The organism is Novosphingobium sp. ST904 (assembly GCF_001298105.1).
In the GTDB taxonomy this organism is placed as follows: domain Bacteria; phylum Pseudomonadota; class Alphaproteobacteria; order Sphingomonadales; family Sphingomonadaceae; genus Novosphingobium.
Map to the genome: position 1 here is coordinate 57,672 of NZ_LGJH01000150.1, position 48,483 is coordinate 106,154.

At 65.3% G+C, this 48,483-nt stretch carries 56 protein-coding genes, 1 tRNA gene and 7 pseudogenes (1 of these 64 cut by a window edge); 34 read left to right on the top strand and 30 right to left on the bottom strand.

All coding sequences use genetic code 11. The features are described from left to right. The 11 genes and pseudogenes from trbB to ADT71_RS16175 form a co-directional block, all read left to right on the top strand. Nucleotides 1-250 carry the 3' portion of a P-type conjugative transfer ATPase TrbB gene (gene trbB, locus ADT71_RS16125; protein ID WP_054438455.1) on the top strand. Its footprint begins 731 nt before the window's first position, so only the last 250 of its 981 coding nucleotides appear in the window; its start codon lies off the left edge, out of view; the stop codon is at nucleotides 248-250. Next, a complete protein-coding gene (locus ADT71_RS16130; protein ID WP_009450539.1) occupies nucleotides 247-579 on the top strand; it encodes a TrbC/VirB2 family protein in 333 nt (110 codons plus the stop codon). The genes trbB and ADT71_RS16130 overlap by 4 nt, the downstream gene beginning before the upstream one ends. After that, on the top strand, nucleotides 579-860 hold the full coding sequence (locus ADT71_RS16135; protein ID WP_054438457.1) for a VirB3 family type IV secretion system protein: 282 nt from the start codon (nucleotides 579-581) through the stop codon (nucleotides 858-860). The genes ADT71_RS16130 and ADT71_RS16135 overlap by 1 nt, the downstream gene beginning before the upstream one ends. Nucleotides 861-871: 11 nt before the next feature. After that, nucleotides 872-3,328 carry a conjugal transfer protein TrbE gene (trbE, locus tag ADT71_RS16140; RefSeq protein WP_054438458.1) on the top strand — a complete coding sequence of 819 codons (2,457 nt, stop codon included), beginning with the start codon at nucleotides 872-874 and terminating at the stop codon, nucleotides 3,326-3,328. Then, nucleotides 3,325-4,101, top strand: coding sequence for a P-type conjugative transfer protein TrbJ (gene trbJ / locus ADT71_RS16145; RefSeq protein WP_054438460.1), 777 nt, complete (start codon nucleotides 3,325-3,327; stop codon nucleotides 4,099-4,101). The genes trbE and trbJ overlap by 4 nt, the downstream gene beginning before the upstream one ends. 20 nt (nucleotides 4,102-4,121) lie before the next feature. Then, a complete protein-coding gene (gene trbK-alt, locus ADT71_RS16150; RefSeq protein WP_054438461.1) occupies nucleotides 4,122-4,409 on the top strand; it encodes a putative entry exclusion protein TrbK-alt in 288 nt (95 codons plus the stop codon). 3 nt (nucleotides 4,410-4,412) lie between these two features. Continuing rightward, nucleotides 4,413-5,777, top strand: a complete 1,365-nt coding sequence (gene trbL / locus ADT71_RS16155) for a P-type conjugative transfer protein TrbL (RefSeq protein WP_054438463.1) — start codon at nucleotides 4,413-4,415, stop codon at nucleotides 5,775-5,777. After that, nucleotides 5,774-6,463, top strand: coding sequence for a conjugal transfer protein TrbF (gene trbF / locus ADT71_RS16160; RefSeq protein WP_054438465.1), 690 nt, complete (start codon nucleotides 5,774-5,776; stop codon nucleotides 6,461-6,463). The genes trbL and trbF overlap by 4 nt, the downstream gene beginning before the upstream one ends. Further along, a complete protein-coding gene (gene trbG, locus ADT71_RS16165) occupies nucleotides 6,460-7,476 on the top strand; it encodes a P-type conjugative transfer protein TrbG (RefSeq protein WP_054438467.1) in 1,017 nt (338 codons plus the stop codon). Before trbF ends, trbG begins: the two co-directional genes overlap by 4 nt. Nucleotides 7,477-7,523: 47 nt before the next feature. Further along, a pseudogene (locus ADT71_RS16170) lies at nucleotides 7,524-8,622 on the top strand (TrbI/VirB10 family protein). Between the two features lie 2 nt (nucleotides 8,623-8,624). Then, nucleotides 8,625-8,852 carry a DUF2274 domain-containing protein gene (locus ADT71_RS16175; protein ID WP_054438469.1) on the top strand — a complete coding sequence of 76 codons (228 nt, stop codon included), beginning with the start codon at nucleotides 8,625-8,627 and terminating at the stop codon, nucleotides 8,850-8,852. Between the two features lie 163 nt (nucleotides 8,853-9,015). Here ADT71_RS16175 and ADT71_RS16180 read toward each other — a convergent pair whose 3' ends face one another. From ADT71_RS16180 to ADT71_RS32220, 5 genes and pseudogenes are all read right to left on the bottom strand, one after another. After that, nucleotides 9,016-9,975, bottom strand: a complete 960-nt coding sequence (locus ADT71_RS16180; RefSeq protein WP_231635932.1) for a LysR family transcriptional regulator — start codon at nucleotides 9,973-9,975, stop codon at nucleotides 9,016-9,018. An 84-nt stretch (nucleotides 9,976-10,059) separates the two neighbouring features. Next, on the bottom strand, nucleotides 10,060-10,305 hold the full coding sequence (locus ADT71_RS16185; RefSeq protein ID WP_054438472.1) for a hypothetical protein: 246 nt from the start codon (nucleotides 10,303-10,305) through the stop codon (nucleotides 10,060-10,062). Nucleotides 10,306-10,389: 84 nt separating this feature from the next. Further along, nucleotides 10,390-11,528: pseudogene (locus ADT71_RS16190) on the bottom strand (alkene reductase). A 120-nt stretch (nucleotides 11,529-11,648) separates the two neighbouring features. Further along, nucleotides 11,649-12,353, bottom strand: a complete 705-nt coding sequence (locus ADT71_RS16195) for an NAD(P)H-binding protein (protein ID WP_369818284.1) — start codon at nucleotides 12,351-12,353, stop codon at nucleotides 11,649-11,651. After that, nucleotides 12,338-12,565: a hypothetical protein gene (locus ADT71_RS32220; protein WP_197283045.1), complete on the bottom strand. Its 228-nt coding sequence runs from the start codon at nucleotides 12,563-12,565 to the stop codon at nucleotides 12,338-12,340. Before ADT71_RS32220 ends, ADT71_RS16195 begins: the two co-directional genes overlap by 16 nt. Here ADT71_RS32220 and ADT71_RS16200 point away from each other — a divergent pair. After that, nucleotides 12,564-13,127 carry a helix-turn-helix domain-containing protein gene (locus ADT71_RS16200; protein WP_231635933.1) on the top strand — a complete coding sequence of 188 codons (564 nt, stop codon included), beginning with the start codon at nucleotides 12,564-12,566 and terminating at the stop codon, nucleotides 13,125-13,127. The genes ADT71_RS32220 and ADT71_RS16200 overlap by 2 nt on opposite strands. Before the next feature lie 29 nt (nucleotides 13,128-13,156). On the opposite strand, the gene ADT71_RS16205 is transcribed toward ADT71_RS16200, so the two are convergent. The 5 genes from ADT71_RS16205 to ADT71_RS35795 form a co-directional block, all read right to left on the bottom strand. Continuing rightward, nucleotides 13,157-13,510 (bottom strand): DoxX family protein, encoded by a 354-nt coding sequence (locus ADT71_RS16205; protein ID WP_054438474.1) that lies wholly within the window; start codon nucleotides 13,508-13,510, stop codon nucleotides 13,157-13,159. Beyond that, on the bottom strand, nucleotides 13,503-14,150 hold the full coding sequence (locus ADT71_RS16210; protein ID WP_054438475.1) for a TetR/AcrR family transcriptional regulator: 648 nt from the start codon (nucleotides 14,148-14,150) through the stop codon (nucleotides 13,503-13,505). Before ADT71_RS16210 ends, ADT71_RS16205 begins: the two co-directional genes overlap by 8 nt. Next, entirely contained in the window at nucleotides 14,147-14,722 is a 576-nt protein-coding gene (locus tag ADT71_RS16215; protein WP_197283046.1) for an NADPH-dependent FMN reductase, read from the bottom strand. Before ADT71_RS16215 ends, ADT71_RS16210 begins: the two co-directional genes overlap by 4 nt. A 287-nt stretch (nucleotides 14,723-15,009) precedes the next feature. Beyond that, nucleotides 15,010-15,519 (bottom strand): PadR family transcriptional regulator, encoded by a 510-nt coding sequence (locus ADT71_RS16220; RefSeq protein WP_054438477.1) that lies wholly within the window; start codon nucleotides 15,517-15,519, stop codon nucleotides 15,010-15,012. A gap of 124 nt (nucleotides 15,520-15,643) precedes the next feature. Then, the gene (locus ADT71_RS35795; RefSeq protein ID WP_369818279.1) at nucleotides 15,644-15,766 is read right to left on the bottom strand and encodes a hypothetical protein; all 123 of its coding nucleotides are present in this window, start codon (nucleotides 15,764-15,766) and stop codon (nucleotides 15,644-15,646) included. Between ADT71_RS35795 and ADT71_RS35800 the strand changes: the two are divergent. The 4 genes and pseudogenes from ADT71_RS35800 to ADT71_RS16235 form a co-directional block, all read left to right on the top strand. Next, a pseudogene (locus tag ADT71_RS35800) lies at nucleotides 15,719-15,838 on the top strand (NADP-dependent oxidoreductase); the annotation flags it as partial. The gene ADT71_RS35795 and the pseudogene ADT71_RS35800 sit on opposite strands and share 48 nt — an antisense overlap. 188 nt (nucleotides 15,839-16,026) lie before the next feature. Beyond that, on the top strand, nucleotides 16,027-16,560 hold the full coding sequence (locus ADT71_RS32230; RefSeq protein WP_255351653.1) for a zinc-binding dehydrogenase: 534 nt from the start codon (nucleotides 16,027-16,029) through the stop codon (nucleotides 16,558-16,560). A gap of 93 nt (nucleotides 16,561-16,653) precedes the next feature. Beyond that, nucleotides 16,654-17,535, top strand: coding sequence for an aldo/keto reductase family oxidoreductase (locus ADT71_RS16230; protein ID WP_054438479.1), 882 nt, complete (start codon nucleotides 16,654-16,656; stop codon nucleotides 17,533-17,535). A 94-nt stretch (nucleotides 17,536-17,629) separates the two neighbouring features. Then, entirely contained in the window at nucleotides 17,630-18,331 is a 702-nt protein-coding gene (locus tag ADT71_RS16235) for an SDR family NAD(P)-dependent oxidoreductase (RefSeq protein ID WP_369818280.1), read from the top strand. A 37-nt stretch (nucleotides 18,332-18,368) separates the two neighbouring features. On the opposite strand, the gene ADT71_RS16240 is transcribed toward ADT71_RS16235, so the two are convergent. From ADT71_RS16240 to ADT71_RS16255, 4 genes are all read right to left on the bottom strand, one after another. Next, entirely contained in the window at nucleotides 18,369-18,776 is a 408-nt protein-coding gene (locus tag ADT71_RS16240; RefSeq protein ID WP_054438481.1) for an ester cyclase, read from the bottom strand. A gap of 73 nt (nucleotides 18,777-18,849) precedes the next feature. Then, entirely contained in the window at nucleotides 18,850-19,887 is a 1,038-nt protein-coding gene (locus ADT71_RS16245; protein WP_054438483.1) for an LLM class flavin-dependent oxidoreductase, read from the bottom strand. Between the two features lie 18 nt (nucleotides 19,888-19,905). Next, on the bottom strand, nucleotides 19,906-20,391 hold the full coding sequence (locus ADT71_RS16250) for a DoxX family protein (RefSeq protein WP_231635935.1): 486 nt from the start codon (nucleotides 20,389-20,391) through the stop codon (nucleotides 19,906-19,908). Next, nucleotides 20,378-21,070 carry a DsbA family oxidoreductase gene (locus ADT71_RS16255; protein ID WP_054438487.1) on the bottom strand — a complete coding sequence of 231 codons (693 nt, stop codon included), beginning with the start codon at nucleotides 21,068-21,070 and terminating at the stop codon, nucleotides 20,378-20,380. Before ADT71_RS16255 ends, ADT71_RS16250 begins: the two co-directional genes overlap by 14 nt. Nucleotides 21,071-21,254: 184 nt before the next feature. Here ADT71_RS16255 and ADT71_RS16260 point away from each other — a divergent pair, with 184 nt between their 5' ends. The 4 genes and pseudogenes from ADT71_RS16260 to ADT71_RS33800 all read left to right on the top strand — a co-directional run. Beyond that, nucleotides 21,255-21,569: a helix-turn-helix domain-containing protein gene (locus ADT71_RS16260; RefSeq protein ID WP_255351655.1), complete on the top strand. Its 315-nt coding sequence runs from the start codon at nucleotides 21,255-21,257 to the stop codon at nucleotides 21,567-21,569. Nucleotides 21,570-21,764: 195 nt separating this feature from the next. Next, the gene (locus ADT71_RS16265; protein ID WP_054438491.1) at nucleotides 21,765-22,079 is read left to right on the top strand and encodes a hypothetical protein; all 315 of its coding nucleotides are present in this window, start codon (nucleotides 21,765-21,767) and stop codon (nucleotides 22,077-22,079) included. 179 nt (nucleotides 22,080-22,258) lie between these two features. Then, on the top strand, nucleotides 22,259-22,486 hold the full coding sequence (locus ADT71_RS33795; protein WP_231635937.1) for a MarR family transcriptional regulator: 228 nt from the start codon (nucleotides 22,259-22,261) through the stop codon (nucleotides 22,484-22,486). Continuing rightward, nucleotides 22,483-23,526 (top strand): annotated as a pseudogene (locus ADT71_RS33800) (recombinase family protein); the annotation flags it as partial. The gene ADT71_RS33795 and the pseudogene ADT71_RS33800, both read left to right, overlap by 4 nt. 183 nt (nucleotides 23,527-23,709) lie before the next feature. On the opposite strand, the gene ADT71_RS33805 reads toward ADT71_RS33800, so the two are convergent. Together ADT71_RS33805 and ADT71_RS16285 are read right to left on the bottom strand one after the other, a co-directional pair. Then, complete coding sequence (locus ADT71_RS33805) at nucleotides 23,710-24,057, bottom strand: hypothetical protein (protein ID WP_054438495.1); 348 nt, start codon at nucleotides 24,055-24,057, stop codon at nucleotides 23,710-23,712. 45 nt (nucleotides 24,058-24,102) lie between these two features. Then, nucleotides 24,103-24,194: transfer RNA gene (locus tag ADT71_RS16285), tRNA-Ser, on the bottom strand. Nucleotides 24,195-24,451: 257 nt separating this feature from the next. On the opposite strand from ADT71_RS16285, the gene ADT71_RS16290 reads away from it, so the two are divergent. From ADT71_RS16290 to ADT71_RS16300, 3 genes and pseudogenes are all read left to right on the top strand, one after another. Next, nucleotides 24,452-25,279 carry a DUF1134 domain-containing protein gene (locus ADT71_RS16290; RefSeq protein ID WP_054438497.1) on the top strand — a complete coding sequence of 276 codons (828 nt, stop codon included), beginning with the start codon at nucleotides 24,452-24,454 and terminating at the stop codon, nucleotides 25,277-25,279. A gap of 239 nt (nucleotides 25,280-25,518) precedes the next feature. Further along, nucleotides 25,519-26,696: pseudogene (locus ADT71_RS16295) on the top strand (aromatic amino acid transaminase). Nucleotides 26,697-26,698: 2 nt separating this feature from the next. After that, nucleotides 26,699-27,238, top strand: a complete 540-nt coding sequence (locus ADT71_RS16300; RefSeq protein ID WP_054438499.1) for a GNAT family N-acetyltransferase — start codon at nucleotides 26,699-26,701, stop codon at nucleotides 27,236-27,238. 193 nt (nucleotides 27,239-27,431) lie between these two features. Here the strand turns inward: ADT71_RS16300 and ADT71_RS16305 are convergent, their stop codons facing one another. The 6 genes from ADT71_RS16305 to ADT71_RS16330 are packed head-to-tail and all read right to left on the bottom strand — an operon-like array spanning nucleotide 27,432 to nucleotide 31,395. Further along, entirely contained in the window at nucleotides 27,432-28,049 is a 618-nt protein-coding gene (locus ADT71_RS16305) for a riboflavin synthase (RefSeq protein WP_054438501.1), read from the bottom strand. A gap of 2 nt (nucleotides 28,050-28,051) precedes the next feature. After that, nucleotides 28,052-29,038, bottom strand: coding sequence for a bifunctional diaminohydroxyphosphoribosylaminopyrimidine deaminase/5-amino-6-(5-phosphoribosylamino)uracil reductase RibD (gene ribD / locus ADT71_RS16310; protein ID WP_054438504.1), 987 nt, complete (start codon nucleotides 29,036-29,038; stop codon nucleotides 28,052-28,054). Beyond that, on the bottom strand, nucleotides 29,035-29,538 hold the full coding sequence (locus ADT71_RS16315; protein ID WP_054438506.1) for a hypothetical protein: 504 nt from the start codon (nucleotides 29,536-29,538) through the stop codon (nucleotides 29,035-29,037). Before ADT71_RS16315 ends, ribD begins: the two co-directional genes overlap by 4 nt. Nucleotides 29,539-29,571: 33 nt before the next feature. Further along, nucleotides 29,572-30,297: a M48 family metallopeptidase gene (locus ADT71_RS16320; RefSeq protein ID WP_054438507.1), complete on the bottom strand. Its 726-nt coding sequence runs from the start codon at nucleotides 30,295-30,297 to the stop codon at nucleotides 29,572-29,574. A gap of 4 nt (nucleotides 30,298-30,301) precedes the next feature. Continuing rightward, nucleotides 30,302-30,808, bottom strand: coding sequence for a YcgN family cysteine cluster protein (locus ADT71_RS16325; protein WP_054438510.1), 507 nt, complete (start codon nucleotides 30,806-30,808; stop codon nucleotides 30,302-30,304). After that, nucleotides 30,796-31,395, bottom strand: a complete 600-nt coding sequence (locus ADT71_RS16330; RefSeq protein WP_054438537.1) for an SCO family protein — start codon at nucleotides 31,393-31,395, stop codon at nucleotides 30,796-30,798. The genes ADT71_RS16325 and ADT71_RS16330 overlap by 13 nt, the downstream gene beginning before the upstream one ends. 115 nt (nucleotides 31,396-31,510) lie before the next feature. Between ADT71_RS16330 and ADT71_RS16335 the strand changes: the two genes are divergently transcribed. From ADT71_RS16335 to ssb, 5 genes are all read left to right on the top strand, one after another. Next, the gene (locus ADT71_RS16335) at nucleotides 31,511-32,155 is read left to right on the top strand and encodes an ankyrin repeat domain-containing protein (RefSeq protein WP_082370398.1); all 645 of its coding nucleotides are present in this window, start codon (nucleotides 31,511-31,513) and stop codon (nucleotides 32,153-32,155) included. Nucleotides 32,156-32,163: 8 nt separating this feature from the next. Continuing rightward, a complete protein-coding gene (locus ADT71_RS16340; protein ID WP_054438541.1) occupies nucleotides 32,164-32,817 on the top strand; it encodes a COQ9 family protein in 654 nt (217 codons plus the stop codon). A gap of 209 nt (nucleotides 32,818-33,026) precedes the next feature. Next, on the top strand, nucleotides 33,027-33,266 hold the full coding sequence (locus tag ADT71_RS16345) for a FeoA family protein (protein ID WP_054438512.1): 240 nt from the start codon (nucleotides 33,027-33,029) through the stop codon (nucleotides 33,264-33,266). Then, nucleotides 33,263-35,107: a ferrous iron transporter B gene (locus ADT71_RS16350; RefSeq protein WP_054438513.1), complete on the top strand. Its 1,845-nt coding sequence runs from the start codon at nucleotides 33,263-33,265 to the stop codon at nucleotides 35,105-35,107. Before ADT71_RS16345 ends, ADT71_RS16350 begins: the two co-directional genes overlap by 4 nt. A gap of 82 nt (nucleotides 35,108-35,189) precedes the next feature. After that, nucleotides 35,190-35,801, top strand: a complete 612-nt coding sequence (ssb, locus tag ADT71_RS16355; protein WP_054438515.1) for a single-stranded DNA-binding protein — start codon at nucleotides 35,190-35,192, stop codon at nucleotides 35,799-35,801. Between the two features lie 87 nt (nucleotides 35,802-35,888). Here ssb and ADT71_RS16360 read toward each other — a convergent pair whose 3' ends face one another. Continuing rightward, nucleotides 35,889-36,419 (bottom strand): DUF177 domain-containing protein, encoded by a 531-nt coding sequence (locus tag ADT71_RS16360; RefSeq protein WP_082370393.1) that lies wholly within the window; start codon nucleotides 36,417-36,419, stop codon nucleotides 35,889-35,891. After that, entirely contained in the window at nucleotides 36,416-36,931 is a 516-nt protein-coding gene (locus ADT71_RS16365; protein ID WP_054438517.1) for a ubiquinol-cytochrome C chaperone family protein, read from the bottom strand. The genes ADT71_RS16360 and ADT71_RS16365 overlap by 4 nt, the downstream gene beginning before the upstream one ends. A 169-nt stretch (nucleotides 36,932-37,100) precedes the next feature. On the opposite strand from ADT71_RS16365, the pseudogene ADT71_RS16370 reads away from it, so the two are divergent. The 6 genes and pseudogenes from ADT71_RS16370 to ADT71_RS16395 all read left to right on the top strand — a co-directional run bounded on the left by ADT71_RS16370 (nucleotide 37,101) and on the right by ADT71_RS16395 (nucleotide 41,091). Next, a pseudogene (locus ADT71_RS16370) lies at nucleotides 37,101-37,594 on the top strand (outer membrane protein assembly factor BamE). Nucleotides 37,595-37,765: 171 nt separating this feature from the next. Further along, entirely contained in the window at nucleotides 37,766-38,323 is a 558-nt protein-coding gene (gene hslV, locus ADT71_RS16375) for an ATP-dependent protease subunit HslV (RefSeq protein WP_054438519.1), read from the top strand. A 13-nt stretch (nucleotides 38,324-38,336) separates the two neighbouring features. Next, on the top strand, nucleotides 38,337-39,635 hold the full coding sequence (gene hslU / locus ADT71_RS16380; protein ID WP_054438521.1) for an ATP-dependent protease ATPase subunit HslU: 1,299 nt from the start codon (nucleotides 38,337-38,339) through the stop codon (nucleotides 39,633-39,635). Between the two features lie 130 nt (nucleotides 39,636-39,765). Next, nucleotides 39,766-40,164 (top strand): GFA family protein, encoded by a 399-nt coding sequence (locus ADT71_RS16385; protein WP_054438523.1) that lies wholly within the window; start codon nucleotides 39,766-39,768, stop codon nucleotides 40,162-40,164. Between the two features lie 75 nt (nucleotides 40,165-40,239). Beyond that, on the top strand, nucleotides 40,240-40,866 hold the full coding sequence (locus tag ADT71_RS16390) for a phytanoyl-CoA dioxygenase family protein (protein ID WP_231635938.1): 627 nt from the start codon (nucleotides 40,240-40,242) through the stop codon (nucleotides 40,864-40,866). A gap of 24 nt (nucleotides 40,867-40,890) precedes the next feature. Beyond that, nucleotides 40,891-41,091 (top strand): DUF1737 domain-containing protein, encoded by a 201-nt coding sequence (locus ADT71_RS16395; protein ID WP_021235064.1) that lies wholly within the window; start codon nucleotides 40,891-40,893, stop codon nucleotides 41,089-41,091. Nucleotides 41,092-41,309: 218 nt separating this feature from the next. On the opposite strand, the pseudogene ADT71_RS16400 reads toward ADT71_RS16395, so the two are convergent. From ADT71_RS16400 to ADT71_RS16420, 6 genes and pseudogenes are all read right to left on the bottom strand, one after another. Further along, nucleotides 41,310-43,129: pseudogene (locus ADT71_RS16400) on the bottom strand (ABC transporter ATP-binding protein/permease). Nucleotides 43,130-43,239: 110 nt separating this feature from the next. After that, entirely contained in the window at nucleotides 43,240-44,199 is a 960-nt protein-coding gene (locus ADT71_RS16405; RefSeq protein WP_082370395.1) for an aspartyl protease family protein, read from the bottom strand. A gap of 192 nt (nucleotides 44,200-44,391) precedes the next feature. After that, on the bottom strand, nucleotides 44,392-45,558 hold the full coding sequence (locus ADT71_RS16410; RefSeq protein ID WP_054438525.1) for a hypothetical protein: 1,167 nt from the start codon (nucleotides 45,556-45,558) through the stop codon (nucleotides 44,392-44,394). Between the two features lie 26 nt (nucleotides 45,559-45,584). Beyond that, nucleotides 45,585-46,580 carry an oligosaccharide flippase family protein gene (locus tag ADT71_RS16415; protein ID WP_255351656.1) on the bottom strand — a complete coding sequence of 332 codons (996 nt, stop codon included), beginning with the start codon at nucleotides 46,578-46,580 and terminating at the stop codon, nucleotides 45,585-45,587. 2 nt (nucleotides 46,581-46,582) lie between these two features. Next, nucleotides 46,583-47,098, bottom strand: a complete 516-nt coding sequence (locus ADT71_RS35040) for an oligosaccharide flippase family protein (protein WP_255351654.1) — start codon at nucleotides 47,096-47,098, stop codon at nucleotides 46,583-46,585. Nucleotide 47,099: 1 nt separating this feature from the next. Continuing rightward, nucleotides 47,100-48,092: a glycosyltransferase gene (locus tag ADT71_RS16420; protein WP_054438526.1), complete on the bottom strand. Its 993-nt coding sequence runs from the start codon at nucleotides 48,090-48,092 to the stop codon at nucleotides 47,100-47,102. Nucleotides 48,093-48,483 lie beyond the last annotated feature (391 nt).

The following is a 48,483-nucleotide window of genomic DNA, read 5'->3' on the forward strand; positions in this document are numbered from 1 at the left end:
TCCCGGCGGTATCGGCACCATCCATGCCGGTTCCGCCATCGGCGCGCTGCGCCGTCTCGAACAGCTCATTCAGGAGGCCGTCATCACGGTCCCGCGCGCGCTGATCGCCGAGACCATCGACCTCGTTGCCGTCCTTTCCGGGCGCGGGTCCGCGCGCCGGCTGGCCGAACTCGCCCGCGTCGAGGGACTGGGATCGGACGGTGACTACGCCATTACCCCCGCAACCACCTCGAAAGGAGACCCCTCATGATCCGCACGATTTCACGCGGCTGCCGCATCATGGCGACCGCCGCAGCCACTGTTTCCATCAGCCTGATGCTGGCGCCCGCCGCACACGCATCCGGCTCGTCGATGCCCTGGGAAGCGCCCCTGCAATCCATCCTTCAGTCGATCGAAGGGCCGGTCGCCAAGATCATCGCGGTGATCGTCATCATCGCCACCGGCCTGGCACTCGCGTTCGGCGATACGTCAGGCGGTTTCCGCCGCCTGATCCAGATCGTGTTCGGCCTCAGCATCGCGTTTGCGGCGTCGAGCTTCTTCCTGTCGTTCTTCTCGTTCGGCGGCGGGGCGCTCATCTGATGGCGGGCGGCCTCGAACAACTGGACGCGGTGCCGGGCTTCACAGTCCCGGTCCACAGGGCGTTGACCGAGCACATCCTGCTCGGCGGCGCTCCCCGCTCCATCGCCATCATGAACGGCACGCTGGCCGGGGCCGTGGGCCTCGGCCTGCGCCTCTGGCTGGTCGGCCTCGCCATCTGGGCCATCGGCCACTTCGCCGCCGTCTGGGCCGCGAAGCGCGATCCGCTCTTTGTCGAGGTCGGCCGCAGGCATCTGCGCATCCCGGCTTTTCTAGCGGTCTGACGGAGGCGCACATGATGAACCTTGCTGAATATCGCCGCACCGCCAGCCGCCTCGCGGATTTCCTGCCCTGGGCAGCACTCGTCGGCTCCGGCGTCGTGCTGAACAAGGATGGCTCGTTCCAGAGGACGGCGAAGTTTCGCGGTCCCGATCTGGATTCCGCCGTCGCCGCCGAACTGGTCGCCGTCGCCGGCCGCATCAACAATGCCGTCCGCCGTCTCGGCTCCGGCTGGAGCATCTTCGTCGAAGCACAACGCTCCGAAGCCGCGACCTATCCTGCGAGCCAATTTCCCGAAGCCGCATCCGCGTTGCTCGACGCCGAGCGCAAAGCCGGGTTCGAGGAAGCCGGCGCGCATTTCGTGTCGGGCTACTTCCTGACCTTCCTCTGGCTGCCGCCCGCCGAGGACGCCGCCCGCGCCGAAACCTGGCTTTATGAGGGCCGCGAACAATCCGGCGTCGATCCATGGCAGTTGCTGCGCGGCTTCATCGACCGCACTGACCGCGTGCTGGCGCTGCTCGTTGGCTTCATGCCGGAATGCCGCTGGCTCGATGACGCCGGCACGCTGACCTATCTCCATTCCACCATCTCGACCAACCGCCATCGCGTGCGCGTGCCGGAGGTGCCGATGCACCTCGATGCGTTGCTCGCGGATCAGCCGCTGACCGGCGGGCTGGAGCCGCGTCTTGGCGACCAGCATCTGCGCGTCCTGACCATCATCGGATTCCCGACCGCGACGACGCCCGGCTTGCTCGACGAGATGAACAGGCTGCCGTTCCCCTACAGGTGGAGCACCCGCGCCATCCTCATGGACAAGACCGATGCTACCCGGCTGCTGACGAAGATCAGGCGGCAGTGGTTCGCCAAGCGCAAGTCCATCGCCGCGATCCTCAAGGAAGTCATGACCAACGAGGCGTCTGCCCTCGTGGACACCGATGCCGCCAACAAGGCGCTCGACGCCGACATGGCGTTACAGGAACTTGGCGCCGATGTCGCCGGCATGGCCTATGTCACGGCCTCCATCACCGTCTGGGATGCCGACCCGCGCATTGCCGACGAAAAGCTGCGCCTCGCCGAAAAGATCATTCAGGGCCGCGACTTCACGGCGATGCCCGAGACTGTCAACGCCGTCGATGCCTGGCTCGGCTCGATCCCCGGACATGCCTACGCCAATGTCCGCCAGCCGCCCATATCGACGCTCAACCTTGCCCACATGATCCCGCTATCGGCCGTGTGGGCGGGGCCGGAACGGGACGAGCATTTCAGCGCGCCCCCGCTGTTCCTCGGCAAGACCGAAGGCTCGACCCCGTTCTGGTTTTCCCTTCATGTCGGCGATGTCGGCCACACGCTCGTCGTCGGCCCGACCGGCGCGGGCAAGTCCGTGCTGCTGGCGCTCATGGCCTTGCAGTTCCGCCGCTACGCCGACGCTCAGGTCTTCGCGTTCGACTTCGGCGGCTCGATCCGGGCCGCATCGCTCGCCATGGGAGGCGACTGGCACGACCTCGGCGGCGGGCTGACGGAAGGCGACGAGGCGTCCGTCTCGCTCCAGCCGCTCGCCCGTATCGACGATACCTATGAACGCGCCTGGGCCGCCGATTGGATCGCCGCCATTCTCGGCCGCGAAGGTGTGCCGGTAACGCCCGAGACAAAGGAATACATCTGGACAGCGCTGAACTCGCTCGCGTCGGCTCCGGTCGGGGAGCGCACCATCACCGGCCTGACGGTGCTGCTCCAATCCAACGATCTGAAACAGGCATTGCGGCCTTATTGCATCGGCGGGGCCTATGGCCGGTTGCTCGATGCCGAGACCGAACACCTCGGCTCAGCGGATGTGCAGGCGTTCGAGATCGAGGGGCTGGTAGGAACCGGCGCGGCGCCGGCCGTGCTCGCCTATCTGTTCCATCGGATCGGCGACCGGCTTGATGGACGGCCAACGCTGCTCATCATCGACGAGGGCTGGCTGGCGCTGGACGATGAAGGCTTCGCCAATCAGCTCCGCGAATGGCTGAAGACGCTCAGGAAGAAGAACGCCAGCGTCATCTTCGCCACGCAGAGCCTGTCGGACATCGACGGCAGCAGCATCGCGCCCGCCATCATCGAAAGCTGCCCGACGCGCCTGCTCCTGCCGAACGAACGCGCCATCGAGCCGCAGATCACCGCCATCTATCGGCGCTTCGGCCTCAATGACCGGCAGATCGAAATCCTGGCGCGGGCCACGCCCAAGCGGGATTACTACTGCCAGTCTCGGCGCGGCAACCGGCTGTTCGAGCTAGGCCTGTCCGAAGTCGGATTGGCGCTCTGCACCGCATCCGCGAAATCCGACCACAAACGCATCGCCGGGCTTGTCGCAGAACACGGCCGCGACGGCTTCCTTGCCGCCTGGCTGCGCCTGCGCGGCGTCGATTGGGCGGCCGACCTGATCCCGGACCTTACCAATCTCATCCCCCAGACCGAAAAGGAGTCCCTATCATGACTATTCACCGTTCCCGCTCCCGCGCCATTCTCATGGCCGCGACCATGCTGGTCGCGCCGCTTGCGCTATCGACCATGCTGACCAGCCCGGCCCATGCGCAATTCGGCCGCATCGTCTACGACCCGACCAACTACGCGCAGAACCTGCTGACGGCCGCACGCACGCTCGAGCAGATCAACAACCAGATCACGTCGCTTCAGAACGAAGCGCAGATGCTTATCAATCAGGCGAAGAATCTGGCGAGCCTGCCATTTTCGTCGCTTCAGACGTTGCAACAGAACGTCCAGCGCACGCAGCAGCTTTTGAGCCAGGCGCAGAACATCGCCTTCGACGTGCAGAAGGTCGATCAGATCTTCCAGACCCAATATGGCAACGTCTCGTTGTCCGCGACCGACGGCCAGCTTGTCGCCGGCGCGCGGTCCCGCTGGCAGAACACGGTCGGCGGCTTGCAGGATGCCATGCGCGTGCAGGCCGGCGTCGTCGGCAATATCGACACCAACCGCACGCAGATGTCGGAGCTTGTCGGGCAGAGCCAGAACGCGACCGGCGCGCTGCAAGCCACGCAGGCCGGCAATCAGCTTCTCGCCCTCCAGTCGCAGCAGCTTTCCGACCTGGTCGCGCTGATGTCGGCCAATGGCCGTTCGGAGGCGCTGATCGAAGCCGAGCGCGCCACCGCCGCCGAACAGGGACGCATCCAGCGCGAACGCTTCCTGACGCCGGGATCGGGCTACCAGCCCGGCAACGCGCAGATGTTCGGCAACGGCAACAACTGACCGGACAGGAGGGGCGCGACATGGACGGCAAGGTGCTGGCCCGGCTGGGCGCGATCATATTCGTCGCAATCGCCATCACCGCCACGGTGATCGAGATGACCCGGCAGGAGGAGCCGCAGCGCGGCAGGACCGCGGCGGAACTACAGCGTCCTGCTGATCCGCTGCGCCAAAGCCTGCGCGATTGCCAGCGCCTCGGCGAGGCTGCCGCGAGCGATCCTGACTGCCTCGCCACCTGGGCCGAGAACCGCGACAGGTTTCTCGGCCGGACGCCGGTGCCCGCCGCCCCGCATCAGAACGGGGGACAGTGAACCATGGGCGGCACCGGCGTCATCGACAACTTCCTCGGCGTATTCACGTCCTACATCGACAGCGGGTTCGGCCTGCTCGGCGGCGAGGTGGGCTTTATCGCCACCACTCTGATAGTCATCGACGTGACGTTCGCCGCCCTGTTCTGGAGTTGGGGCGCGGATGACGACATCATCGCCCGGCTCGTCAAGAAAACCCTGTTCGTTGGCGCGTTCGCCTACATCATTTCCAACTGGAACAACCTGGCGAAGATCGTCTTCGAGAGCTTCGCTGGTCTTGGCCTGAAAGCCTCCGGCACCAGCTTTTCCGCCGCCGACCTGATGCGTCCCGGCAAGGTGGCGCAGACCGGCCTCGACGCGGGCCGCCCGCTGCTCGATTCCATTTCCGATCTGATGGGCTACTGGAGCTTTTTCGAGAACTTCATCCAGATCGCCTGCCTGATGTTCGCCTGGGCGCTGGTTCTGCTCGCCTTTTTCATTCTGGCGATCCAGCTTTTCGTGACGCTGATCGAGTTCAAGCTGACCACCTTGGCGGGGTTCGTCCTGATCCCCTTCGGCCTGTTCGGCAAGACCGCCTTCATGGCCGAGCGCGTGCTTGGCAATGTCATCTCGTCAGGGATCAAGGTCCTGGTGCTGGCCGTCATCATCGGCATCGGCTCGACGCTGTTTTCACAATTCACCGCAGGCTTCGGTGATGCCACCCCGACCATCGACGATGCGATGGCGATCGTGCTCGCAGCCCTATCGCTCCTAGGTCTCGGCATCTTCGGTCCCGGCATCGCCTCCGGTCTGGTGTCGGGCGGCCCGCAGCTTGGCGCGGACGCTGCCGTTGGCACCGGCCTTGCCGTGGGCGGTGCAGCCCTTGCCGCAGGCGGTGCGGCCGGTCTCGCCGTCAAGGGAGGCGCTGCCGCCCTGTCCGGTGGAGCCGCGGCCATCCGGGGCGGTGCTGCCACAGCAGGCGCGGCGAGCGCAGCCTACAGCATGGGTTCACTCGGCCAGTCGGGCGCGGCAGGCATCGCCTCCGGCCTTGGCGGCATGGCCCGCGCCGCCGGCTCCGCCGCCGTCTCCCCCCTGAAGCACGCCGCTTCCAAAGCGTCGGAAAGCGTCAAATCCAGCCTTTCCGATGGCGCACGCGCGGGTTTTGGCGTGACGGGCGGTTCCTCCACCGCAGGCACGGTCGGAGGTGACAGCGCCGCCCCCGCAGCCGCAGCAGCATCTTCCCCCGCTGGCAGTCCCCCGGCCTGGGCGCAGCGGATGCAGCGATCCCAGGCCATGAACCACGGCACCTCCATGGCCGCCCACGCCGTGCGCTCCGGCGACAGCCACGGCGGCGGCTCTTCCGTCAATCTTTCCGAAAGTGACCGCTCATGAGCATCTTCAAACGACCAGCGACCCATTACGGCAAATCGCCGGAACCCGAGACGCCATACCAGCGTGCTGCACAGGTCTGGGACGAGCGCATCGGCTCCGCCCGCGTGCAGGCGAAGAACTGGCGTTACATGGCCTTCGGCTCGCTGATTCTTTCGGCCGGATTCGCCGCCGCCCTTGTCTGGCAATCCGCGCGCGGGACCGTCGTGCCGTGGGTGGTGCAGGTAGACAAGCTCGGCCAGGCGCAGACCGTCGCGGCGGCCGTTGCCGATTACCGGCCGACCGATCCGCAGATCGCATGGCACCTCGGCCGCTTCATCGAGCAGGTCCGCGCGATTCCGGCTGACGCCATCATCGTCCGGCAGAACTGGCTCCGGGCCTATGAATGGACCACGGATCGCGGCGCGGCCGCCCTGAACGACTATGCGCGCAGCAACGATCCGTTCACGAAGGTCGGTCGGCAACAGGTCGCTGTCGAGGTTTCCAGCGTCATCCGGGCATCGAACGATAGCTTCCGCGTCGCCTGGACGGAACGGCACTATGAGAACGGCCAGCTCGCCACGACCGAACGCTGGACCGCGATCCTGACCATCGTGATCCAGACCCCGCGCGACGCCGAGCGCCTGCGCGCCAATCCGCTCGGCATCTACGTCAATGCAATCTCATGGTCGCGGGAGATGAGCCAATGATCCGCGCGCCGTTCCACAAAGCCGCGTTTCCGGCTTTCCGTAAATCCGGTCTTCCGGCTTTGCTGCTCTCCGCCACCATGCTGGCCGGCTGCGCGACCAACAAGGTGCCGCAGTTCAGCTACGATGCCGACGTGCCATCGCTCCCGGTCGTGCAGGCCGCCGTCACTAACGACCGGCCCCGGCCGTTGCACACGCCGCCCGCCTGGACGGTCGCGCGCGGCGGAACCGCTGCCGGGACACCGGCAGGCCGTGTCGAGAACGCCAACGCCGCCGCGCGCGTCGAACCGCGCCGCGAGGGCTACTATAACGCCATCCAGATTTATCCATGGTCGGAAGGCGCGCTCTATCAGGTCTATGCCGCGCCGGGACAGATCACCACCATTGCGCTCGAACCCGGCGAGAGCCTGACCGGCGCGGGACCGATCGCAGCAGGCGATACCGCGCGCTGGATCATAGGCGACACCGAGAGCGGCAGCGGAACGTCGCGCCGCGTCCATATTCTCGTGAAGCCGTCACGGCCCGACATCACCACCAACCTCGTCGTGACCACCGACCGGCGCACTTACATGATCGAGCTGCGCGCTCGTGAAGCCCTCTATATGCCGTCAGTCGCCTGGGCCTATCCGGCACAGCCGGCAGGCCAGCGTCAGACCGTTCCTGCCGCGCCGATCATCCCGGCCGAGGCCGCGCGGAACTATCGTTACGGCCTGACCGGAGACAGTCCGCCGTGGCGGCCCATCTCCGTCTTCGACGACGGCCGGCGCGTCTATGTCGTCTTCCCGCGTGGCATCGTGCAGGGCGAGATGCCGCCGATCTTCGTCATTGGCTCCGATGGCGAGGCCCAGATCGTCAACAGCCGCATCCACCAGAACATCCTGATCGTGGACCGCCTGTTCGGCGCGGCCGAACTGCGCCTTGGCAGCGGCGACCGCCAGCAGACGGTCAGGATCGTCCGCATCGAGCAACGGCAGGCTGCACAGCCGGCAAAGGCGACCGGAGAATCCCCATCATGAACGAAGAAACGACCCCTGTAGAAGCCGCAGCGAACACCACCACACCGATGCGGCTGCGCACTGAGCCGCCGCGCGTCACCCGCCTGTCGCGCAAGATGCTGGCGGGCGTCGGCGCCGTCGCACTTCTCGGCATAGGCGGGGCGCTGATCTATGCGCTCCAGACCCGTGACATGAGCGGCAGCGGCGAAGAGCTTTACTCGACCGAGAACCGCCCCACAGCGGACGGACTGTCCGGCCTGCCGCGCGACTATACCGGACCCGTCCTGGGGCCAGCCTTGCCCGGCGATCTCGGCGGGCCTATCCTCGACGCGCAGAACCGGGGCCAGCCCGTCGCGCCGCCCTCAATGGCGACACCCACCCGCGATCCTGCCGAGGAACGTCGTCTCGCCGAAGAGGAAGCTGCACGTCTCAGCACGGTGTTCTTCCAGTCCGGGCAGAGAACGGCAACACCACCCGGTTCCAATTTACCCGGCCTTGCCGGTCTTGGCGTCGGCGGTCAGCCTCCAACACAAGACAGGCATACGGCCTTCCTCAATGGCCCGGTGGACCGGCAGACCGTCGCCCTGGACCGCATCATGGCTCCGGCATCCCCCTATATCCTTCAGGCCGGAGCGTGATCCCGGCGGCCATGATTACCGGCATTCGTTCCGACCTTCCGGGCCAGATCACCGCGCAGGTCACGGAAAACGTCTATGACAGCCCGACCGGCGCGCTTCTCCTGATTCCGCAGGGGACGCGCATCATCGGCCAATATGATGCCGGCGTGACCTTCGGTCAGCGCCGCGTCCTTCTCGTCTGGAACCGCCTGATCCTGCCCAATGGCCGCTCCATCGTGCTGGAGCGCAGCCCGGCGCGGACGCTTCCGGTTACGCCGGTCTGGAGGATGGCGTCGATTATCACTGGTGGGATCTGATGAAGGCCGCTGGCCTCTCCACGCTGCTCGGCATCGGCACGGAACTGGCGACCGATGACGAGGACCGGCTGATCCGCGCCATCCGCGATGGCGCGCAGGACACCATCAATCAGGCCGGGCAGCAGATCGTCCAGCGCCAGTTGCAGGTCGCACCGACGCTGACCATCCGCCCGGGCTTCCCGGTCAGGGTCATTGTGACGCGAGATTTAGTCCTCGAACCCTACAGGAACTGACCATGGCGAAGCTGAAACTCGGTCCCCTGGCCGACGACAAGCGGGTGAAGGTGACGGTGGAACTGCCCGCGCAGCTCCATCGTGACCTCATAGACTATGGCGCTCTGTTGGCCGATGGCGGTGCGCCCATCGAGCCTGCAAGACTGATCGTGCCGATGCTGGAGCGATTCGTCGCCACGGATCGCGGCTTCGCCAAGGCGCGGCGCACAACTGGTCCTACGGGCGGATAGAACCCTTGCGCCAGCCTAGACCAACAGCGTTCGCGCAATCAGAAACGCTACGACGCCTGCGATCACCGTCACGAACAGGCTGCGTGAGATCACGCCGGCCAGCGTCGTCGCAAGTACCGCCCCGAGCGAGATGCTAACGCTGGTGTGATCGCCACCGAGCGAATCACGCGATCGTTCGTGAAGGTCCCCCATCCGCTGCGAGGCTCAACAGTTTGGTCAGCGCCGGATTGCGATTTCCCGGCGACCAGACTGCCGAGAAAGGAATGGTTTCAGGCTCATCGCGGATCGGTAGAAAGGCCACTTTCGCCGACGCCGCAACCTCGTTCTCCTGAGCAAACAGTGAGATGCCGTGCCCGATAGCGATCATCGACAGGAGCGCTTCACGCCCGACATCATGACGCAGGATTGTTGGAGCGGGCCATTTTCCCGTCGAACGCTGAACGATCGTATCGTGAACCTGAGGGCCTGTTCCACCGTGTCGGACAAGGAAAGTTTCGTCCGTGAGTTGTTCCCAATCGACATTCTCCCGCTGCGCCAAAGGGTGTGTGGCTGATAGGGCGACGGTTAGAGCGTCGCGCCAGATCACGCGGGAATTGAGGTCAGGGATTTCGTGGGCGCCCGCCATGAAAGCGACATCGAGCTGGCTTTCCCTTACCATGATCTGTGCCTCGCGCGCCGTGCCCTCGGCAAGGTGGAGCCGGATATTCGGGTATTCTGCGTGGAATCGCTCCAGCAGCCGATCGAGAAATGTCCCCGAGATCAGGGCATGGACGCCGACGCGCAGTTCTCCTTCTTCGCCGCGCGCTTGCATGCCCGCCGTCTTGATGGCGTGATCGAGGATGTTCATAGCATCCTCGACCTGATCAACGAAGCGGTGTCCGGCTTTGGTCAGGCGAACGCCGCGCGTGTTGCGGTCGAACAGGACAATGCCAAGCTCTTCCTCGAGCGCCCTGATCCGCGCGCTGACGCTCGATTGGCTGGTGCCAAGCGCCTTGGCCGCGCGGTGGAAGCTAAGATATTCGGCGACAGCCAGCGTTTGCACCAGCGACACCATTGGAATGCGCCCGGCTCGCAGTTCAAGCAACCGGTCGGTAGAAGCGCTTTTCATTTTCTTTCTGCGCATGCCGCCCCCAATCCCGAAATGTCGGCACAAGGGACCGATTTGCTGGCAGGCCGAATGGAAAGAATGATTGCTGGTGAGAGGCAGTCACGATGGAAAGCCGGTAGCGCAATCCTTCAGAGGTTGCGACCTGCTCGACCTGCCGAAACGTCGCCGGGCATTGCCCGCGGCAATCCCCATCCTGACGACGATGACCTCCTCGACGAGCCGGGGCGCCACCCCCGGCATCAGGCGGAAAGCGTGATGGACGATCACCACCTGACCGGCGTGTTCGAACATGCCGAGCACGTTCCAGAGCCGCGTCAGCCCGATCCAGCGCCACGGGCAGATCACATCGGACCAGGCCTCGATCGTGAGCCTGTCGGCGGATGCGACAAGTTCAATGCCATCAGCAAGAGCGATCGTCCCCGCCGCTCGTCATGCTTCCACTTCTTCCAAAGTCGGATAGTCGATGTATCCGGCTGCGTCGCCGTTCTCGGTGGCATAAAACGACGCGAAGTCCGGCGGGTTGAGGGCGGCATCCTGCCTGAACCGCTTCGGCAGGTCCGGATTGGCGAGGAACGGGACGCCATAGGCGACGAGATCGGTCTCGCCGGACGCGATGGCCTTGTCTCCGAGCGCGGCATCGTAGCCGCCATTGACGATCAGGCTGCGCGAGAACGCCTTGCGAAGATAGGGCACACTGCGCTCGATTTCCGGTGGCAGGGCCGCGGGTCCCGCGACAGGTTCTGCGACATGGAGATAGACGAGACCCAGTCTGTCGAGTTCGGTGGCGAGATAGGAGAAGGTCGCCTTTGGATCGGAATCCTTCATGCCGTGGATCGTCAGGTTCGGACCGACACGATAGCCGACCGCTCCGCGCCCAGCACCTCGACCACGGCTGCCGCCACTTCCAGCGGAAAGCGCGCGCGGTTCTCGATGCTGCCGCCGTAGCGGTCGGTGCGGATGTTCGAGCCGTCGCGCAGAAACTGGTCGAGCAGATAGCCCGAGCTTCCATGGATCTCTACGCCGTCGAACCCTGCCGCCTTCGCATTGATCGCGCCCTGCCGGAACTGCTCGACGATGCCGGGGATCTCATCAGTCTCAAGGGCTCGCGGCGTGTCGAGCGGCACACGACCTGTAGAGACGTATACTTCGCCTTCGCCCTTCAGCGCGGACGGGGCGACCGGCAGTTCCCCGCCGTGGAATTCGGGATGCGAGACACGCCCGACATGCCAGAGCTGTGCGAAGATCAGGCCGCCGGCGGCATGAACCGCTTCCGTCACCTTGCGCCAGCCCTCGACCTGCTCGGGCGAATGAATACCCGGCGTGCGGATATAGCCGACGCCCTGCGGGCTGACCTGGGTGGCCTCCGATATGATCAGCCCGGCGGTGGCACGCTGCGCGTAGTAGGTCGCCGCCAGCGGATTGGCGACATTGCCCTCGACCGCGCGGCTGCGGGTCATCGGCGCCATCACGAGGCGGTTCTTCAGGTCAAGCGACCCCAGTTTGTGAGGCGAGAGCAACGAGGGATACTGGCTTTCTGTCATATGATAGGACTCCGTTGTGTTGAACATGATGATGAGTGCCGGACGAGCGCCGCCGAAGCGATGCCCGTCCGGCCAGGCGCGTCCGTCACTCCTCCTGACGGTGGACGGGGAGGCAGGGGGCGCGGCCCGTCACGCACCTGTTGGGGGTCAGTGGCTGGACGCCTGCGCGGCGGCGATCAGGGCGTCACGGTTCCCGACCAGAAACTCATGCAGGCTGCGTGGCTCCTTGCCGGTCAGGTGCCTTACGGTGTCGCTGACGACATCGAGGCGGCCTTGAAGCGCGTTGACGTCGAAGGATGTGACCAGTTCGGCGATCACCTCATGCAGGCCCGCCGCCTTCAGGCCCTCTTTCCGTTCCGCTGCACTGAGGGGAACGAGCCTGATCGGCGTGTCGAAGATTTCGTTGACGATGACGACGATGTCGGCCGGCGACAGTGCCTCGGGACCGGTCACGTCGAGGCGTCGGCTTTCCGTCGTGTCTTCCAGAAGAGCGGCGGCAGCGGTCGCGGCAAGATCATCGCGCCAGACATAGGAGGTTCGGCCATCACCCGCCGCCGTCACCCATTGCCCTGATGACAACGCCTGCGGCAGCCACATGAACACGCCGTCGGTGTACCAGCAGGGGCGCAGGACGGTGAAAGGAACGCCGCTCTTCTCGATCGCCTGTTCGGTCTCGTAATGATCCACCGCGAAAGGAACCGGCGAGCCGGGCTCGGGGTTCAGCATGGACGTGTAGACGATCCGTCCGACACCGGCCTTCACTGCGGCTTCGACGGCGGCGAGGTGCTGGCGCAGCCGCCGGGGTGGATCGTCGGGCGTGTCCGGGGCCGAAATGATCAGAACGCGGTCGATGCTGGCAAAGGCACGTTCGAGGCTCGCCGGATCGTCGAAGTCGCCTCGCGCAGTTCAACGCCCCAGTCCCACAGATCGGCGAGCTTGCCCGGATCGCGCGTGCCGGCGACCACGCCGCTCGCCCCGCCTTGCAGCAGATGACCCACCACGAGGCGACCGAGTTGGCCGCCAGCACCCGTCACCAGTAATTTCTGCTGCTTCGATTCCGCCATGAACGCTGCCTCTATGGTTTTATTTGGTTTCCAAGTCTATAATAGAGACCTTCTCAGTAATGAAAAGGAGGCAGGTTTGAGGGACAAGGTAAGCAACAGGGAACCTTCGTCGCCGGCGCGGCAGAAAATCATCGAAGCGTTCCAGGCGCTTGAAGCGTGGAGCACGCATCCGCCGGAGTGTCCCGTGCGCGATGTCCTCGACCGGATCGGCGACAAATGGAGTTCTCTTCTGATCATCGCCCTTGTCGGTGGGCCGCGTCGCTTCAACGCGCTGCGCAAAGCCGTTCCCGACATCTCGAAGCGGATGCTGACGCAGACGTTGCGCGATCTCGAACGGGATGGGCTGATCGAACGCCAGGTGTTTCCCACGAAACCGCCGAGCGTCGAATATCGGCTGGCGCCTCTGGGCGTGTCGCTGCTCGATCCGCTGGGCATTCTGATCGCCTGGGCGGACGAGCGCCACGGGGATATCCGCATTGCGCGACAGAAGTTCGATGCCGTGGCGGTGCCTGCGGACAAGGAAGCGCCGTCCGGCTTCTCCCCGGCATGGGAGACTGTCTAGCGAGGTCACGTCTTTGAGGACTCGCATGCTCAAGATGTCCGCGACGTGCGCCAGGCGATCCAGCCGACCGCCAGCGTTGCCAGAAGCACGATGATCGGGGCGATCGCGTGGGTGTATTCACCATGCAGAAGGACCGTTCCGGCCGCCGCCAGCATGACTGCACTACCGAGGAGCGCGCCCCATAGGCGCGTCGATCCAATGGCAAGCAACGCAGCCGTCGTCAGTTCCAGAATGCCGGTGACATAGTGGAACCAGTCGGGATAGCCCCAACGCCGATAGTCTTCGGCGATCCCGGCCGACACGAAGATGTTGCCGATGCCGCCGACGACAAAGAAGGCGGCGAGCGCCCATGCCAGCAGGGACTTCCAGTTCAACTTACGCATGGATGAGGTCTTTCCGCGGAAGGATGCCGCATAAGAATGTTTCGACGCCCTCATCGACGTAACGGGACATCGTCGAGGGAGGCAGGGGTAAGGATTCGAGCCCGACAAGCGCGCGCAGTTGCGGGCCGCCGACGACGAGATCGACGAACTGCGCCGCCAGCACGTCGGATGGCAAGGTACTGGTGACGCCGGCATGGCCGCGCCACCGTTCGATCGAGGGGGCAAGCGTGCGCGCCGCGTTGTCATGACCGGCATGCCAGACCGCCTGCGCCAGTTCCGGAAACCGTTGGCCCTCGGCGATCATCAGGCGATGCAGCGCCAGTGTCCGAGGCTGAAGCACTGTTTGCAGCAACGCGCGGCCGTGGCGGATCAGGGCGGTGCGGATGTCATCGCCCCCGATTCCCAGTGCTTCGAGCGGTTCGCTGATTTCCCGGCAAAGCCGGGTCACGACCTCGATGAACAGCCCTTCCTTGCCGCCGAAGTGACTGTAGATATTGCGGCGCGATCCGCCGGCGCGCGCGATGAGTTCATCGAGGGAAACGGCTTCATAGCCGCGCTCCAGAAACAGGGCGGCGGCCGTATCGGTGAGGACTTCCAGCCGCGCCGAGCCGCGCGCCGTCAGATGATGCTCGCGCGTCATGCAACCACCCGCAACTTGTTGCGGGCCGTCTTGAGCGCGCATGCCCACCAGACGAGATTGTCGAAGAGGGCCGTTCTTGCCTGGATCAGATACGCGTAGTCGTTCAGCGTCTTGTCGTTGTTGAGGACGGCGATGAAGGGCTCCAGCCCGATATTCACCTCGTGGCGTATCGGCGCCATCTGAAGTTCGACGGTGATGCCACGAAGCTGCTCGATCGCGCGGGCCGCGCCGACATTGCCATAACCCGCAAAGCCGATCGGCTTGCGCTGCCACTCGAGGAAGGCGCTGTCGAACGCGTTCTTCAGGACCGCAGTGGGGCCGTGATTGTACTCCGCGACCGTCGCGATGTACCCGTCATAGGCGCCCACGCGATGGCGCCATGCGTTCGCCCTCGGGCTCGAATAGTTGCCGCCGAGCATTGCCGGAGGAATGGATTCATCCAGAAACGGCAAGTCGGCATCCCGAAGATCAAGGACCTCCAGCTCGAAATCGGCCCGCTCAGCAGCGCCTTCCAGAAGCCATGCGGCGGCCCTTTCCGCGAAGCGGTTGGGGCGGGTCGATCCGACGATCAATCCAAGTTTGAGCAATGGGTGACTCTCCTGCCGTTTGGGCAGATCAACATCTGCAATCTTAATATGGTATCGTACCATACCCTTTTTGGCAAGGGATCGCCCGGATGATTGAGGGCTGCTGGAAAGGGGCGTCAGCTCGGCGGCCTTGCCCGCGCTATGTTCTCTGGGCTTGCTGTGCGCTTTCAGCCGTCAACGCTGCTTCTTACCTGCGCGGACCGTACGCAAAGCCTTCTCCTGGCGCGGACGGGGGTTCTTCTCGTCCGCGACGATGGCGGGAGCAGCCTCGATCAGATCGGTGAGATAGGCGACCTCGGATTCGAGCCGGTGCAGGGTGTGGCGCAGCGCCATTCCTCGACCACGCCGAGATAAGGCATCGTGTTTGCGATCATGTCCCGGCGTTCTTCCAGAAGCGCCGTCAGGCGTGACAGCCGGTCCGACAGCAGTGCCGTGAACGCATCGAGGCCCGTCGGCTTCGCCTTCGTCAAGGCGAGATCGAAGGGATCATACTTGAACCAGATCTCCGTCAAGCCCTGCTCGCGCAGTTCGGCCAGAGCCTGCCGCCCCTCGTCGGTGATCTCATAAAACTGGCGCGTCGGACGGTTGCCCTGCTTCTCCTGTCCGGCCTCGCGCAGCAGCCCTTCGGCCGCAAGCCGCTTCATCGCGCCGTAGACCGCGCCGACAGAAATGTCGGTCCAGAGCGGAACGCGCTTACTGTCAGCCTCGAGTCGCAACTTGTGTCCGTGCATGGGACCAAGCTCGTCGAAGGATGACAGGATGAAGAGGCGGATGGAGGACATATTGCAAAAATGCTCGCGCGAGAGTAATTATGCGTTAGCATAGCATTCTGCGGCAAGGGTTCCTAGCCACTCTCCGCAGTCGCGCGTGGCCCACCATATCATTTGAAAAGGTCGATCCGTGAAATCAGTCCGTCTTCATGCCCATAACGAGCCCCTCACCCTCGATGAGGTGCCCGTTCCCGAAATCGCGCCGGAACAGGTGCTCGTCCGCATTCAGGCTGCGGCGCTCAATCCGCTCGATATCCATTTTATCTCCGGCTACGCGACCCGGTTCTTCCCCATCACTCTGCCTTATACGCTTGGAAGCGACTTCGCCGGCGTGGTCGAGCGCGTCGGAGAGGCTGTGACCGGTTTCAAGCCCGGCGACGGCGTGATCGTCTGGGCCGATCCGCTGACGGGCGGCGGCCTGTCGGAATATGCCGCCGTTCCCGCCGCACTCTGCGTTCCGCTGCCTGCATCGCTCTCGGTGGCCGAGGGCGCCACCATTCCGACAGCCGGAAGCACCGCGTGGCACGCCCTGTTCAGTGTCGGGCAGCTCAAGGCCGGCGAAACCGTGCTCATTCATGCCGCCGCCGGCGCGTCGGGATATTTGCCGTGCAGTTCGCGCACAAGGCCGGCGCGCGCGTCCTCGCCACAGCCTCCGGCGATGGCGTCGATCTGGTGCGCTCGCTCGGGGCCGATGACGTCGTGGACTACAAGAGCCAGGATTTCGCCGAGGTGTTTGCCGATGTCGATCTGGTGCTCGACCTGGTTGGCGGCGAGACGCAGGCGCGATCCTATGCGGTCCTCAAACGAGGCGGACGGCTGGTGTCTTCGACGACACCGCCGGAAGAAGACGTTGCAAAGGCGCACGGAGTCATCGCCTCCATTATCTATGTCGGCCCCTACGCGCCGCGCCTGGGCGAAGTCGTGGATGCCGTGGTGCGTGACAGTGTGAAGGTCGTGTTCGATCGCACGGTTCCGTTCGAGGCGTTCAACGACGCGCTGGAACGCCAGAAATCCGGCAGGGCGCGCGGCAAGATCGTCGTCTCGCAAGACTGAGCAGGCGCCGGTGCGGCTATCGCCGCACTCCACGAAGTCTTCCATTCGCCGGTGAACGATTGCCGGCCTATCAAACCTCAAGAGGAACTTCAGATGACAGATATTTCCAAAGCGGGCCGGTTCACGCTCGGCGACAGACAGGTCAAGCGGATGGGCTATGGCACGATGCAGCTTGCCGGACCCGGCGTGTTCGGTCCCCCGAAGGATCGCGATGCAGCCGTGGCCGTCCTGCGCGCGGCCATCGCCGCCGGTGTCGATCATATCGACACGAGCGACGTCTACGGGCCGCACATCACCAATCAGATCATTCGGGAGGCGCTGCATCCTTATCCCGACGATCTGGTCATCGTCACCAAGGTCGGCGCGAAGCGCGGCGACGACGGCTCGTGGCTTCCTGCCCAGAAGCCCGAGGAACTGACGCAGGCAGTCCATGACAATCTGCGCAATCTGGGTCTGGACGCCATAGACGTGGTCAATCTCCGTGTCATCGAGGGCAGCGGAATGGCCCCTGCCGATGGTTCGATCGAGGAACGGTTCACGGCGTTGGCCGAACTTCAACGGCAGGGCCTGATCCGCCATCTGGGGCTCAGCAATGTCACGGCCTCGCAGGTTGCCGAGGCACAGCGCATCGCGCCAGTCGTCTGCGTGCAGAACCAGTACAATATCGTGCAGCGGTCGGACGACGCGCTGATCGACGCGCTGGCGAAATCGCAGATCGCCTATGTACCCTTCTTCCCTCTCGGAGGGTTCTCACCGATCCAGTCGGAGACGCTTGCCGCCATCGCAACGAAGCTCGGCTCTTCCGGCCGGCAGGTGGCGCTGGCATGGCTGCTGGCGCGCGCGCCAAACATTCTGGTGATCGCCGGCACGTCGAGCGTCGATCACCTGAACGAGAACCTCGCCGCCGCGGAACTGGTTTTGCCGTCGGACGTGATAGACGAACTGAACGGCATCACCGGGAGCGCGGGTCAGTAGAGGCATCCACATTCGTCACGCAAGAAATCCGGAAAAGTAAAAAAGGAACCGCCTGTGACAGAACGCTTCACTGGAAAGACCGCCCTCGTGACCGGTGGCGCGCCGGCATCGGCAAGGCCATCGCCGCGCGCTTCGTCGCCGAAGGGGCGAAGGCTTCATCACCGGACGCAGGGAGGCGCCGCTTCGGGCGGCGGCTTCCGAACTCGGCGACAGCGTGGTGCCGATCGTCTCCGACGCATCCAGGCTCGGCGATCTCGACACCCTTTTCGAAGCCGTTGCACGCCACGGCAAGCTCGATATCCTCGTCGCCAATGCCGGCGGCAGCGCGACAGCCGCTCTCGGCTCGATAACGGAAGAGCAGTTCGACCGGGAGTTCGACGTCAACGTGAAGGGGTTGCTGTTCACGGTCCAGAACGCGTTGCCCCACCTTGTGGACGGCGCCTCCATTGTCCTCCTGGGATCGACCCAGGGCTCCAGCGGCGTTGCGGGGATGAGCGTCTACAGCGCGGCCAAGGCGGCCGTGCGCAGCTTCGCGCGGAGCTGGATACTTGACCTGAAGGACCGCGCCATCCGGGTGAATGTCGTCAGTCCAGGCCCTGTCGATACGGATGCCTTCCAGGACTATGTCCGGGAGCAGGGAGAAGCGGTCCTCGCGCATCTGCATCAGGCCATTCCGCTCGGCCGCGTCGCGCAGCCGCAGGACGTCGCCGCCGCGACCCTCTATCTCGCCTCGCAGGACGCCGCCTATATCAACGGCATCGAACTCTTCGTCGACGGAGGCATGCGGCAGGTCTGATCCGGGCCGGCATTCGGTCTCCACCCCATGCCGGCAGTCAGGCGCGCAGCGCGTCAAGGAAGCCTGAATAGTCGAGATCAACCCAATGCTCGACGATCTTGCCATCCTTGATGCGGTCAATGGCCGTGCCAGTCAGAAACGCTCGATTGCTTTTTGGCTCCACGCCTGAGAACATACCTGTCTGCGTGCCGCCGAGAGTCCAGCGGGTGGCGACCTTGTCGCCTTCCGCAATCTGGTCGAGAACCGTGCAGGAGAAATCCTCAAAAGCCGCAAAGAGACCGAGATCCCATTCCAGCCAGCCCGCTCGATCGGTTGTGCCACCATAGGCGTGGTTGACCAGATCCCGCCCGACATACGTCTCGAACGATGCGACGAGGTCACGATCATTGTAGCTTTCGTAAAAGGCGCGGGCGACAGATTTGGCTTCGTTGGCGCTAGAACTCATTGAAGTCCCCGATGCAATTTGATCAGAACGCTATGGCCCTGGTTGAAAACCTTCGTGGATACGTCGGCCAGTCTCAGGCGCCGATGGTCGCCGTCTCGGGAATCTCCTGTCGGACCAGGGGCAGGACACGGGTTCCCAGCAACTCGATCGCCTGCATCAGATCGCGATGTGACATCGTGCCCACTGCCATCTGAACAAGCGTCCGCTGATGACCGAACAGGTTGCGCATGCGGATGATCTTCTCCGCGACCTCCTCGGGCGAGCCGACGAGATAGGCGCCATCGGGATGAATCTTCTCGTCGAAGTCGGCGCGCGTCATCGGCGGCATGCCGCGCTCGGCCCCGATCCAGTTGAACAGGGCGGCGTCGGCAGGGAAATACGTGTCCGCCGCCTGCTGGCGGGTTCGCGCGACGAAACCATGCATGGTAATTGCTGTGGGCTTCGGCTGCCCTCCATAGTGAGACAGTGCACGGCGGTAGAGATCGAACAGCGGCGCGAATTGCGAAACTCGGCCTCCTAACATAGCGAGCGCCATCGGAACGCCTGCCTTGGCCGCTCCCACCGCCGAATCCGGACTGCCTCCGACCGCGCGCCAGATTGGCAGGGGGTTCTGCACCGGTCGAGGCACGATCAACGCATCGTGCAGCGGCGGCCGAAAGCGGCCCGACCATGTGACGGGATCGTTGCCGCGCAAGCGCAAGAGGAGATCGAGCTTCTCCTCGAACAAGGCCTCGTATTCGGTGAGATCATGGCCGAAAAGATGGAAGGAATCGAGCAGCGCACCGCGCCCGGCCATGATCTCGGCCCGTCCCTGCGAGACGAGATCCAGCGCAGCGAACTGCTCGAATACACGGACAGGATCATCCGAGCTGAGGACCGTCACCGCGCTGGTCAACCGGATGCGATGGGTGCGCGCAGCGATAGCCGCGAGAACCACCGCAGGCGCCGGTGTTCCAAACCCGTCACGGTGATGCTCACCAAGACCGAAGACATGCAACCCGACCTCGTCGGCCAGTGCGGCTTCTTCAATGATTTCGGGAATGCGTTGCGCCGCACTCACTCCTTTGCCACCGATACCGATATCGGCAAAGGTGTAGAGACCGATTTCCATTTGCAGTGCGCCCCGTTGTCAGGCTTCAACGCGCGATAGCGGTCGTAGGGGCATCCAGCTCGACTTGACGGCATATGCGCCATCGCCGGAGAGCACGATGACGACCTGCGCCACGATCCACAGCGCGAGATATTCCCAGCCGCCGTTCGCATTCGTGAAGAAAAAGCCCGCCGGTCCATGGACAGTAAATATCGCGCCCAGAAGGAAGGGTATCAGCGCAAGCGCCGCCCATCTCGGCATGAATCCGACGATCAGGGCGATGCCTCCAATGATCTCCGCCGCGATCGTCACATGGGCGAGCAGGCCTGGCAGCCCGAGACTGATGAAGAATTGTGCCGTGCCGGCAGGCGTGAACACGAACAGTTTCATGCCGCCATGGGCCAGGAACAGCACGCCAAGGGTGATGCGGAGAATAAGAAGCGCGTAAGGCGCTGTGCGATTGTCGATCATTGGTTTCTCTCTTGAGAGTTCAGATTGATGAAGGATCGGATCAGGGGCAGCCATCAAGGCCGCAGACGGGGCCTTCCGCGACGATCAAGGGCTGGAGGGGGCGTTCGGCCCATGCGCGATCAAGCGCCTGAGCGAAGGCCGCCACAGGCTGCGCACCAGAAATCGCGTATTTGCCACCGATGAGGAAGAAGGGCACCCCGTTGCCACCGAGCGCGTTTAATGCGCGTTGGTCGGCCTCGATCTCCGCGTGGAATTCATCCCCATTCAGAACCTTTTGCGCACGCGCGGGGTCCAGCCCCGTCTCAGCGGCCAAGTGCAGCAGTATGTCATGGTCGAACACCGACATTTGCTCGGTCAGATATGCGCGATACAAACGCTTCAACATCGCGATTCCAAGCCCTTCGGAGGAGCCGAGCTTGATGAGGCGATGGGCGTCGAGCGTGTCACCGGTAACGCTGTCGGCAAGGTGATAGGTGAGGCCGTCGGCCGCGGCGGTTGCTTCCACATGAGCGAACATGCGTGCGGCTTCGGCCGGACCGCCGCCCATCTTACGCCTGACCATCTCGGCCACCGGGAGCGGCGGTTGCCCGGGCATTAATCGATAGGAATGGTGTTTTGTCTCGACCTGAGCGTGATGGGCAAAGCGCTCCAAAGCCTTCTCGAACCGGGTGAGTCCGATCCAGCACCAGGGGCAGACCACATCTGACCAGATTTCTACAATGAGCGCTGACATAGGCGTAATCTCCTCAAACCCTGGTCAGGATGAATTTATGTGGTACCGAAGAGTAACTCACACTATATCAGTAACTGGAAAAATCGAACAAGAAGGCACATTGATGTTACCGTCTGCCGATAACCGACCTGTTGTCTTGCCCGGGGTCGACTGTTCCGGCTTCACGCGCGATCTTCTCAGCCGCGTGGGAGACAAGTGGAGCGTGCTGATCGTCGTCTATCTCTCAGCCCGTACCATGCGTTTCAACGAGTTGAAGCGGACGATCGACGGAATCTCTCAGCGAATGCTGACGCTGACGCTTCGTAATCTGGAGAAAGATGGGTTGATTACCCGTTGCGTCACGCCAACCATTCCACCGCGTGTCGACTATGCGTTGACTGACCTTGGACGCTCGTTGCTAAAGCCCGTCCTCGGACTGGTCGAATGGGCTGCTCTTTACAAGAGTCAGGTCGCCGAGGCGCGCGCTCGATATGAAAGTTCTGAGGGCAGGCAAATCTAAGTGCGCTTTGTGTTTTGAGTAAACAGACGAATGCGGCGCCAAACCCGGATATTTGATTGCACTGTCGTTAGGGGGTGCCGTCAGCGCACAGACGCGAACACGGCACGCTACAAGCCGCCGATCCCCCTCCATGCTTCGCCTAATTCCGTGAGCCTTAGCCGCCCCGGAAGACACCAGCGAAACACGGAGGATTTCATGTGCGCAGCACGCCGTAGCGCGAGGAGGGGCCGCCCACGCCAGCCGGTTCCTGGAACGCTCCCCGACGACCTCTACGACTATGACGACGATCCCGCGCCGCGCATCAGCCCGCCGCGCGGCAGCCCGCCTCATGTCTTCGACGTGGAAAAACTGCCCGTCATCGACGACTGGCCCGAGGAAGTGCCGATCACCGAGGCCGAGATTCAGGTGTTCGAGCGCTGGTTTGCCGATGTTTTCGACGAGATGTTCGGTTCGCTCGATCTGCCGGAGGGCTTGAAGATATTATCTCGTGATGATAAGGATATACCCTGATTTGTAGCATCGGGACATGCCATGACGACGCTGAAAGTCGGGATCGCCGACCCGGAGGAAATGAAGGCCCGCACCATGCGGATCGCGCGTGGCGAGGAAAAACCTGCACCCGGCGATCGACCGTCTGGTTTGCATCTACGGAGTCGTTCGCTCGGCTTCTTTCGGCAGGCAATCGCGAATTGCTGCGCGTCATCCATGAGCAGGAACCCGGCTCATTGGAAGAACTGGCGCAGATCACCGGCCGCGCGACACCCAATGTCTCGCGCACTCTCAAGAAGATGGAGAGCTTCGGCCTTGTCCGCATGGAGAAGGGCAAGGGTCTCAAGCTGGTTCCCAAGGTGATTCATGACCGCGTGGAACTGGTCCTGCCCCTGATAGAACGCCCCAAGAAAGGAACCCGCAAATGAACGCACAATCCCCCAACGTCGCTCTGCGGGCTGCCCTTTACCTGCGCGTCTCGACCGCACGGCAGGCCGAACATGACGTGTCGATCCCCGACCAGCGCAAGCAGGGCGAAGCCTGGTGCGCGACGCGCGGCTATCAGCTCGTCGAAATCTTCGTGGAGCCGGGTAACACGGCTACCAACGACCGCCGCCCGGAGTTCCAGCGGATGATCGAGGCGGGCACGTCGAAGCCCGCGCCGTTCGACGTGGTGCTGGTCCACAGCTTCTCGCGCTTTTTCCGCGACGCTTTCGACATGGAATATTACTATCGCAAGCTCGCCAAGAACGACGTGCGGCTCATCTCCATCACGCAAGAGCTGGGGGACGATCCGATCCACGACATGATGCGGCGGATCATGTCGCTCTTCGACGAATATCAGTCGAAGGAGAACGGCAAGCACGTCACGCGCGCCCTGAAGGAGAATGCACGGCAGGGCTTCTGGAATGGCGCATTGCCACCGATCGGCTACCGGATCGCCGCCGCAGAGCAGCGCGGGGCCAAGACCAAGAAGAAGCTGGAAATCGACCCGCTGCATGCTGACACGATCCGTCTGATCTATCGGCTCGCTCTGGAAGGTCAGGGCGACAGCGGCCAGATGGGCGTCAAGGCCATCGTCAAGCATCTGAACGCCAAGGGCATCTTCACCCGCGACGGCGGGCGGTGGGGCATCGGCCAGGTCCATCGCGTCCTGACCCGCCGCACCTATATCGGCGAGCATGAGTGGGGGAAGCGCAGCAAACACAATGACCCGCGCGCTCCCGGTGAAATCGTCATCGTTCCGGTGCCCGCCATCATCGAGCGGGAGACCTTCGACGCCGTTCAGTCTCTTTTGCAGGCTCGCAACCCCAAGACCGAATTGCCCGCCCGCGTGGTGATCGGACCGACCCTGCTGACCGGCATCTGCTATTGCGGCAATTGCGGGGGCGCCATGACCATCCGCACCGGCAAGGGCGGGCGCTACCGCTACTATGCCTGCTCTATCAAGGCGCGGCAGGGCGAGACCGGCTGCAAGGGCCGCGCGATCCCCATGGACAAGCTCGATAATATGGTAGTAAATCATATCGAAGACCGCTTGCTCGATCCCGCCCGTCTGGAGACGCTGCTTGGCAGCATCCTCGGCCGCCGCGAGGATCAGGCCGAGCGCCGACGCGAACACATCGCCTCTTTGCAGCGGCAGGCCACCGAATCAGAATCGCGCCTCAAGCGGCTCTATGATGCCATTGAGGCCGGCGTCGCCGATCTGGACGACCCGGCGCTCAAGGAGCGAATAGCCGGCCTCAAGGTCATCCGCGATCAAGCCCGTGCCGACGCCGACCGGGCACAGGCAATGCTCGAAAGCCCCGGCCACAGTGCCCTCAGCCCCGCAATGATCGAAGGATTTGCACACCGCGCGCGGGAGCGCATTCGCGGCCATGAGGGCGGCTATCGGCGGGATCACCTGCGCGCCTTGGCGCAGCGCGTTGAGGTCGCGGACGACGCAATTCGCATCATGGGATCGAAAACGGAGCTGCTGAAGACGCTTGTTGCCGGCCAAGGGCGGCAATCGGCGGCAATTGGCGTGCCCAGAGGCGGTCTGAAATGGCGGAGACGGAGGGATTCGAACCCTCGGTACCCCCTTAAGGGTACGACGGTTTAGCAAACCGCTGGTTTCAGCCACTCACCCACGTCTCCGGATGCGGCCTAGGCGCGCCCTATAGCGAGGGGTATCGGGGGCGGCAAGGGGGGCTAATGCAGGTTTTTCGCTTTTTCGAAACGCTTGTGGGCAGATGCGAGGTTTCCTGCGGGTTCGGCCCGCCGCAAAACCGAGTCGCCCTGTCGACCGTTCATTGCGGGGTCAGGCGCACTGGATTCTCTAGTGACATGCCGTAGTGCGCCCAGCGGGGGCGCCTGCCTTTTTGATTTCGGGATCGCCATTGGAGGGCCAGAAAATGCCAGTCACCATGCAAATCGCCGCCAGGGGGGCGCCGGTTCGCTTGTCGAGCAAGCTGGGCGGAGCGGCCGCGGCCCTGCTCGTGCCCCTGCTCGTGCTCGTCGCGCCGATGACGTCGGCCGTGGCACAAGTGACCACCGTCGATCCGGATGCGGCGATCGACGCGGACATCAACAGCGGCAACAATGCCGGAACCAGCTATCAGCCGCCGGTATCCAGCCCTGCCCAGACCGCGCAGGCCCAGCCGGCCTATCCCGGCAACGGCACGCCGGTCGATTCGTCCGGCAACGGTTCGACCTGGAACGGCAGCCCCGCGCCCATGCAGGCGCCGCCGGCCCAGAGCACCACCTATCACGAGGACGATCTGATCGGCGCGGCCGAGGGCGTGTTCGGCAAGGGCGCCAAGGGCCTGGCCGGCGTGATCGAGGACCTGCTCAAGAAGCAGGGCGAGCCCAATGGCTATATCGTCGGCCGTGAAGGCGGCGGCGCCATCGCCGTGGGCCTGCGCTACGGCTCCGGCACGCTCTACCACAAGATCGAGGGCGAACAGCCGGTCTACTGGACCGGGCCTTCGATCGGCTTCGATGCCGGGGCGAATGCGGGCAACGCCTTCGTGCTGGTCTACAACCTCAACGACACCGAAGACCTCTATCACCGGTTCGGCGCGGGCGAGGGGCAGGCCTATCTCGTGGGCGGCTTCACCGTCAGCTACCTGCGTCGCGGCGACGTGGTGCTGATCCCGGTGCGGGCCGGTGCGGGCCTGCGTCTGGGTGCGAACATCGGCTACATGAAGTTCACGCACAAGCAGAGCTGGATGCCGTTCTAGCCTGCGTCGTCGCTCGTCCGTCCCCCGAGTCCACCGGGGCCGGACGAGCGCGCGAACCCGTTTCAAGAGCCTGTCGGGAATGCGATTTTCCCTGCTGCGCGCCTTTCCGGCAAGTTGCACAAAATTTCGCGGTACAGGCTTTCCGGGACTGCGCGGCGCGATAAATTCCGGCATCCCGGCAATTCCCTGTCGATCTGCCATTGCGCGCTTTCCCTGCCCGGTCTAAGGCCCCGCGCGCCATGCTTACGAACCTTCAGCAACAGCCCGCCGACGCGCTTCTTGCGCTGATCAAGCTCCACAACGACGATCCGCGCGCGGACAAGATCGACCTTGGTGTCGGCGTCTACCGCACCGGTGAGGGCGACACGCCTGTGTTCCGCTCGATCAAGGCCGCGGAGGCCAAACTCGTCGCGGAGCAGGATTCGAAAGCCTACCTCGGCCCCGAGGGCGACATGGGCTTCGTCGAAGCGCTGATGCCCTACGTCTTCGGCAAGGCCGACCCCTCGATGGGCGGCCGCATCGAAGGCATGCAGACCCCCGGCGGCACCGGCTCGCTGCGCCTCGCGCTCGCCATGGTGAAGCGCGCCGGCTACAACCGCATCATCGTCGGCGTTCCCAGCTGGCCCAACCACGCCCAGATCTGCGCCGACCTCGGCCTTGAAGTCGTTGAATTCAACCACGCGCTCGCTTCGGGCACCACCGACATGGACGCGCTGCGCGGCGCCATCGCCAATGCCCAGGCAGGCGACGCCATCCTGCTGCACGGCTGCTGCCACAACCCCACCGGCATCGACTACAGCAACGAGCAGTGGGACGAGATTGCCGGCCTGATCGCCGCTTCGAAGATCCTCCCCATCCTCGACCTCGCCTATCAGGGCCTGGGCAAGGGCATGGAAGAAGACGCCTATGGCCTGCGCCGCGTGCTCGCTGCCGTGCCGGAAGCGCTGATCTGCTATTCGTGCGACAAGAACTTCGGTCTCTACCGTGACCGCGTGGGCGCGCTCTACGCGATGGTTGGCGATCCGGCCGACCTTACCAAGGTCATGTCGAACGGCCACAACCTTGCCCGCGCCAACTGGTCGCAGCCGCCAGACCACGGCGGCGCCGCTGTCCGCCTCGTCCTCGAAGACGAGACGCTGACCGCAGACTGGCTCGCCGAGCTGGACGAGATGCGCGACCGCATGCGCGAAGTGCGCGCCAAGCTGGCCGAGGCCGGCACCGCCGGGTCGGCGACCTGACGCCGATGGGCGGCCAGAACGGCCTGTTCTCGATCGTGCCGCTGAACAAGGACCAGGTCCTTGCCATGCGCACCAAGCACGGCGTCTACATGGCCGGTTCCGGCCGCATCAACGTGGCGGGCCTGACGATGGGCAACATCGACAAGTTCATCGCCGCCGTTGCGGACGTGACCGCCTGATCATGAACAGACAGCCGGTCCTCGAAGGGGACCGGCTGGTCCTGCGTCCCCTTCGCGCGGATGACTGGGACGCGCTCTACGCGGCCGGATCGGACCGCGAGATCTGGGCGGTTCACCCCGCCCACGATCGCTGGCAGGAACCGGTGTTCCGCCAGTTCTTTGCCGACGCACTGGATGGCGGCGGCGCTTTCGCCATCATCGGCAAAGAGAGCGGCGCCGTGATCGGCTCCAGCCGCTATGGCGTGCCCGAAGCGGGCGAAATCGAGATCGGCTGGTCGTTCCTCGCCCGCGCCCACTGGGGCAGCGGCCTCAACGCCGAAATGAAGCGCCTGATGCTGGAGCACGCGCTGGCGCATTTCGAGCGGGTGATCTTCAAGGTCGGCGCGGAAAATCTGATCTCACGCAAGGCCATGGAGCATATCGGAGGGCGGCTGACCGACCGCTCATTCGAGCGCGAGACCTGCGGTGTGGTGGGTGTCCATGTGATCTACGAGATCACGCGCGAGAGTTTCGCGGCGGGGCCTTTGAAGAACAAGGGATAAGTTCTGGGGGATGATCCCCCAGACCCTCGAAACGTCTTCGTTGTACCCAGCCTATATGTCCCGCGCGCCTTGCGGCGCAGTCAACAAGTCTCCCGGCGCAGCCATGGGCGCGCTTCGCGGTTGGTCCGCGTGACCTGGACGGTACCGGGGGTGCAGGGGGGGCTATGCTCCCCTGCCTTTACTCTTCAATCCCTTACCCGCGAAGCGACTGCATCCGCTGCAGATACCGCGCCAGCACGTCGATTTCGAGGTTCACCCCGTTACCGGCCTTGAGCGCGCCGATGGTGGTGACTTCCGAGGTGTGCGGGATGATGTTCAGCATGAAGTGGCAGCTGCCGTCGCTCTGGTCGGCCACGTCGTTCACGGTCAGCGAGACGCCGTCCACCGTGATCGAGCCCTTGGGGGCGAGATAGGGCGCCAGTTCGGCGGGGGCCGCGATCACGAAGCGCTTGGAATCGCCTTCGGGGGTTACGCTGACCACGGTGCCAACGCCGTCGACATGGCCGGTGACGATGTGGCCGCCCAGTTCGTCGCCCAGCTTGAGCGCCGGTTCGAGATTGAGCTGCGTGCCTTGCGCCCAGCGGCCGTCCACCGTGCGCGATACCGATTCGGCCGAGATGTCTACCGCGAACCAGGCGTCTCCCGCCACGCCGCCCTTGTCCACCACTGTCAGGCACACGCCCGAACAGGCGATCGACGCGCCCATGGCGATGCCGGCGGGGTCGAAGGGGCAGGTGATGACCGCGCGCAGGTCGCCGGTCTGGCGGGCTTCGCGGATCTGGCCGACGGCGGTGACGATTCCGGTGAACATGGCTACCTTTCGAGCGGCTGCTCAGATGATTTTGCGGTCTCGTAGACTTCGAGCGTGTCGCTGCCAAGCTGTCGCCGCTCGGCGAGCCGCCATTGGCCATGCACATCGGCAAGGCGCAGCAGGCCGAAGTCTGCAAGCGCGGGGCGGCCGCCGACGAGGATCGGCGCGCGGTAGATCAGCAGGCGGTCGACCAGCCCGGCGCGCAGGAACGAGGAGGCCGCGCCCGCGCCGCCTTCGACGAAGAGGTGCTGGGTGCCTTCCATGGCGAAGATCGCCTCGGGCGAGGGCAGTGCGTTCCAGCCTTCCGGCACCGCGCCGCGGGTGAGAACCCAGCGCCGGGGACTGCGTGTCTCGAGGCCGGGGAGGCGCACGTCGAGCCGGGGGCGATCTACCCGCAAGGTCGCTCCGCCCACGAGGATGGCATCGGCCCTGGCGCGCATGGCGTGGGTGTGGGCGCGGGCCTGGGGGCCGGTGATCCACTGGCTTTCGCCGCCGGCAAGGGCGATGCACCCGTCCAGCGACAGCGCCAGTTTGAGTGTGACTTCCGGGCGGCCGAGCCGCTTCGAGAGCAGATAGCCCGAAAGGCTCCGTTCGCAGGCGGGCGAGGGCAGGTGGCGTGCCGCGATCCCGGCGCGCAGGATGCGCGCAAGGCCGGAGCCGGAGGTGCGCGGATCGGGGTCCATGCACCCGATCACCACCCGCGCGACGCCGGAGGCGCTGACGAGATCGGCGCAGGCGGGGCCGCGCGCGGATTCGTGCGCGCAAGGTTCCAGCGTGACGTAGAGCGTCGCCCCGCGGGCGGCGTGGCCTGCGGCGGCGAGCGCCACCGCCTCGGCATGGGGGCGGCCGCCGGGCTGGGTCCAGCCCCGCGCGATGACCTTGCCCTCCTTGACGAGGATCGCGCCGACGCCCGGATTGGGGCGGCTCGCGGGCCGTGCACGCGCGGAGAGAGAGGCGGCGGCGGCGAGCCAGCGCGCGTCCTGGATCACTGTTCGGCGGGCTCCCGCGCGGGCTGCTGGTCGATCTGCGGAAGCGAGCGCCCTTCGGGCAGGCGCGGCGCGCCGATCTCTTCAAGCTCGGCCTTCTTGCGCGCGGCTTCCTCGACCTCGGCGTCGTGCGCGATCTTGTCCACGTCCATCCCGGACATGCGGCCGATGGTCTTGTACATCTCGCGCACGTCCTTGTCGCGCCGGGCAAGCTCGGCGGCCCAGGCTTCCTTGCGCTTCTGGTTCTCGACGTTGGAGGCCATGATCTGGGCATCGGTGCGATGCGCCGGCAGGACCGAGATATAGGTCACTTTCGGCGGCGGATGCGGCCCGCGTGCTTCCTGCGTGGACATGAGATAGAAGACCGAGAACGTGCAAGCGGCGGAAACCGCGGCGATGCGCCAGCGGTTTTGTCCTGCTTCCTTCCACACGGCGCGGAAATCCGCGACCATGCCGGTAGGGCTGACGTGCTTCCAGTATCCGGAACGATTGAACAGAGCCATGCCCGGCTATGTAGTGCCTAACGGGGCGGAACGCTACCCGAACGGCACATAGAGCGACCTGCCGTTTTCCCGGAGCCAGCGATTGGCCGAAGGCACGCTGCCCTCGAAGATTCGTCCCAGAAAATCATGAAATGCGGGCGAGTGATCGAAGTGGACAAGGTGCGCGACCTCGTGCGCGACCACGGAGCGGCGGACGGCATCGGGAGCCATGATGAGCCGCCAGTTGATGCGAATCGACCCGTCCGTCGCGCAGCTTCCCCAGCGCCGCCGGGCGCTCGACAGCGAGAGCGGCGGGGTCGGCTGGTCGGCGCGGTGGCAATATTCGGCAAGATCGACCGAGAGCACGTCCCGCGCCTCGCTTTCCAGCCAGCGCTTCAGGCGCGCGGCCAGCGAAGTGTCCGGGCCGCCGACGAGCAGTTCGCCATCGTCGGGCACCGGGCGGCGGGGCAGGGCGGGGTCATGGCGGATCGTGAAGCAGTGCCCCCGGAAATCGAGCGCGGCGCCGTTGCCGAGGGGGCCGGCCTGAGGCAGCGCCTCGATCTGGATCGCCAGCCAGGACTGCTTGGAGCGCGCGAATTCCAGCGCATCTTCCGAGGGGGTCCAGCGGGGGATCGAGATACGGATCTCGCTGCCGTCAGGCGCCAGGCGCATGGTCATCCGCCTCGCCTGGGCGAGCCTGCGGATCACCACCGGAACCTGCCGCCCGGCGATCTCGATCACCGGTTCCTCGCGAGGGTCTCGGCGCAGCCAGTCCAGCACGGGTTCAGTCGGTTTCCCAGGGCGCGGGGCCTTCGGGTTCGAGATACTCGTCCCCGTCCTCCTCGTCGCCATAGGGCCAGACGATGTGGTTTTCGAGCGGCCCGGCCACCGTTTCGCTGATGACCTTGCCCGCCACCGAGATGCCGGCTGCGTGAACCGCGTCGCGATCGCCGCAGACGAGGTAGTGCCATTCGGGCAGCGGTTCCCCGTCGGCGCGCAGGCGGTAGGCGCAGCTTGGCGGCAGCCATGCAAGGTTGCCCGCCGTCTGCGGGGTCAGCTTCATGCAGTCCGGCACGAACTTGTGGCGCCGGGAATAGTCGCTGCACTGCGCCGTCTTGAGGTTCAGCAGCTTGCACGCGACGTTGGTGTGGTAGATTTCGCCGGTATCGGCGTCCTCCACCTTGTGCAGGCAGCACTGGCCGCAACCGTCGCAGAGCGCTTCCCACTCCTCTCGGTTGAGCGTCTCGATCGGACGTTCCCAGAAGGGCCGGGTGCCGCTCACTTCACCCACTTGGCCAGTTCGGCGGACACGGCCTCAGGCCCCTTGTCCACCGGCAGCATGGCGATCGGCTTGCCATCCGGGTCCATGAGGTAGGCGATGCGGCTGTGGTCCATCAGGTAGCCGCCCGGCGTGGCTTCGCCCTTCTTGTAGTAGACCGCGAAGGCATCGGCCGCCTGCCTGACTTGCGCGGGCGTGCCGGTGAGGCCGTAGAGGCGCGGGCCGAAGGCGGCGGTCCACTGGCCGACGATCTCGCGGGTGTCGCGTTCGGGGTCGATGGTGATGAAGATCGGCTGCACCCCGGCGGCCTGCGCGGCATGGGCCTTTTCGAAGAGGGTGAAGCCGCGCATCATCGCCTGCACGTCCATCGGGCAGGCATCCGGGCAGAACGTGTAGCCGAAGTAGACGATGCGCCACTTGCCCTTGAAGGTATCCCAGGTCACGGCCTTGCCGTCCTTGTCGCTCAGCGTGAAGGGGCCGCCGATCTGCGCGCCTTCGAGCGGCGGCGCCTCGGTTGCGGCCTGCTGGCACGCGGCAAGGGACATGCCCATGGAAAGGGCAAGTGCGATCGGTGCAATCCGGCGGAACAGGTATGTCATGGCGCGCCGCTTCATGCTCTGCTAGAGCCCGCCATGCAAGGGTGCGATGCCGGAAGGGAAGGCCGGTTTTCACGGTCGCCCTGTTTATCTGGAGGTAATGAAGGTGCCTAAGACCATGTCCGGGAACGTGTCGCAGCTTTCGCGCAGGATCCTGAAGACGGGGCCGGTCAGGATCGTCGTCGCGGCGATGGCGGCAGGCCTGATGTTCGCTTCCCCCGCCCATGCCGACTTTTCCGACGGGTACAAGTTCCTCGAATCGGTAAAGAAGAAGGAAGGCGAGAAGGTGGAGCAGGCGCTCATGGCGAACGGCCAGATCGTCAACGCCAAGGACGTGACCACCGGCGAAACCGCGCTGCTGATCGTGACGGGCCGCCGCGACATCACCTGGCTCAGCTATCTCATCGACAAGGGCGCCAACGTCAACGCCTCGGACGATCGCGGCCGCACGCCGCTGGCCGTTGCGGTCAGCCTCGGCTGGCGCGAGGGCGTGGCGCTCCTGCTCGACAAGAAGGCCGTGGCCGACACGTCGAACGATGCCGGCGAAACCCCGCTGATCTTCGCGGTTCACCGCAAGGACACCGACATGGTCAAGTCGCTGCTCGAAGCGGGCGCCGATCCCAGCCGGGCGGACAATTCGGGCCGCAGCGCGCGCGACTATGCCGGGCAGGAGGCCCGCGGCAGCTCGCTGGTCTCGCTGCTCGAGGAATATGCCAAGAAGAACACCGGAAAGGCCAAGGCGGTCTACGGTCCGAGCTTCTGAGCACCATGATGGAACAGGCTGATACCCTCGAAGCGCTGCGCCGCCAGCTTGCCCCCGCCATCGCCGATGCCGCCGCGTTCGACGGCTGGACGATGGATGCGGTGCGGCAGGCCGCCCATGTCGCGGATGTCGATCCGGCCCTGGCCGAATTCGCCTTCCGCGACGGGCAGATGGCGATGATCTCCGCGTGGATCGGCCATGTCGACGAGCAGATGGCGCGCAGCGTGCCCGCCGCCTCGCTGGCCGGCGTATCCATCCGCGAACGCATCCGCCGCCTCGTCATGGCGCGTCTCGATGCCGTGGCCGGGCGCGAGGAGGCGCTCAACCGGGCGCTCACCATCATGTCCATGCCGCAGAACCTCAAGGCCACGCTGCGCCTCGGCTGGCACAGCGCCGATGCCATGTGGCGGCTCGCCGGAGACACGGCGACGGACTACAACCACTATACCAAGCGCACGATCCTTGGCGGCATCTACGCCGCCACGCTGCGCGTCTTCGCCACCGACAAGAGCGAGAACAAGGCCGAGACCCGCGCCTTCCTCGACCGCCGGATCGAAGGAATCATCCGCTTCGAGAAGACCAAGGCCCAGTTCCTGCGGGCGCCGGAAGAACGGATCAGCCTGGTGCGGCTGCTGGGCCGGCTGCGTTACCCGGCGCGCTGATCTTTCACGAAAAAGCGCCGGGGAACTGCGCGAAGGCGATCCCCGGCGCCTTTTTCGAGGAAATACCGGACTTTCCAGGGGGCCTTGCGCGCCTTGCCCGATACCCGCCGGCGCGGCCGCGCGGCCTCGGCCGGTCTTCCGGGCCTGCCTGCATTGTTAGTTATTGCGAACAAGTTGCAATCGCTCTGCCGATCTGGCAGCGGAGCCGCATGACTCTCGATCTGCTCCCCATCGACCAGCGCGCTCGAATCGTCGCGGTGGACTGGAATGCCCTCGTTCCCGAAGAAGCCCGCCGCCTTCGCGCGCTGGGACTGGAGGAGGGGGCGATCGTCTCGGTATCGCACCGCGGCGTCGCCGGAGGGCGCGACCCGATCGCCATCGCCATCGGCCGCATGACCATCGCCGTGCGCCGGGCTCACGCCCATGCCATGGAGGTCGCGCCGGTATGAGCGGCCAGCGCAAGATCGCCCTCGTCGGCAACCCCAATGCGGGCAAGAGCGCGCTGTTCAACGCGCTCACCGGCGCGCGCCAGAAGATCGCGAACTATCCGGGGGTTACCGTGGAGCGCAAGTCGGGCCGCCTCGTGCTGCCGACCGGCGAGCCGGTGGAAATGACCGACCTTCCGGGTGCCTACAGCTTGGATGCGACCAGCCCCGACGAGGAAGTGACCTCCAAGGTCATTGCCGGTCACTTCACCGGGGAAGCCGCGCCCGATGTTCTGGTGGTCGTTCTCGACGCCTCGAACCTTGAGCAGCACCTTGTTTTTGCGCAGGAAATTCTTGCGCTGGGCAAGCCGACCGTGGTCGCGCTCAACATGGTGGACCTTGCCGAGCGTGACGGTCTGGTGATCGATCCCGCGGTGCTTCAGGAAGAACTGGGCGTGCGGGTGATCTCCACCGTCGCCGTGCGCCGCCGCGGCCTCGTCGAACTTGCCGAAGCGATCGCCTCGGCGGAAACCCGCCATCCGGGGCCGGGCCTGACCGCGCTTGGCGCCACCGAGCGCCGCGTTGCCGCCCATGCCATGGCCGACGCCGCGATCCTGTCCGAATCGAAGCGCCACCGCCTCCACGCGAAGCTCGACAAGGTGCTGCTGCACCCCTGGTTCGGCTTCCTCATCATGATGGCGGTGTTCTTCGTGATGTTCCAGGCGGTGTTTGCCTGGGCGACGCCGTTCGCTGATGCGCTGGATGCCGGCGCGGGCTGGCTGCACGATACCGTGAAGGGCGCGATGCCCCCCGGCTTGCTGCGCGACCTCCTGACCGACGGTGTGATCGCCGGCGTCGGTGCGGTGATCGTGTTCCTGCCGCAGATCGTCATCCTCTTCGCCTTCATTCTGGCGCTGGAAGCCTCGGGCTACATGGCCCGCGCGGCCTTCCTGATGGACCGGCTGATGGCGTTCGTGGGGCTTTCTGGCCGCAGCTTCATTCCGCTGCTCTCCAGCTTCGCCTGCGCCATTCCCGGCATCATGGCCACCCGTTCGATCACCGATCCCAAGGACCGGCTGACCACGATCCTGATCGCTCCGCTGATGACCTGTTCGGCGCGCCTGCCGGTCTATGCGGTTATCATCAGCGCCTTCATTCCCAACAACGACATCGGTGGAGGCGTACACCTGCAAGGCCTCGTGCTTTTCGCGCTGTATGTCGCGGGCATCGTCGGGGCCATGGTGGTGGCGCTGATCCTTCGCAGCACGGTTACCAAGGGTGCCGCTTCGGGCTTCATCATGGAGATGCCGAAGTATCAGTTGCCCCGTCTCAAGGACATGGCGATTGGCCTGTGGCAACGTGCGTGGATCTTCCTGCGCCGCGCCGGCACGATCATCTTCACCGTCACCGTGGTGCTTTGGGTGCTGCTCAACTTCCCGCAGGCCAAGCCCGGCGAGAGCCAGGTCGACGCCTCGATCGCGGGCAAGATCGCCAATGGCCTTGCCGTGGTGGTGGAACCGATCGGCTTCAACCGCGACATGGCACTGGCACTGATCCCGGCCATGGCCGCGCGCGAAGTGGCGGTCTCCTCGCTGGCGACGACATATGCCGTCGATGCCGGGGACGACGAGGATGCGCAGGCGGTTGAACTGGGCGACCGGCTCAAGGGCCGCTGGACCCTGCCGATGGCGCTGGCGTTCCTGGCCTGGTTCGTCTTCGCGCCGCAGTGCATGTCGACCATCGCCGTCACCCGCCGCGAGACCAACGGCTGGAGGTGGCCGATCTTCATGCTCGCCTACCTGTTCGGCCTTGCCTACGTGGCGGCGGGCGTGACCTACTGGGTCGCGGTGGGGGCTGGGTTGTAGAAAACCCGCCTCGGCAGACTCGCGCCCGGGCTCGCCATTCGCTACCCCGTTCGCCGAATTTATACAGGAAAGCGATTCCCTCATGGCAGGCAGCGTCAACAAGGTCATTCTGATCGGCAACCTCGGAGCCGATCCCGAAGTGAAGTCGTTCCAGAACGGCGGGCGCATTGCCAATCTGCGCATCGCGACCTCGGAAAACTGGAAGGATCGCGCCACCGGAGAACGCAAGGAGCGTACCGAGTGGCACTCCGTGGTGATCCAGAGCGAAGGCCTGGTCGGCGTGGTCGAACGGTTCCTGCGCAAGGGCTCGAAGATCTACATCGAAGGCCAGCTGCGCACCCGCAAGTGGCAGGACCAGAACGGCAACGATCGCTACACCACCGAAGTCTCGGTCGGCGGCATCGGCGGCGTGCTCACCATGCTTGACGGCGCCCAGGGTGGCGGCGCTGGCGGCGGCGGCGCGCGCGGCGGTTCCGGCGGCGGCTGGGGCGAAGGCGGCAGCAGCGGCGGTTCGTCGGGCGGCTTCGGCGGCGGCAGCCGTTCGGGCGGCGGTTCGGGCAGCGGTTCGGGCGGAGACTGGGGCCGCAGCGGCGGCGCCGCGGGCGGCGCGTCTTCGGGCGGTGACGACTGGGGCCGCACGGGCAGCACCGGCGGCGGCTTCGGCGACGATCTCGACGACGATATCCCGTTCTGATCGTTCGCGAACCACATCATGGAAAAGGGGCTTTCGGCCCCCTTTTTCGTATCCGTCAGGTCCGTCAGGGCTATCCCCCGAAGCCGCTCATTCCTTGAGGCCAAGTCCCTTGAGCGCGGCGAAGGGGCCGCTGTCCTCGGGCGTGCCGATCCCGGCGGCCTTGCGGGCGGCATCGGCGTCCGGCCCGGTCAGGAACGGGTCGATCGCAAGCGCAAGGCTCTGCGCCACGGCTTCGCCAAGGTCGAAGTGCGTGCCGGAATACTCGATCTCGTCGCAATCCTCGGCGGCCAGTTCCAGTTCCTCGTCAGGCGCATGGTCCGTCGCTTCGGGGACGAAGCGGAAGAACACCGGCTCGTCCACCGAGACGGCGATATCCTCTGCCGAGACAGCGCAGGCCTGGACGAATTCCGCCTTGATCCTGCCGCGGACATCGACCTTGCGGTCCCTGCGCGAGAGTTCGAGGTCGGCCGACAGCGAATCGATCCGCACGAGCATGAAGCGTTTGGCCAGGGCGGCGCGCTCGGCCTCATCGGCGGCGAGATGCGCGGCCTTGCCTTCAACCTGCCGGATGTCGAGGCTGCGGGAAAATTCGGGCTTGATGTTGGGGGTATCGGTCATCGCGCAATGCTCGCGTTCAGGATCTCTTGATCGGAAAGGGTATCGAGCCGGGCGGCCAGTGCCTGGACGTGCCCGGCCAGCTTGAGGGTGTCGGCGGTGCCGGTCAGCGTCACGTTGCGTTCCAGGACGCCCGCCAGTTCTTCCGCGCCCAGCGGCAGCGCCTCGCGCAGCGCGCCGATGCGGCCGCCCAGCACGCTCATGAGCTTGCCCATGCGCTTGCCCACCACAAGGTCGCCCACGCCCGACTGGCGAAGCTGCCCGTCCATGTCCTCGACGAACAGCTCGGTCAGGCGCACGGAAGGTTCGATCAGCGTCCCGTCACGCTCCATCCGCAGCATCACGAGCGCCAGCACCAGCGTTACCGCGTCGAACCGGCCCGCCACGCTGTCGGCCACGCCGAATTCGGCATACCAGGGCTTCTCGCGGGCGATCTCGACTACGCGGTGCCACAGCGGACGGACCTCGGCACGGGTATCGGATCGCTTGCCGACGAGACGGGAAAGTATGGACACGGGACAGTCTGACCTTTCGTTCATCGGCAATTCAATCGACCTGCCCCAACGCCCATTGCGTGACGGGCTGGCGGGCTCTAAGGCTCGGTGCCGTTATCTGGCCGATATATGGGCCCTGTGCCGGGTGGCAATGCCCGGCGCAGGTCCAGGCCCCGAATGGAGTGGGAAAATGCGCAGTTACGGTCACATGGCTAAAGCGGCAGGCATCGCGCTGGCGCTGGCTGCGCTGACGGGAGGTTGTTCCTCCATCCGCGATCACCGCGGCTACCTCGTCGACCAGACGCTTCTCGATTCGGTTCAGCCCGGCATCGACAATCGCCTCTCGGTGGAGAAGACCCTCGGCCGCCCGACTTTCATCAGTCAGTTCGGCGAGAAGGACTACTACTACATCTCGCAGACGGTGAAGACCCCGCCGTTCCGCCGCCCGCAAACCTCTGAGCAGACGGTGCTGCGCGTGCGATTCGACCGGCCGGCAACGTGGTGGGCGTGGACAAGCGCGGCATCGAGGAAGTCGCCCGGATCAACCCCGATGGCGACAAGACGCCGACGCTGGGCCGTCATCGCGGCCTGCTCGAAGACCTGTTCGGCAATATCGGCGCCGTCGGCGCAGCCGGCATGGGCGGCAGCACCGGACCGACCGGCCCCGGCCCGAACGGCAGCTGATGCCGGCAGCGAAAGCTGCCGCTGCAAAAAGCCCGCGCGACATGCCTGAATGTCGCGCGGCTTTTTTGTGTTCCGCAGCGGCCCGCTTTCGTCCGGTCTTCGGGTGTTTTTGCCGGTCCGGCGGAACGCTCACGGCTTGAACCGTGCGAACGCGGCCATATATCCCGCGGCATGGACAATAGCGGGGCGAGCCACGGCCTGATCCAGTGGCACGGAACGACCATCATCGGCGTGAAGAAGGGTGACAAGACCGTCATTGCCGGTGACGGGCAGGTTTCCATGGGCAACACCGTCATGAAGCCCAATGCGCGCAAGGTGCGCCGCATCGGCGACGGGAAGGTGATCGCGGGCTTTGCCGGCGCCACCGCCGATGCCTTCACCCTTTTCGAACGGCTGGAGCGCAAGCTGGAGCAATATCGCGGCCAGCTCATGCGCGCCGCGGTGGAACTGGCGAAGGACTGGCGCACCGACAAGTATCTGCGCAACCTCGAAGCGCTGATGATCGTGGCCGACGCCGATACCCTGCTGGTGCTGACCGGCAACGGCGACGTGCTGGAGCCGGAAGGCGGCATCACCGCGATCGGTTCCGGCGGGAACTATGCGCTCGCCGCCGCCCGCGCGCTCGACGACTATGAAGAGGACGCCGAGCGCATCGCCCGGCGCGCCATGGCCGTCGCCGCCGACATCTGCGTCTTCACCAACGACCGCGTCACGGTCGAGACCATCTGAGATCATCGAAAACATGAAAGACAACCTGACCCCGAAGGCGATCGTCCGCGCCCTTGATGAGCACATCGTCGGCCAGACCGAAGCCAAGAAGGCCGTCGCGGTGGCCCTGCGCAATCGCTGGAGAAGGCAGAAGCTCTCGCTCGAATTGCGCGACGAGGTGACGCCGAAGAACATCCTGATGATCGGCCCCACGGGCTGCGGCAAGACCGAGATCAGCCGCCGCCTCGCCAAGCTGGCCGATGCGCCTTTCGTGAAGGTGGAAGCCACCAAGTTCACCGAAGTCGGCTATGTCGGCCGCGATGTCGAGCAGATCGCCCGCGATCTGGTGGAAGAGGCGATCCGCCTCGAAAAGGAACGCCGCCGCGAATCGGTGCGTGAAGCCGCTTCCAAGGCGGCGATGGAGCGCCTGCTCAATGCCCTTGTCGGCGAGGGCGCCTCCGAGGCGACCCGCGCCTCTTTCCACCAGCGTATCACCGAAAACGCCATGAACGAGACCGAGGTCGAGATCGAGGTCGAGGACGGACCCTCGGCGCCGATGGAGATCCCGGGCATGGGCGGCTCGGTCGGCATGATCAACCTGTCGGACATCATGGGCAAGTTCGGCGGTCCGAAGCTGACGCGCCGCAAGATGAAGGTGCCTGACGCCTGGGACAAGCTGGTCGACGAGGAGTCGGAAAAGCGGATGGACCAGGACGATGTGGCCCGCACCGCGCTGGCCAATGCCGAGACCAACGGCATCGTCTTCCTCGACGAGATCGACAAGATCGCCGTGTCCGACGTGCGCGGCGGCTCGGTCAGCCGCGAAGGCGTGCAGCGCGATCTGCTGCCGCTGATCGAGGGCACCACCGTTGCCACCAAGTACGGGCCGATGAAGACCGACCATGTCCTCTTCATCGCCTCGGGCGCGTTCCACCTCGCCAAGCCTTCCGACATGCTGCCCGAGCTTCAGGGCCGCCTGCCGATCCGGGTAGAGCTGAAGGCGCTGACCGAGGCCGATTTCGTGCGCATCCTCTCGGAAACCCGCGCGAACCTGGTGGCCCAGTACCGGGCGCTGCTCGCTACCGAGGAGGTTTCGGTGGAAGTCACGAGCGACGCGGTCAGCGAAATCGCCCGCATCGCCGCGCTGGTGAACGAGAGCGTCGAGAATATCGGCGCCCGGCGCCTGCAGACGGTGATGGAAAAGCTGCTCGAGGAACTCAGCTTCGAGGCCGAGGACCGCAAGGGCGAGACCGTGACCATCGACGAGACTTACGTTCGCGACAGGCTGGAAGGCCTTGCCGGCAACGCCGACCTGTCGAAGTACATCCTGTAAATCCCGATAGCCCCGGACTGCCGCCCCGGATCGCTGCCGCGCAAGCGGCGCGGTTCGGGGCGGTGTTCATTTGTTCCTTGAATGTTCTTGCTGGCCGGCTAGTCTCCCTCGCATCAGAAGGAGATTCGCAATGACGCTCGAAGGTGGATGCCAGTGCAGCGACGTTCGCTACACTGTAGAGGGTGAGCCGGAACACGTCGCGCTTTGCCACTGCGCCGATTGCCGCAAGTCGTCCGGCGCGCCGACGGTGGCCTGGGCCGCTTTCAAATCGCCGGAATTCACGGTGACCGCAGGCCAGGCCAGTGTCTACAACTCCAGCGGCAGCGCCATGCGCCACTTCTGCCCGCGCTGCGGCACCGGGCTGTGGTACACGAACGAGGAATACCTGCCCGGCCTCGTGGATATCCAGGTCGCCACGCTCGACGATCCCGATGCCCTCCCGCCCGGAGCCCATATCCAGGTTGCCGAGCGGATCGGCTGGATGAAGCAGATCGGCGATCTTCCCGAATTCGAACGCTATCCGGGGTGAACGGCTCCGCGCCTCCTGCGGAAGCCGGAGACGAGCGGCTGCAACTCCGTCTGGACCGTGATGGCGCCTGTTTTCATGGCGGGCTGGCTTCGCCGATCCTCGATGCGCTTGCCGGGGTTCTGGCGAAATGGCCGGACGGCCGGGCCGGAACCCGGATCGCGGGAGATGCCGGACTGGCGCGGCTGCTCGGGCAGGAAGCGCCGGTCGGCGCGACTGGCGGAACTGGCCGGTCTGCCGGTGCGCCCGGTCAGGGCGGTGCTGTTCGACAAGAACGACCGGGCCGACTGGTCGCTGGGCTGGCATCAGGACCGGACGATCGCGGTCCGCGCCGAAGCGGATTTGCCGGGCTTCGGGCCTTGGACCGTCAAGCAGGGCATTTGCCATGTGGAACCGCCCTTCGCGTTGATCGAAGGGATGCTGACGGTGCGCATTCATCTCGATCCGGTCGATGCCGGAAACGCCCCGCTGCTGATCGTTCCGGGCTCGCACCGGCTGGGACGCATCGCGGTGGCCGATGTGGACGCGATCGTGGCTCGTGCGCCGGTGTTCTCGTGTCTGGCGGACACCGGGGATGTCTGGATCTATCGAACTCCGATCCTCCATGCCTCCCACGCGGCCCGGCCCGGCCGTCGCCGCCGGGTGCTCCAGGTCGATTACGCTGCCGGGGACTTGCCAGCCCCGCTGGAGTGGCTAGGCATCTGACATTCGAAATTGAGAGAGATGCCGATGTACCAGACGCCCGAAGACCGCCCGATCTACCGCCTGCTCACCGGAGCGGACGACCGCGCCTTTTGCGAGCGTGTGTCGGAAGCACTGGCGCAGGGCTGGCGGCTCTACGGCTCGCCCTCGCTATCGTGGGATACGGCCGAGAATTGCATGAAGGCGGCTCAGGCGGTGGTGTGGCACGAGGCCGACGTTGTCAAATAAAGTGCCGGCGCGCCGTATCCTGAAAGCGCAGCGGCGCGTCAGGCGAAGACGACACCGGGGATAAGCGCCGCCGCGACCAGGGGAGCCAGCGCTGCCATGTGCAGTAGGATTGCGGACAGCGGGGGGCATTTCACGTGCGGGAGGCTCCGGGTCGGAAGGGGCATGGCGGAGAAACCCCCGACCCCTTCCGATGGTTCCCGCAAGCAGGCGGTCCCGCCTTATTCTGCCGCTTCGATCATCGCTTCGGCTTCGGCGGCCTGGCGCGCCCACATTTCCGCATAGAGCCCGTCCTGCCGCAGGAGCTGGGAATGGGTGCCGCTCTCGGCCAGGCGCCCGTCATTGAGCACGAGAATCCGGTCCGCATCGGCGATGGTCGAAAGCCGGTGCGCGATCGACAGGCTGGTGCGGTTCTCGGAAACGCGGTGCAGCGTGGCGAGGATGTCCTGCTCCGTGCGGGTGTCCAGCGCGGACGTGGCTTCGTCGAGCAGCAGGATCGGCGGGTTCTTGACCAGCGTGCGGGCGATCGCCACGCGCTGTTTCTCGCCGCCGGAAAGCTTGAGGCCGCGTTCGCCCACTTCGGTGGCGAAACCCTGCGGCAGGCGGTCGATCAGGCCCATCAGCGCGGCGCCCCGCGCGGCGTTTTCCACCTCGTCCTGCCCGGCGCCGTCGCGGCCATAGGCGATGTTGTAGCCGATGGTGTCGTTGAACAGCACCGAGTCCTGCGGAACGATGCCGATGGCGGCGCGCAGGCTGGCCTGGGTGATCCCGGCGATGTCCTGCCCGTCGATCAGGATGCGGCCCTGCTGGGGATCGTAGAAGCGGAACAGCAGCCGCGCGAGCGTGGACTTGCCCGCGCCCGAAGGCCCGACGACGGCGAAGTTCTGCCCGGCCGGAACCTCGAACGAGAGGCCCTTGAGGATGCGGCGGTCGGGCTCGTAGCCGAACTCCACATTGTCGAACACCACCGAGGGCCGGCGGATCACCAGCGCCGGGGCGCCGGGCTTGTCCGAGACTTCCTGCGGTTCGTCGAGCAGCCGGAACATTTCCGCCATGTCGATCAGGCCCTGCCGGATCGTGCGATAGACCATGCCGAGCATGTCGAGCGGGCGGAAAAGCTGCGTGAGGTAGGTCTGCACGAAAACGAGCTGGCCGGCCGTGTACTGGCCCTTGTACCAGCCCCAGACGGTATAGCCCAGCGCGCCCGCCATCAGCAGGTTGACCACCACGCCCTGCGCGATGTTGAGCAGCCCGAGCGAGTTCTCGCTCTTGACCGCCGCGACCGCATAGGCCCTCGTCGCCTGGGCGTAACGCTCCCGTTCGCGGTCCTCGGCGGAGAAGTACTTCACCGTTTCATAGTTGAGCAGCGAGTCCACCGCGCGGGCCAGCGCCTGCCCGTCCAGCCGGTTCATCTGTTCGCGCAGCTTGGTGCGCCATTCGGTGATCGTGCGGGTCACCCAGATATAGGCGGCGATCGCCACGGCAGTGGCGATGACGAGGCCGGGGCCGAAATTGATGTAGAAGATCACGCCACCACCAGCAGTTGCAGGATGGTGGGCGCGATGTTGAAGAGCATGAAATAGAGCATCGTGTCGATGCTCTTGGTCCCGCGCTCGATCGTCTTGGTCACTTCCCCGGTGCGGCGGGCAAGGTGGAACCGCAGCGAGAGCCGGTGGAGCTGGCCGAACACGTTTTCCGCCAGTTCGCGGGTCGCATCCTGTCCCACACGCTCGAACACGATGTTGCGGAAGTTGTCGAACGCGGTCTGAATCAGGCGGCCCGCTGCGTAACCCAGCACCATCAGCATCGCGAGCTGCACCAGCTTCGGGCCGGTGGCGCCCATCAGGTCGACCGCCCACTTCATCAGGTAAGGCAGGGCAAGCTGGGTCGCGGTGGAAAGCAGGATGAACACGCAGGCCCAGACGATCCGCCAGCGCAGCGCCGGATTCCCGGCGGGCCAGAGATACGGCATGAAGCGCAGCAGGGTGCGCCAGCCATCGTGGCGGGCGCGGGAATCGGTTACGGCGGTGTCTGGCGGCATCGCTGCTATTTAGGGTGTTCGCGTCGATAGACAATCGCGTCCGGGAATTCGCGGAAAGAGGGCGGTTCCCGCTATCGCCCGCGCGGTGGACGGTGCGCGGCGGGGCCTTTTCACGATCCCTTCGGCATGTCGAACAGGATGCGGCGCGTCGAGAAGTCTATCGCGATCCGCTTGAACACCCTGAGTTCGCGCATGCCCAGGAAGATCGCGGGGCGTTTGCGCAGGCTCAGTTCCTTGAAGGCGGGGGCATCGGCGAAGGCGATCACCACGTTGGAAATGTTGACGTCGCTGATCCTCAGCACTTTCGCCACGCCGAGGCCGGCGGGCAGTTCGTGGCCGGTGACGCTGAGCAGGGTGGTCTGGCCGGCGGACCTTTCGCGGATCGCGCGTTGCAGGGCGAGGTTGCCGATGGTCGAACTGGCGCCGGTGTCGATGACGACGTCTGCGCGGATACCGTCGATCAGCGCATCGGTCAGGATGAGGCGCCCCTCGCGCTTGCGGGCGCGCACCACGATCTCGTAACCGCTGCTGCCGCCCAGGCTCTGGGCGTCGCCGATGGCGATGGTATTGTGCACGAAGTCCAGCACGACCCGCTGCCCTTGCAGGCTGTCCGTGCCGACGATCCCGTCCGCCCCGATGTGCTGTCGTTCCAGCAGGGGCACGGTCAGGTCCGTGTAGTTCTTCTGCCCGATATCGAGTGACTGGAGCTGCGCGGTGGCCACGCTGCTGCTGCCGCCCATGCTGATGACGCGCACTTCCGGCCCCTGCACGAGCCCGAGCCTGCCCGCCAGCGTGCTGGAAACCACCGTGTTCTGCGATCCCGTGTCGATCAGGAAGCGGTAGGGGCCCTTGCCTTCCAGCCCGACGTCCACGGTCATCCGGTCGTCGATGTCGGCCTGGCCCTGCACGGTTTCGGTATCCTGCAAGGCATCCTTGATGGAGCCTCTCAGGGCCAGGGCCGGAGGGTCGGCGCCGGTGGGTGCCGGCGTCCCGGATACGGCAGGAGGGCTCACGCCCAGAATCACCGATTCCGCGATAAGAAGTGCCTTCGCAAGCATGCTTGCGGCCATGTCATCCTCCCCGCGGGGTTGATCCCCGTCGGATTGTTGTCAGGCATGGACACTACCATGAAACGCGAGTGGAACAAAGGAAACTCGCGGGTTCCGGGGGTGACTGCGTCCCGAATCGGGAGGTGCCTTCGCGCAGCATTTTCCGCAGCAATATCGCCAGCGATCCGCGCGGCGGCATGAACGGCGCGCCAGTCAGCGCGCGGCGGCTTCTGCCACGATCAGGCCGCTGCGTTCGAAGGCCGCGCGCAAGTCCGGGTCCTCGACGAAGCGCGCCGGGTCTGGAGAGGCGCGTTCCCAACGGTCGTACTTCCAGCTGTTGGATATGCCCTTCATGTGGCGATAGCCGAATTCCGGGGAGAGGGTGCGGTTGTGGGGCGATCCGAAGACGTTGTGGACCGACCATGTGTACTTTGCATCGTGGCGCGCATCGGGAACGATGCACCACTTCGGGGGGCAGATCTCCTGCTCTTCCCGGTCGCGCAGGAGAAAGTCGCCGTGGCGGCAATCCTCGGGCGTGGCGGCGCGGTGGTTGGCGCTGCTGATCCATGAGCCGCCGAACTTGATGAAGCCCGCCTTCGAGGCTTCGGTTTCGGCGAAGATCGATCGTTCCCGGCTGGAAAGGACGAGCTCGTCTATATCGACGTTGAGCACGCTGCGTGCGCGGCGCAGGAAGCGGAAGCGCGCATGCTGGAGCGATCCGGTCTGGCAATAGTCCGAATCCCAGGGCGTCTCCCGGCCGTCCACCGCCCCGGCAAGACCGCCCTGCGGCCCGTAGATGAAGGGCCAGTCCACCACCGCGACAGCCATGTCCGGGAAGACCTGCTCCAGCGCGGCGCGAAGTTCCCCAAGGGTATAGGCGGTCGAGGCGTTGTCGTAGAGCAGCACGCCGTCGGCGCCGTGGATCGCGGCATAGAAGGCGATCCAGTCCTTGATCCAGCGAATGTCGTTGTTGCGGGACAATGTGTGGATCACCCGCCGCCCTGCGAAAAGGTGCGAGAGGTCGGGCTGGACGGTGATGTCGAACCGGCCGAGAGCTCCGTCCAGCAACAGGGTATCGCCGTCATGGCGCAGGCGGATTTCGCAGCCCTTGCTGCGATCCACGAGGCGGGCCTTGGGCCAGAGCGGCCGGAACTTGCCGCGCAGGCCCTCGGCCGCCTTCAGCATCGGCAGGAAGTTCAGGAAGGGCGGCCCCTGAAGCACCACCTCCGGCCCGGAGCGATAGACGTCGTAAAAGATCGTGCGCCAGTCGAACTGCGCGGCATAGGCGGCGTTACGCAGGTTTTCCGGCCGCGGAGACTGGCGCACGATCCCCCGGTCCTCGGCGACGTGGCAGGCGGAAAGGGAGATCGTTTCGTCCATCGGTGCAGGTCTCTGTGCGGCCGCGCTCAACGAGCGGCCTGAAGGCGGTTGGCGACGGTCCGCGCGAAAGGCAGCGACGAGGCGAGGCCGAGGAGGTCGTCGAGCGCGGGGTGGCGCAGCAGGAACAGCGTCGCCAGCCAAGCCGCCACGCCGGCGATCGTGGTGGCGAGCAGCAGTGCGAAGCCGAGCTGCGCGGGCGGCGTCCAGAACAGGTAGCACAGCGTCAGCGGGGCGATTGCGGCCAGCGTCGCGGCGGCGCTGCGGGCATAGATGTGCAGCAGGGCGCGCACGTCGAAGCGAACCAGTCCGTGAATGAAGCGCGCATAGAGGCCGAGCCAGAGCGTACCGTAGACAAGGCGCGAGGCTGCCGCGCCCTCCAGCCCCCAGAGGCAGCCGAACGCCAGAAGCGCGATGGAAAGCACGGTATCGGCGATGTTGAAGGCCAGCAGGCGGTTGAGCCGTCCCAGCAGGATCGGCAGGTCGCTCACCAGCGGCAGGGCGATCAGCATGATTTCGGTGAGCGAGATCATCGTCAGCAGCGGCGCCGTGCGCATCCACGCTTCGCCGTAAAGAATGCGGACCAGCGGGTCTGCTGCCAGTGCGAGCCCCGCCATGCCGGGCCAGATGACGGCCGAATAGCCTGCACAGACCCTGAGATATGCGGGGCCAAGCGGCTCCCCCCGGTCGCGGATACGGGCGAAGGCGGGGAAGAACACGCTGCCGATGGCGCCCGAGATCAGCGTGCGGAACTGGTCGGACAGGCTGGCCGCGCGGCTGTAGAACCCGACGGCGGCGAGGTTCAGCAGCTTTCCGAGGATCAGGTCCGGGCTGCGCGTGCCCAGTGCACCGGTCAGGTAGAGCACGCTGGAACGGGCGCCGAAGCTCAGCACCGGCCGCGCACCGTCCACGCGCAGCGGCCAGGGCAGGGCGGGGCGCAGGAACTGCGCGATGATCCCGCGCGAGGCGGCGGATGCCACTGTGGCCCATGCCAGCGCAAAGGAGGATTCGCCCGCAGCCGCCAGCGCTACCGCGACCGCGCCTTGCGTGAAGGCGCGCCGACATTGATGGCGAAGTGTCCCCGGAACTGCATGGCCCGCGCCATCAGCGCCATAGGCACGACCGTCAGCGGCAGGAAGAAGTAGCTGCCCCCGATGATGAGGAGGATGGGCGTCAGGGCAGGCTGGGCATAGATGTGCGCCATCGGCCAGGCGAGCGCCCAGATCACCGCGACGACCACGAGCGAGAACAGCAGCGCCACCGAACTGCACCGGGCCACTTCGCGCCCGTCGAGCACGGCGAGTCCCGAAATGTAGCGGGAGAGTCCGAAGTCCTGGAGGATCGCCACGAGCAGGGCTGCGGCAAGCGCGATGGAGAACAGGCCCACTTCCGCCGGTGTCAGGAAGAACCGCGAGATCACCACGGAAGTCGCGAACTGCATGGCGAAGGAAAGATACTGTCCCACCATGGCCCAGGCCGCAGCCCCGCGCACGCTCATCGCGGCGGGTTCGCGGCCGTCGGTGGGGGCAGTGTCTTCGCTCATGTCAATGTGCCGCCAGCGTCGCGGCGAGCCGGAGCGCGCGCCGCGGTTCGCCGAGCCGCAGCAGCCGCACGACCGTCCGCCACATCCCCTCGCGCGCGCCGCCTTCTCTCAGATGACGCAGGATCAGATCGAACCCCTCGTCTCGAAGCCCCGTGGGTGAATAGAGCAGGTCAGGCGCCACGCGGGCACGAACCGCGCGCGAGATCCCCTCGCGCCCGAACAGCTCGTCGAGCTCGTCGATCGGGGGCAGCCGTTCGAGGTCCGCCGTGGGGTCGGGCAGACCGGCCTCTCGTTCCTTCCAGGCGAGCAGCGCAATGGCGGCGCCGGTCTGCTGCTCGGTGACATGGCGCTGGGAAACCTGGTCGGGGTAATGGCGATAGCGGATCAGGCGCTGCGGCAGGCTGGCCAGCTTGGTGATCGAGGCCAGCCTGAGCCAGAGGTCGAGATCCTCGCAGTGCCGGAACGCGGCGTGATATCCCCCCATCGAAAGCACCAGTTCCCGTCGGTACATGACGGCGGGGTGGCAGAGCAGGGGATGCCGGGCCTTGATCGCGGCGATGAAGGCCTCGTGCGTATCGGGGTGCTCCGGCCCGCTAACGCGATAGGGCGCATCGTTCTCGTCGATGTCATGGCTGCGGCACCCGATCACGCCGTAATCCGGATTGGCATCGAGGAAGGCGACCTGGCTGGCGAAGCGCTCGGGTTCGCAGATATCGTCGGCATCCATACGTGCCACCAGCGGCGCGCGCGCTTCGTGAAGAAGCTCGTTGAGGCTTGCAACGAGCCCCCGGTTCTCGCGGATGATCGGGCGGATGCGGCTATCGCGGGCAGCGAATTCCCGCACGATCCGCGGGGTTGCGTCAGTGGAGCCGTCATCGAGGATAAGGAACTCGAAATCGCCGAAGGTCTGCGCCAGAACGCTTTCGATGGCTGCCGCCAGGAACCGTTCGCCATTGTAGATGCTCATGGCGACACTGAGGGAAGGGCAGTTCATCTCTTGGGCAATCCCGTGATCGCGGCCTTCTCCAACCGGTGGCCGTGTCGGTCGTGATAGGGTTTCAGGGTAAACAAACGGTGTTTGGCAGCTCTGGCGGCCCTTCGGCCTGGAGGCAAACGGGGCCTCGGTTGATAATTCGGGAACAAACCCCATATCCTGTCGGCGATAAGGCCGAACTCCCCGTAAACTGACCTTTTTTACCTGAGTGTCATTTTTTTGAAAAAGGGGTGTTGACCGAATCAAGGGCGGGACTTAGAGGGCCTCTCACCGCAGCGGACCACACGGTTTCGCAGCGGTCGCCACCAGCTACGGGCAACTTGCTCCTCGAGGTAAAGATCGGGGACGGATGGTTGTCCGGTTGTTTTGTCGGCGGGTCCTTGATGGGACT

Bases quoted from the DNA above. Each gene is read 5' to 3' on its own strand.
- ADT71_RS16130 (WP_009450539.1), top strand. From the start codon at position 247: ATGATCCGCACGATTTCACGCGGCTGCCGCATCATGGCGACCGCCGCA.
- ADT71_RS16135 (WP_054438457.1), top strand. From the start codon at position 579: ATGGCGGGCGGCCTCGAACAACTGGACGCGGTGCCGGGCTTCACAGTC.
- trbE (WP_054438458.1), top strand. From the start codon at position 872: ATGATGAACCTTGCTGAATATCGCCGCACCGCCAGCCGCCTCGCGGAT.
- trbJ (WP_054438460.1), top strand. From the start codon at position 3,325: ATGACTATTCACCGTTCCCGCTCCCGCGCCATTCTCATGGCCGCGACC.
- trbK-alt (WP_054438461.1), top strand. From the start codon at position 4,122: ATGGACGGCAAGGTGCTGGCCCGGCTGGGCGCGATCATATTCGTCGCA.
- trbL (WP_054438463.1), top strand. From the start codon at position 4,413: ATGGGCGGCACCGGCGTCATCGACAACTTCCTCGGCGTATTCACGTCC.
- trbF (WP_054438465.1), top strand. From the start codon at position 5,774: ATGAGCATCTTCAAACGACCAGCGACCCATTACGGCAAATCGCCGGAA.
- trbG (WP_054438467.1), top strand. From the start codon at position 6,460: ATGATCCGCGCGCCGTTCCACAAAGCCGCGTTTCCGGCTTTCCGTAAA.
- ADT71_RS16175 (WP_054438469.1), top strand. From the start codon at position 8,625: ATGGCGAAGCTGAAACTCGGTCCCCTGGCCGACGACAAGCGGGTGAAG.
- ADT71_RS16180 (WP_231635932.1), bottom strand. From the start codon at position 9,975: ATGCGCAGAAAGAAAATGAAAAGCGCTTCTACCGACCGGTTGCTTGAA.
- ADT71_RS16200 (WP_231635933.1), top strand. From the start codon at position 12,564: ATGAACGCTGCCTCTATGGTTTTATTTGGTTTCCAAGTCTATAATAGA.
- ADT71_RS32220 (WP_197283045.1), bottom strand. From the start codon at position 12,565: ATGGCGGAATCGAAGCAGCAGAAATTACTGGTGACGGGTGCTGGCGGC.
- ADT71_RS16205 (WP_054438474.1), bottom strand. From the start codon at position 13,510: ATGCGTAAGTTGAACTGGAAGTCCCTGCTGGCATGGGCGCTCGCCGCC.
- ADT71_RS16210 (WP_054438475.1), bottom strand. From the start codon at position 14,150: ATGACGCGCGAGCATCATCTGACGGCGCGCGGCTCGGCGCGGCTGGAA.
- ADT71_RS16220 (WP_054438477.1), bottom strand. From the start codon at position 15,519: ATGTCCTCCATCCGCCTCTTCATCCTGTCATCCTTCGACGAGCTTGGT.
- ADT71_RS35795 (WP_369818279.1), bottom strand. From the start codon at position 15,766: ATGGATATCGAGCGGATTGAGCGCCGCAGCCTGAATGCGGACGAGCAC.
- ADT71_RS16230 (WP_054438479.1), top strand. From the start codon at position 16,654: ATGACAGATATTTCCAAAGCGGGCCGGTTCACGCTCGGCGACAGACAG.
- ADT71_RS16240 (WP_054438481.1), bottom strand. From the start codon at position 18,776: ATGAGTTCTAGCGCCAACGAAGCCAAATCTGTCGCCCGCGCCTTTTAC.
- ADT71_RS16245 (WP_054438483.1), bottom strand. From the start codon at position 19,887: ATGGAAATCGGTCTCTACACCTTTGCCGATATCGGTATCGGTGGCAAA.
- ADT71_RS16250 (WP_231635935.1), bottom strand. From the start codon at position 20,391: ATGGCTGCCCCTGATCCGATCCTTCATCAATCTGAACTCTCAAGAGAG.
- ADT71_RS16255 (WP_054438487.1), bottom strand. From the start codon at position 21,070: ATGTCAGCGCTCATTGTAGAAATCTGGTCAGATGTGGTCTGCCCCTGG.
- ADT71_RS16265 (WP_054438491.1), top strand. From the start codon at position 21,765: ATGTGCGCAGCACGCCGTAGCGCGAGGAGGGGCCGCCCACGCCAGCCG.
- ADT71_RS16290 (WP_054438497.1), top strand. From the start codon at position 24,452: ATGCCAGTCACCATGCAAATCGCCGCCAGGGGGGCGCCGGTTCGCTTG.
- ADT71_RS16300 (WP_054438499.1), top strand. From the start codon at position 26,699: ATGAACAGACAGCCGGTCCTCGAAGGGGACCGGCTGGTCCTGCGTCCC.
- ADT71_RS16305 (WP_054438501.1), bottom strand. From the start codon at position 28,049: ATGTTCACCGGAATCGTCACCGCCGTCGGCCAGATCCGCGAAGCCCGC.
- ADT71_RS16315 (WP_054438506.1), bottom strand. From the start codon at position 29,538: ATGGCTCTGTTCAATCGTTCCGGATACTGGAAGCACGTCAGCCCTACC.
- ADT71_RS16330 (WP_054438537.1), bottom strand. From the start codon at position 31,395: ATGACATACCTGTTCCGCCGGATTGCACCGATCGCACTTGCCCTTTCC.
- ADT71_RS16335 (WP_082370398.1), top strand. From the start codon at position 31,511: ATGTCCGGGAACGTGTCGCAGCTTTCGCGCAGGATCCTGAAGACGGGG.
- ADT71_RS16340 (WP_054438541.1), top strand. From the start codon at position 32,164: ATGGAACAGGCTGATACCCTCGAAGCGCTGCGCCGCCAGCTTGCCCCC.
- ADT71_RS16345 (WP_054438512.1), top strand. From the start codon at position 33,027: ATGACTCTCGATCTGCTCCCCATCGACCAGCGCGCTCGAATCGTCGCG.
- ADT71_RS16350 (WP_054438513.1), top strand. From the start codon at position 33,263: ATGAGCGGCCAGCGCAAGATCGCCCTCGTCGGCAACCCCAATGCGGGC.
- ssb (WP_054438515.1), top strand. From the start codon at position 35,190: ATGGCAGGCAGCGTCAACAAGGTCATTCTGATCGGCAACCTCGGAGCC.
- ADT71_RS16360 (WP_082370393.1), bottom strand. From the start codon at position 36,419: ATGACCGATACCCCCAACATCAAGCCCGAATTTTCCCGCAGCCTCGAC.
- hslV (WP_054438519.1), top strand. From the start codon at position 37,766: ATGGACAATAGCGGGGCGAGCCACGGCCTGATCCAGTGGCACGGAACG.
- hslU (WP_054438521.1), top strand. From the start codon at position 38,337: ATGAAAGACAACCTGACCCCGAAGGCGATCGTCCGCGCCCTTGATGAG.
- ADT71_RS16385 (WP_054438523.1), top strand. From the start codon at position 39,766: ATGACGCTCGAAGGTGGATGCCAGTGCAGCGACGTTCGCTACACTGTA.
- ADT71_RS16390 (WP_231635938.1), top strand. From the start codon at position 40,240: ATGGCGGGCTGGCTTCGCCGATCCTCGATGCGCTTGCCGGGGTTCTGG.
- ADT71_RS16395 (WP_021235064.1), top strand. From the start codon at position 40,891: ATGTACCAGACGCCCGAAGACCGCCCGATCTACCGCCTGCTCACCGGA.
- ADT71_RS16405 (WP_082370395.1), bottom strand. From the start codon at position 44,199: ATGGCCGCAAGCATGCTTGCGAAGGCACTTCTTATCGCGGAATCGGTG.
- ADT71_RS16410 (WP_054438525.1), bottom strand. From the start codon at position 45,558: ATGGACGAAACGATCTCCCTTTCCGCCTGCCACGTCGCCGAGGACCGG.
- ADT71_RS35040 (WP_255351654.1), bottom strand. From the start codon at position 47,098: ATGAGCGAAGACACTGCCCCCACCGACGGCCGCGAACCCGCCGCGATG.
- ADT71_RS16420 (WP_054438526.1), bottom strand. From the start codon at position 48,092: ATGAACTGCCCTTCCCTCAGTGTCGCCATGAGCATCTACAATGGCGAA.